The sequence below is a fragment of the Mesorhizobium sp. M1348 genome (assembly GCF_040317925.1).
GTDB lineage: Bacteria > Pseudomonadota > Alphaproteobacteria > Rhizobiales > Rhizobiaceae > Mesorhizobium.
Window position 1 is genome coordinate 1 of record NZ_JAMYLH010000030.1, and the last position, 57,671, is coordinate 57,671.

The 57,671-nt window shown below is 58.4% G+C and carries 43 protein-coding genes and 22 pseudogenes (1 of these 65 running past the window's edge); 41 read left to right on the top strand and 24 right to left on the bottom strand.

What is annotated here, in order from left to right:
• Nucleotides 1-235: 235 nt before the first annotated feature.
• The 6 genes and pseudogenes from NKH13_RS29675 to NKH13_RS29700 all read left to right on the top strand — a co-directional run.
• Nucleotides 236-1,147 (top strand): dihydrodipicolinate synthase family protein, encoded by a 912-nt coding sequence (locus NKH13_RS29675; RefSeq protein WP_352916302.1) that lies wholly within the window; start codon nt 236-238, stop codon nt 1,145-1,147.
• A 268-nt stretch (nt 1,148-1,415) separates the two neighbouring features.
• Nucleotides 1,416-2,963, top strand: a complete 1,548-nt coding sequence (locus NKH13_RS29680) for a UxaA family hydrolase (protein WP_352916305.1) — start codon at nt 1,416-1,418, stop codon at nt 2,961-2,963.
• A gap of 20 nt (nt 2,964-2,983) precedes the next feature.
• Nucleotides 2,984-4,003 carry a histone deacetylase family protein gene (locus NKH13_RS29685; protein ID WP_352916308.1) on the top strand — a complete coding sequence of 340 codons (1,020 nt, stop codon included), beginning with the start codon at nt 2,984-2,986 and terminating at the stop codon, nt 4,001-4,003.
• 70 nt (nt 4,004-4,073) lie between these two features.
• On the top strand, nt 4,074-4,709 hold the full coding sequence (locus NKH13_RS29690; RefSeq protein WP_352916310.1) for a GNAT family N-acetyltransferase: 636 nt from the start codon (nt 4,074-4,076) through the stop codon (nt 4,707-4,709).
• A 510-nt stretch (nt 4,710-5,219) separates the two neighbouring features.
• A pseudogene (locus NKH13_RS29695) lies at nt 5,220-5,405 on the top strand (IS481 family transposase); the annotation flags it as partial.
• Between the two features lie 161 nt (nt 5,406-5,566).
• Nucleotides 5,567-5,832 (top strand): annotated as a pseudogene (locus tag NKH13_RS29700) (ABC transporter permease); the annotation flags it as partial.
• A gap of 2 nt (nt 5,833-5,834) precedes the next feature.
• On the opposite strand, the pseudogene NKH13_RS29705 reads toward NKH13_RS29700, so the two are convergent.
• The 3 genes and pseudogenes from NKH13_RS29705 to NKH13_RS29715 all read right to left on the bottom strand — a co-directional run.
• A pseudogene (locus NKH13_RS29705) lies at nt 5,835-6,625 on the bottom strand (IS66 family transposase); the annotation flags it as partial.
• Nucleotides 6,626-6,873: 248 nt separating this feature from the next.
• Nucleotides 6,874-7,158 (bottom strand): annotated as a pseudogene (locus NKH13_RS29710) (class I SAM-dependent methyltransferase); the annotation flags it as partial.
• A gap of 214 nt (nt 7,159-7,372) precedes the next feature.
• Complete coding sequence (locus NKH13_RS29715; protein ID WP_352916313.1) at nt 7,373-7,969, bottom strand: hypothetical protein; 597 nt, start codon at nt 7,967-7,969, stop codon at nt 7,373-7,375.
• 1,083 nt (nt 7,970-9,052) lie between these two features.
• Between NKH13_RS29715 and NKH13_RS29720 the strand changes: the two genes are divergently transcribed.
• Complete coding sequence (locus NKH13_RS29720; protein ID WP_352916315.1) at nt 9,053-10,372, top strand: aspartate aminotransferase family protein; 1,320 nt, start codon at nt 9,053-9,055, stop codon at nt 10,370-10,372.
• 16 nt (nt 10,373-10,388) lie between these two features.
• Nucleotides 10,389-11,393 (top strand): alcohol dehydrogenase catalytic domain-containing protein, encoded by a 1,005-nt coding sequence (locus NKH13_RS29725; RefSeq protein WP_352916318.1) that lies wholly within the window; start codon nt 10,389-10,391, stop codon nt 11,391-11,393.
• Between the two features lie 285 nt (nt 11,394-11,678).
• Here the strand turns inward: NKH13_RS29725 and NKH13_RS29730 are convergent, their stop codons facing one another.
• A complete protein-coding gene (locus NKH13_RS29730) occupies nt 11,679-12,146 on the bottom strand; it encodes a tyrosine-type recombinase/integrase (RefSeq protein ID WP_352916321.1) in 468 nt (155 codons plus the stop codon).
• 1,658 nt (nt 12,147-13,804) lie between these two features.
• Here NKH13_RS29730 and NKH13_RS29735 point away from each other — a divergent pair.
• From NKH13_RS29735 to NKH13_RS29755, 5 genes are all read left to right on the top strand, one after another.
• Nucleotides 13,805-14,497 (top strand): GntR family transcriptional regulator, encoded by a 693-nt coding sequence (locus NKH13_RS29735; protein ID WP_352916324.1) that lies wholly within the window; start codon nt 13,805-13,807, stop codon nt 14,495-14,497.
• A gap of 1,050 nt (nt 14,498-15,547) precedes the next feature.
• Nucleotides 15,548-16,606, top strand: coding sequence for a KpsF/GutQ family sugar-phosphate isomerase (locus tag NKH13_RS29740; protein WP_352916327.1), 1,059 nt, complete (start codon nt 15,548-15,550; stop codon nt 16,604-16,606).
• Between the two features lie 90 nt (nt 16,607-16,696).
• Nucleotides 16,697-17,959, top strand: a complete 1,263-nt coding sequence (locus tag NKH13_RS29745) for a sialidase family protein (protein WP_352916329.1) — start codon at nt 16,697-16,699, stop codon at nt 17,957-17,959.
• A 29-nt stretch (nt 17,960-17,988) separates the two neighbouring features.
• Complete coding sequence (gene kdsB / locus NKH13_RS29750; RefSeq protein ID WP_352916332.1) at nt 17,989-18,804, top strand: 3-deoxy-manno-octulosonate cytidylyltransferase; 816 nt, start codon at nt 17,989-17,991, stop codon at nt 18,802-18,804.
• Nucleotides 18,805-18,860: 56 nt separating this feature from the next.
• Nucleotides 18,861-19,547: a histidine phosphatase family protein gene (locus NKH13_RS29755; RefSeq protein ID WP_352916335.1), complete on the top strand. Its 687-nt coding sequence runs from the start codon at nt 18,861-18,863 to the stop codon at nt 19,545-19,547.
• 518 nt (nt 19,548-20,065) lie between these two features.
• Here the strand turns inward: NKH13_RS29755 and NKH13_RS29760 are convergent.
• Complete coding sequence (locus NKH13_RS29760) at nt 20,066-20,284, bottom strand: hypothetical protein (protein ID WP_352916403.1); 219 nt, start codon at nt 20,282-20,284, stop codon at nt 20,066-20,068.
• Between the two features lie 259 nt (nt 20,285-20,543).
• On the bottom strand, nt 20,544-20,876 hold the full coding sequence (locus NKH13_RS35760) for a transposase (protein WP_502914595.1): 333 nt from the start codon (nt 20,874-20,876) through the stop codon (nt 20,544-20,546).
• Between NKH13_RS35760 and NKH13_RS29770 the strand changes: the two genes are divergently transcribed.
• From NKH13_RS29770 to NKH13_RS29790, 5 genes and pseudogenes are all read left to right on the top strand, one after another.
• Entirely contained in the window at nt 20,837-21,052 is a 216-nt protein-coding gene (locus NKH13_RS29770) for an IS66 family transposase (RefSeq protein ID WP_352916338.1), read from the top strand. The genes NKH13_RS35760 and NKH13_RS29770 overlap by 40 nt on opposite strands.
• Complete coding sequence (locus NKH13_RS29775) at nt 21,010-21,231, top strand: IS66 family transposase (protein WP_352916340.1); 222 nt, start codon at nt 21,010-21,012, stop codon at nt 21,229-21,231. The genes NKH13_RS29770 and NKH13_RS29775 overlap by 43 nt, the downstream gene beginning before the upstream one ends.
• 13 nt (nt 21,232-21,244) lie before the next feature.
• Nucleotides 21,245-21,598 carry an IS66 family transposase gene (locus tag NKH13_RS29780; RefSeq protein WP_352916342.1) on the top strand — a complete coding sequence of 118 codons (354 nt, stop codon included), beginning with the start codon at nt 21,245-21,247 and terminating at the stop codon, nt 21,596-21,598.
• Between the two features lie 60 nt (nt 21,599-21,658).
• Nucleotides 21,659-22,696, top strand: a pseudogene (locus tag NKH13_RS29785) (IS110 family RNA-guided transposase).
• Nucleotides 22,697-23,012: 316 nt separating this feature from the next.
• A pseudogene (locus NKH13_RS29790) lies at nt 23,013-23,219 on the top strand (transposase); the annotation flags it as partial.
• Here the strand turns inward: NKH13_RS29790 and NKH13_RS29795 are convergent.
• A pseudogene (locus NKH13_RS29795) lies at nt 23,216-23,484 on the bottom strand (transposase); the annotation flags it as partial. The pseudogenes NKH13_RS29790 and NKH13_RS29795 sit on opposite strands and share 4 nt — an antisense overlap.
• On the opposite strand from NKH13_RS29795, the pseudogene NKH13_RS29800 reads away from it, so the two are divergent.
• Nucleotides 23,485-23,920 (top strand): annotated as a pseudogene (locus tag NKH13_RS29800) (transposase); the annotation flags it as partial. It abuts the pseudogene before it with no gap.
• Nucleotides 23,921-23,922: 2 nt separating this feature from the next.
• Here the strand turns inward: NKH13_RS29800 and NKH13_RS29805 are convergent.
• Nucleotides 23,923-24,594 carry a methyltransferase gene (locus NKH13_RS29805; protein WP_352916344.1) on the bottom strand — a complete coding sequence of 224 codons (672 nt, stop codon included), beginning with the start codon at nt 24,592-24,594 and terminating at the stop codon, nt 23,923-23,925.
• Between the two features lie 583 nt (nt 24,595-25,177).
• Between NKH13_RS29805 and NKH13_RS29810 the strand changes: the two are divergent.
• Nucleotides 25,178-26,226, top strand: a pseudogene (locus NKH13_RS29810) (IS110 family RNA-guided transposase); the annotation flags it as partial.
• Between the two features lie 526 nt (nt 26,227-26,752).
• On the opposite strand, the gene NKH13_RS29815 reads toward NKH13_RS29810, so the two are convergent.
• The 7 genes and pseudogenes from NKH13_RS29815 to NKH13_RS29845 form a co-directional block, all read right to left on the bottom strand.
• Nucleotides 26,753-28,336 (bottom strand): integrase catalytic domain-containing protein, encoded by a 1,584-nt coding sequence (locus tag NKH13_RS29815; RefSeq protein ID WP_352916345.1) that lies wholly within the window; start codon nt 28,334-28,336, stop codon nt 26,753-26,755.
• A 306-nt stretch (nt 28,337-28,642) separates the two neighbouring features.
• Nucleotides 28,643-29,138, bottom strand: a pseudogene (locus tag NKH13_RS35765) (transposase); the annotation flags it as partial.
• A 50-nt stretch (nt 29,139-29,188) separates the two neighbouring features.
• Nucleotides 29,189-29,483: pseudogene (locus NKH13_RS29825) on the bottom strand (IS21 family transposase); the annotation flags it as partial.
• Between the two features lie 434 nt (nt 29,484-29,917).
• Nucleotides 29,918-30,202, bottom strand: a complete 285-nt coding sequence (locus NKH13_RS29830) for a hypothetical protein (protein WP_352916346.1) — start codon at nt 30,200-30,202, stop codon at nt 29,918-29,920.
• Nucleotides 30,199-30,653: pseudogene (locus tag NKH13_RS29835) on the bottom strand (IS256 family transposase). The gene NKH13_RS29830 and the pseudogene NKH13_RS29835 overlap by 4 nt, the downstream one beginning before the upstream one ends.
• Nucleotides 30,635-30,931, bottom strand: coding sequence for a transposase (locus tag NKH13_RS29840; RefSeq protein ID WP_352916348.1), 297 nt, complete (start codon nt 30,929-30,931; stop codon nt 30,635-30,637). Before NKH13_RS29840 ends, NKH13_RS29835 begins: the two are co-directional and overlap by 19 nt.
• 568 nt (nt 30,932-31,499) lie before the next feature.
• Nucleotides 31,500-32,665, bottom strand: a pseudogene (locus NKH13_RS29845) (IS110 family RNA-guided transposase).
• A gap of 610 nt (nt 32,666-33,275) precedes the next feature.
• On the opposite strand from NKH13_RS29845, the pseudogene NKH13_RS29850 reads away from it, so the two are divergent.
• From NKH13_RS29850 to NKH13_RS29860, 3 genes and pseudogenes are all read left to right on the top strand, one after another.
• Nucleotides 33,276-33,419 (top strand): annotated as a pseudogene (locus NKH13_RS29850) (dihydrodipicolinate synthase family protein); the annotation flags it as partial.
• A 24-nt stretch (nt 33,420-33,443) separates the two neighbouring features.
• Nucleotides 33,444-34,706, top strand: coding sequence for a CaiB/BaiF CoA transferase family protein (locus NKH13_RS29855; protein ID WP_352916352.1), 1,263 nt, complete (start codon nt 33,444-33,446; stop codon nt 34,704-34,706).
• A gap of 2 nt (nt 34,707-34,708) precedes the next feature.
• The gene (locus tag NKH13_RS29860; protein WP_352916354.1) at nt 34,709-35,071 is read left to right on the top strand and encodes a UxaA family hydrolase; all 363 of its coding nucleotides are present in this window, start codon (nt 34,709-34,711) and stop codon (nt 35,069-35,071) included.
• Here NKH13_RS29860 and NKH13_RS29865 read toward each other — a convergent pair.
• The 3 genes and pseudogenes from NKH13_RS29865 to NKH13_RS29875 all read right to left on the bottom strand — a co-directional run.
• Nucleotides 34,998-35,169, bottom strand: a pseudogene (locus NKH13_RS29865) (tyrosine-type recombinase/integrase); the annotation flags it as partial. The gene NKH13_RS29860 and the pseudogene NKH13_RS29865 overlap by 74 nt on opposite strands.
• 223 nt (nt 35,170-35,392) lie before the next feature.
• Nucleotides 35,393-37,477 carry an oxidoreductase gene (locus NKH13_RS29870; protein WP_352916356.1) on the bottom strand — a complete coding sequence of 695 codons (2,085 nt, stop codon included), beginning with the start codon at nt 37,475-37,477 and terminating at the stop codon, nt 35,393-35,395.
• Nucleotides 37,478-37,859: 382 nt separating this feature from the next.
• Nucleotides 37,860-38,058 (bottom strand): annotated as a pseudogene (locus NKH13_RS29875) (Tn3 family transposase); the annotation flags it as partial.
• On the opposite strand from NKH13_RS29875, the pseudogene NKH13_RS29880 reads away from it, so the two are divergent.
• From NKH13_RS29880 to NKH13_RS29905, 5 genes and pseudogenes are all read left to right on the top strand, one after another.
• A pseudogene (locus NKH13_RS29880) lies at nt 38,057-38,398 on the top strand (IS91 family transposase); the annotation flags it as partial. The pseudogenes NKH13_RS29875 and NKH13_RS29880 sit on opposite strands and share 2 nt — an antisense overlap.
• 1,148 nt (nt 38,399-39,546) lie before the next feature.
• Nucleotides 39,547-39,730: pseudogene (locus tag NKH13_RS29885) on the top strand (ABC transporter permease); the annotation flags it as partial.
• Between the two features lie 560 nt (nt 39,731-40,290).
• On the top strand, nt 40,291-40,488 hold the full coding sequence (locus NKH13_RS29895) for a hypothetical protein (RefSeq protein ID WP_023722661.1): 198 nt from the start codon (nt 40,291-40,293) through the stop codon (nt 40,486-40,488).
• On the top strand, nt 40,478-41,242 hold the full coding sequence (locus NKH13_RS29900; protein ID WP_352916358.1) for a recombinase family protein: 765 nt from the start codon (nt 40,478-40,480) through the stop codon (nt 41,240-41,242). The genes NKH13_RS29895 and NKH13_RS29900 overlap by 11 nt, the downstream gene beginning before the upstream one ends.
• Nucleotides 41,199-42,548: a recombinase family protein gene (locus tag NKH13_RS29905; protein WP_352916360.1), complete on the top strand. Its 1,350-nt coding sequence runs from the start codon at nt 41,199-41,201 to the stop codon at nt 42,546-42,548. The genes NKH13_RS29900 and NKH13_RS29905 overlap by 44 nt, the downstream gene beginning before the upstream one ends.
• A gap of 25 nt (nt 42,549-42,573) precedes the next feature.
• On the opposite strand, the gene NKH13_RS29910 is transcribed toward NKH13_RS29905, so the two are convergent.
• The 4 genes from NKH13_RS29910 to NKH13_RS29925 all read right to left on the bottom strand — a co-directional run bounded on the left by NKH13_RS29910 (nt 42,574) and on the right by NKH13_RS29925 (nt 45,941).
• A complete protein-coding gene (locus tag NKH13_RS29910; RefSeq protein ID WP_352916407.1) occupies nt 42,574-43,350 on the bottom strand; it encodes an IS3 family transposase in 777 nt (258 codons plus the stop codon).
• A complete protein-coding gene (locus NKH13_RS29915; RefSeq protein ID WP_352916362.1) occupies nt 43,320-43,586 on the bottom strand; it encodes a transposase in 267 nt (88 codons plus the stop codon). The genes NKH13_RS29910 and NKH13_RS29915 overlap by 31 nt, the downstream gene beginning before the upstream one ends.
• Nucleotides 43,587-43,780: 194 nt before the next feature.
• The gene (locus NKH13_RS29920) at nt 43,781-44,509 is read right to left on the bottom strand and encodes a PDR/VanB family oxidoreductase (protein WP_352916364.1); all 729 of its coding nucleotides are present in this window, start codon (nt 44,507-44,509) and stop codon (nt 43,781-43,783) included.
• 208 nt (nt 44,510-44,717) lie between these two features.
• Entirely contained in the window at nt 44,718-45,941 is a 1,224-nt protein-coding gene (locus NKH13_RS29925; protein ID WP_352916366.1) for an aromatic ring-hydroxylating oxygenase subunit alpha, read from the bottom strand.
• A gap of 360 nt (nt 45,942-46,301) precedes the next feature.
• Between NKH13_RS29925 and NKH13_RS29930 the strand changes: the two are divergent.
• From NKH13_RS29930 to NKH13_RS29965, 8 genes and pseudogenes are all read left to right on the top strand, one after another.
• Nucleotides 46,302-46,895 (top strand): annotated as a pseudogene (locus NKH13_RS29930) (transposase); the annotation flags it as partial.
• A gap of 593 nt (nt 46,896-47,488) precedes the next feature.
• Complete coding sequence (locus NKH13_RS29935; RefSeq protein WP_352916368.1) at nt 47,489-47,986, top strand: recombinase family protein; 498 nt, start codon at nt 47,489-47,491, stop codon at nt 47,984-47,986.
• A complete protein-coding gene (locus NKH13_RS29940) occupies nt 47,938-48,300 on the top strand; it encodes a recombinase family protein (RefSeq protein ID WP_352916370.1) in 363 nt (120 codons plus the stop codon). The genes NKH13_RS29935 and NKH13_RS29940 overlap by 49 nt, the downstream gene beginning before the upstream one ends.
• 343 nt (nt 48,301-48,643) lie before the next feature.
• Nucleotides 48,644-49,555, top strand: coding sequence for an ABC transporter permease (locus tag NKH13_RS29945; protein ID WP_352916372.1), 912 nt, complete (start codon nt 48,644-48,646; stop codon nt 49,553-49,555).
• A gap of 91 nt (nt 49,556-49,646) precedes the next feature.
• Complete coding sequence (locus tag NKH13_RS29950; RefSeq protein ID WP_352916374.1) at nt 49,647-50,597, top strand: ABC transporter substrate-binding protein; 951 nt, start codon at nt 49,647-49,649, stop codon at nt 50,595-50,597.
• An 89-nt stretch (nt 50,598-50,686) separates the two neighbouring features.
• Nucleotides 50,687-51,481 carry an ABC transporter permease gene (locus NKH13_RS29955; protein ID WP_352916376.1) on the top strand — a complete coding sequence of 265 codons (795 nt, stop codon included), beginning with the start codon at nt 50,687-50,689 and terminating at the stop codon, nt 51,479-51,481.
• Nucleotides 51,478-52,320 (top strand): ABC transporter ATP-binding protein, encoded by an 843-nt coding sequence (locus NKH13_RS29960; protein WP_352916378.1) that lies wholly within the window; start codon nt 51,478-51,480, stop codon nt 52,318-52,320. The genes NKH13_RS29955 and NKH13_RS29960 overlap by 4 nt, the downstream gene beginning before the upstream one ends.
• Nucleotides 52,321-52,658: 338 nt before the next feature.
• Nucleotides 52,659-53,773 (top strand): annotated as a pseudogene (locus tag NKH13_RS29965) (IS110 family RNA-guided transposase).
• Between the two features lie 286 nt (nt 53,774-54,059).
• On the opposite strand, the pseudogene NKH13_RS29970 reads toward NKH13_RS29965, so the two are convergent.
• Nucleotides 54,060-54,203 (bottom strand): annotated as a pseudogene (locus NKH13_RS29970) (transposase domain-containing protein); the annotation flags it as partial.
• 124 nt (nt 54,204-54,327) lie between these two features.
• On the opposite strand from NKH13_RS29970, the gene NKH13_RS29975 reads away from it, so the two are divergent.
• From NKH13_RS29975 to NKH13_RS29995, 5 genes are all read left to right on the top strand, one after another.
• On the top strand, nt 54,328-54,684 hold the full coding sequence (locus NKH13_RS29975) for a hypothetical protein (RefSeq protein ID WP_352916380.1): 357 nt from the start codon (nt 54,328-54,330) through the stop codon (nt 54,682-54,684).
• A gap of 61 nt (nt 54,685-54,745) precedes the next feature.
• Nucleotides 54,746-55,123, top strand: coding sequence for a transposase (locus tag NKH13_RS29980; protein WP_352916382.1), 378 nt, complete (start codon nt 54,746-54,748; stop codon nt 55,121-55,123).
• 96 nt (nt 55,124-55,219) lie between these two features.
• Nucleotides 55,220-55,447 (top strand): hypothetical protein, encoded by a 228-nt coding sequence (locus tag NKH13_RS35770; RefSeq protein WP_502914596.1) that lies wholly within the window; start codon nt 55,220-55,222, stop codon nt 55,445-55,447.
• A 128-nt stretch (nt 55,448-55,575) separates the two neighbouring features.
• Nucleotides 55,576-55,809, top strand: coding sequence for a hypothetical protein (locus NKH13_RS29990; RefSeq protein WP_352916384.1), 234 nt, complete (start codon nt 55,576-55,578; stop codon nt 55,807-55,809).
• Nucleotides 55,787-57,559 (top strand): recombinase family protein, encoded by a 1,773-nt coding sequence (locus NKH13_RS29995; protein WP_352916385.1) that lies wholly within the window; start codon nt 55,787-55,789, stop codon nt 57,557-57,559. Before NKH13_RS29990 ends, NKH13_RS29995 begins: the two co-directional genes overlap by 23 nt.
• Here NKH13_RS29995 and NKH13_RS30000 read toward each other — a convergent pair.
• Nucleotides 57,462-57,671, bottom strand: a pseudogene (locus tag NKH13_RS30000) (transposase); its annotated part runs 353 nt beyond the window's last position; the annotation flags it as partial. The gene NKH13_RS29995 and the pseudogene NKH13_RS30000 sit on opposite strands and share 98 nt — an antisense overlap.

Below are 57,671 nucleotides of genomic sequence, written 5' to 3' on the forward strand. Positions count from 1 at the left end.
TTGATGCCTCGAGACTCACGGATGCTGGACTGGGAGGCGGAAGTTGCCGTTGTCATTGGTGAGCATGCTTTTGATCTGGCTGAAGAGCATGCGTTATCGGTTGCAAGTCCCTCTTGGGGAATTTGAACAGTTTCACCGGGTCGAGTCCAGTTGACGAGGACAGGCAATTGGAATATCATTCCATGAGGAATATCGTGACGAGCAACGTGACGAGCAACACGAATGGGTTCTTCAAATGAAAACTGAATGGGCTGGCGTGTTTCCAGCGGTGACGACGAAGCTGCAGCCAAATGGGGATGTTGATCTGCATGCGACCCAAGGCAGTATCGAGCGGCTGATTCAAAATGGCGTTTCGGGGATTATTGTCCTCCCGATGTTGGGTGAGAATGCTTCTCTGAAGCTGTCTGAGAAAGAGAAAGTTATTCGAGCCGCAAAGGAAGTTGTCGGCGGGCGCGTTCCGCTTCTTTCTGGTCTTGCTGAAGTTTCAACGGAAACGGCAGTCGATATGGCGCGCAAATTCCAGAGCTTTGGCGCGGAAGGATTGATGGCCTTTCCGAGCATTGCGTACAAGTCTGATGCTCGGGAGACCTCAGAGTGGTATCGCACGCTCGCCGGGGGCTGCGATCTCCCTATCATGATTTATAACAATCCGATCGCGTATGGTGTCGACGTGACGCCAGCAATCTTGCGTACTCTGGAGAATGTCGATCAGATCGTCTGCATTAAGGAGGAATCCGGCGATATCCGCCGCGTCACAGATCTCTACAACCAGCTCGGAGATCGCTTCTCTGTATTCTGCGGGGTCGACGATTTGATACTGGAGAGTCTCGCCCTAGGCGTGACGGGGTGGGTTTCAGGAATGACGAACGCGTGGCCTGAAGAATGCGTCCGCGTCTTTGAGATGGGCCGAGCCGGACAATTTGCCGAGGCGCTGCAACTGTATCGGATCATGACCCCGGCTTTTCATCTGGATACCAGCGTAAAGCTTGTTCAATACATCAAGCTCGCGGAGCATCTTGTTTACGGAGCGCCCGAATGGACGCGTGCGCCGCGCTTGCCATTGGTCGGAGAAGAGCGCGAAAGGGTGGTTTCTGTGATCAACAACACCATCGCCTCGTTGAGCAAGCGCAACTCTAGGGCCGCCTAGACGGGGCGAGAGCGAGGGAAATGCGGGACAGGGACGATCGAATGTTCGCTCACTTGGGGGGCAGAAACGTGCCTCCAGTGAGCGATATTCGCGTCGAGCCGCTTAAGCTTTGTGGCTCACCGCTTGTTTTCCATCGTCCTGCCCCCGATCTCGGCGAGCATTCAGTCGAGGTTCTACGAGAGTCTGGCATCGACCCAGATCGTATTGAAGCGTTGATTGCCAGCGGAGCGGTTCGGGTTTCTGGCTCGCCAGCAGGTCAGGAGTAGCGATGCAAAGCGATATGACGCAACAGCAGGACTTCACTCCGGTGTTGATCCTGCACGCGAGCGACAATGTCGCGATAGCGCGCCGAATGATCGCGCAAGGCATGCCGTTAGATAAATCGATAGTCGCCAAGAGTGCGATCCCAGCAGGGCACAAGGTCTCCATCAGACCGATCAAGGCCGGCGAACCGATACTACGCTACGGTCAGATAATCGGCTTTGCCACAAAAGACATAGAGCCTGGTTTGCATGTTCATCTGCAGAACATGGCGCTCGGTGATTTCGAAAAGGACTATGCTTTCGGCGCAGCGGCTCATCAGACTGATTACGTAGATACCCCGGCGACGTTTTTGGGGATCCGCCGCTCCGATGGGCGGGCTGCTACGCGAAATTACGTGGGTATTCTCAGCAGTGTGAACTGTAGCAGTCACGTCGCCAACGTGGTGGCTGAGGTGTTCAAGAAAAACCCTTTTACTGGCGCCGACCCCCTGGCTGAGTTTCCGAATGTGGATGGTGTGGTCGCGCTGACCCACAAGACGGGTTGCGGCATGACAGGCGGCGAGCCGCTGAATGTCCTGCGCCGCACGCTCGGTGGCTACGCGCGACACGCAAATTTCAGCCACGTCATCGTTCTCGGATTGGGCTGCGAGGTTAACCAGATTGGCGGTCTGCTCGAGGATCAACGTCTGGCCGGACGGGTGCGCAGCATGGATATCCAGACAATGGGCGGCGCCAGAAAAACCGTGGCAGCCGCGGTTGAGTTCGTGCGGGATGTACTCAAGGAATCCAATCAGGTTACTCGGCAACCGATTCCTGGGAACGAACTGATCATCGGGCTCCAGTGCGGGGGGTCGGACGGCCTCTCGGGAGTGACAGCGAATCCAGCCCTGGGAGCTGCGAGCGATATTCTCGTGCGGCAACGCGGCACGGTGATCCTGTCCGAAACACCTGAAACCTATGGTGCCGAGCATCTATTGACGCGACGCGCCGTTTCTCGCGAAGTGGGCGAAAAGCTGATTGTGCTCATGGATTGGTGGGACGCTTACTTCAAGCGGGAAGGTGCGATTATGAACGATAATCGTTCGCCGGGGAACATGGTCGGAGGGATAAGCACCATCATCGAAAAGTCGCTGGGCGCGATGGCCAAAGGCGGCACAACAAACTTGGTCGATGTCGTCAAATACGGCGAGACCGTTAAGGGCCCCGGCTTGGTGTTCATGGACACCCCCGGATACGACCCCGTGTCGGCGACTGGCCAGGTTGCCGGTGGCGCGAACCTCATCTGCTTCACGACGGGCCGCGGCAGCGTGTTTGGTTGCAAGCCAGCGCCGTCCATTAAGCTGGCATCCAATACGCCAATGTACGAACGCATGAAGGACGACATGGACATCAATTGTGGCGAGATCCTTAGCGGGGGCGAGAGCGTTGAGGAATGCGGCACGCGGATTTTCGATCTGATCCTGCGCGTCGCTTCAGGGGAACGCACCAAAAGCGAAGAGTTTGACTTTGGTGCGGCCGAATTTGCGCCATGGGTTCTCGGTGCCACGGTTTAGGTCTCAAGAAAGCTATAGCCATGAAAGTCGTTTACTCGGAAGGTCACCGTAGCCACGACCCGCAAACATTCATTCATCGCGGAAGGCTGGTCCAAAGCCCCGAGCGGCCCGAGCGTGCCGACATGCTACTCTCGTCGGCGATCGCTGCTGGGCACGAGGCGCTCGAGGCGAGCCGAACCAACGCCTCCATACTGACGCGCGTGCACACGGCGAGGTACCTCGACTTTCTGGAAAATGGCATTAATGAATGGCTTGCGCTGCCGCACGCCGGCCCGGAAATTGTGCCCAACACCCACCCCAACCGTTTTGCGTCACACTACGCCAGCCATATCGTTGCACGCTCTGGATTCCACCAGGCCGACACAGCGTGTCCCGTCGGGCGCGGCACTTGGGCGGCGGCGCGATCCAGTGTCGACGTCGCCGTTAACGTCGGTGATCTGATTGCGCGCGGCGAGCGCCGTGCATATGGACTTTGCCGACCGCCAGGCCATCACGCTTGCGCCGAGATGGCCTGGGGATTTTGCTACCTAAACAACGTTGCAGCCCTTGCTGAATCTCTACGGGTGAAAGGAGCCGAGCGCGTCGCAATTCTGGATGTCGATATCCACCATGGGAACGGCACTCAGCAGATCTTCTATGAGCGGCCTGACGTTTTGACGGTATCGCTCCATGCGGATCCTGATGGATTTCCAGTATTTTTTAGCGGCTATGCAGATGAAATTGGCTGCGGTGCCGGAGAAGGGTTCAATGTCAATCTTCCGCTGAAACATGGCAGTGACGATGCGGCCTTCGTCGAAGCAATTGCGGCGGGTGTGCAAAAAATTGGAGATTTCGGACCGGATGTCCTCCTCGTTGCGCTTGGCCTCGATGCCTATCGCGGCGATCCGCTCAGCGTATTTGATGTCAGCACCGATGGCTTTCGGAAGGCTGCCAAGGCCATAGGCGCCTTCGGTAGGCCTATCGCTATGCTGCAGGAAGGCGGATACCCATGCCCCGAACTAGGAGAAAATCTTGTGGCATTTCTCGGAGCTGTAGAATGAATAACTCCAAAACGCCCACCCTTGCGTTCTCAGGCAAATCGGCGGTCGTAACAGGCGGACGAGGGGCATTGTGCACCATCTCACGGCTGGGCCGGAAAGACTGCGGCTGCTCGACTGGGGCACGCTTCGATATCTCCAGCGTGAAGAGGAAATACTGATGGAGCTGCGGACAAAACGCCTGCTGCTGCGGGAATGGAAGGACGAAGACATCGAACCATTGGCTCGAATGAATGACGATCCCAGAGTTGTAAGATACATCGCAAAACTGACCGATCGGAGCGCGATTCACGCGTGGATAAATGAAGAGCGTGAGCATTTCAAAAAACACGGATATGGCCTGTGGGCACTAGAGCGTTCGGATGTTGCAGAGTTTATCGGTTTCTGCGGTCTTGTTAACATTTCCTATCGAGCGCACTTCACACCAGCTGTGGAGATCGCCTGGAGGCTTGACCCAGCCAGTTGGGGGCGAGGTTACGCAACAGAGGCAGCATCCGCCGCGCTTTCGTTTGGCTTCGAACGTCTTGGTCTGAGTGAAGTTGTTGCCAATGCAGCTGTAGAGAATCTCGCTTCAAGAGGCGTTATGGAGCGGCTTCGAATGAGCCATGCCCCACAAGACGATTTTGACCATCCACTTAAGGCCGAAGGGGACCCTTTGTTGCGTCAGGTGCTTTATCGGATAAAGGCTGGAGACTGGCTGAAACAATGACCCGTGATAACGGTCGTTCCGATTGACGAAGAGCAGATCGATATGTGCTGGCTGGTGGGATCCAAACATATACCTCCCAGCCGAAACGCCGGGGAGCTTCAGGTGACCATGTTGGATAACTCGTAGGCCCGTCGAAAAGACGATGAGGTGACCGCGGCTGCTCGGTCTCTGGGGAGTTTTGCATCATCGGCGAAGGCGACGGCGGAATTGTCAAGCTACCGAGACAAGCGCTTCACTCGGCTCCAACAGGCGGACCGTGCTACTTCGGCTGTATCGGTCTGCGTCTTTCAGGTCCACCGTGCTGGGGTGCCTGTGGGGGCAAGGCCGAGATCGGCCTTGCCCAGCTCGAAGGCTACGGTGCCGAGGTGTGCACGGCGCGCTTTTTCATGCAGCCGCTGTTCCTTCGAACCGGTGGCTTGACTCCAAGCGATCTGTGGTCGGTTGGGTGGATCTTGTCGGTGTCAGCGAAAATTCCAGATTCCCGGTCCGAGACGAGCGCGTTGTCCTCCGCGTACCGGACTGTCGCGGCTCAGAGACATCAAGCCGGCCGAACCGATCCGACGCTACGAGCGTGAGAACCCCGGCGAGATGATCCATATCGACATCAAGAAGCTCGGCCGCTTCAGCCAAGTCGGCCATCGCATCACTGGCGATCCGCAAAAGGGCAAGTCCCGTGGCGCCGGCTGGGAGTTCGTCTCCACACCTAGACGTGCACGCTGGGGAACACCCATCTCAAATACGCTTTCGATTGAGCGACCGACAAGCTCGGCCGCAAACCAGAGCAGTCAGTCCTTCACCTGCCCGTCATTGAAGCCCTGACCTTCCAATATCTGGAGCACCAGCGATCGCTAACCCGCCAGGTCATCCTGCCGGGGCGCCCTTCCAGGCTTCTTCCTTGGCCTGCGTTTCGCGGTGACCTAGGCCTGGCTGTCTCTGGTGGTGGTCGAACAGGTCAATGCCACGAGCGGCATCGACTACATGTGTCATCTCGCGCGTAACTGCGGCCAGACCCATCATCATCGTCGGTCTCGCCGTCCACGCCTTGCTCGGTCTCGCCTCGGACGGCATCGTGCGCTTCTTCCAGGAAAGGTCCCTTTCATGGCGTCGCACCTTGGCAGATTGAGCGGCGCGCCCGTGGTGCGGGGTCGAGAGCCTTGTGAGACGTTTCGGGCCGGGAACCATCCTCGACGGCCTCAGTCTCGATGTGAATCGGCGTGCAAAATTGGCTGCGACGGTCGAGAAGGCGAAGGTTTCGATACCGTCGGCTAGGGCGGAGGCCCTTTGCAGCCAACACTTGATCCGCGAGGGAGCTTGTCCTCACGTGCCTCGTCGCATAGGCGACGTCGCGGGCGAGTTGCGCCAAGCAGGTCTGATGCGCATTTGCGTGACCTTGTTGCGCGGCATCGCGATCGGAACAGACGTCGGGCCGATGGCCGTCTATCAGGGTCCGGACCACGACGGCGCCGCGCGTTGGCGCCGCTTGATGAACAACCCCTTCGGCGCAGCGAATCACCCAGTGGTAGGCGTCGCTTCCTTCGATCCGCACGCCGGTCTCATCGGAGGCGACCTTGGCCCGGCGCATCGCGGCGACGGCCTTGTCGCACTCGGCCGCACGCGCCCTGCGCACGGCGCAACATGTTCATCAGTCCGCGCTGGCTGGATGGTGCGACCGAAAAGGTTCGCGAACGCGCCTGCAGCCGCTCGTAGGACAGGGCCTGGAAAGTCTTGAGATAGGTCGCTGCGGCGTGCACGCGTCGATGATGCGATCCGGCATCCTCACTCATGGCGCGGCTGTGACCTTCATGCCCGCCTTGGCGCCGCCAGGCTTTGCCCTCTCCCGACGCGTCTTGTGATATCGCTCGAAGGAGATCGATCAACTCTTCCTTCGTTAGACGCTGCAAATCAGCGCGATCCATATCCCCCTAGATTCAGGGATTCTTGCCCCTGACAAATGCTTTGGTAATTACGTGTGGCAAGCCTGATCAGAAGTCAGTCACGGTCGTGTACGTCTCGGTCGCGCCACGATCGCGTCCTTGTCGCCGCTGAACACTCTGCTTCGACGCCGCCTGCGAGGCTTGGCAGAAGCTCATCGCCCAACCCGAAACAATCACATCAATCGGAATGCGAGAGTGGGCTCACATCTGTCGAGCTTAGACCCTTTTTATCAGACCCTTGCGAACCACGTGAAATTTGCATCGGATCTCAATGATCCGGCCTGTTGCCGCCGCGACTCATCGACCGCGCGGGTGACCTTGAATCGGAACTTCGGATCGGGGTTCTTGTAATCATGTCCGCCGATCCAACCGCTCAGCCTCACCTTAGGGAGCCACGTTTGCAAGTCCGCCATGACGCCCTTGTAACTGTGATCCGCATCGAGAAAGCCGTGATCGAGCGCAGCGTCGGGAAATTCTGAAGCCGCTTGGAGCGAGGTCATCGGCCTGATCACGGCGCGGCCGGGGAAGTGCCGTGGGGGTTTTCAGCCTGGGCGCGGTGCTCAAGGACGCGCTCAATGTTGTGCGTGGGGTGAAGGTCTCCGGTTGCGCGGTAGTGCTCCGACTGCTGATGCGCCGGCCGCCAACTATCGACCATGCACGGCGACTTCTGCCACTTTGCCTCGGGAGGGAGGCGTCGAATGATCGCGTTGCCGCGTTGCTCGAATGGTTTCACCAACCAACCTCCCATGGTCGTGGCTTGCCGTGGAAAACTACCGCGCGAACGCCGGCCGGGACGCGGCCGAGGCTCTGAACGTTCACCTTGTACGAACACAGTTGACCGGGGCAGATGTCTTGCCACAAGCGCCAATCGACTCCCCGACAGCTCTCAAGAAACGCCTGATCGCCGTCGAAAGCGAACCGCCGCATGTGGTCTGCGGGTGCGGCTGTGAACGCCTCCCACACCGCCGCCTTGATCGATTGAGGGATCGCCATGATGCTGCTTTGCAATCGCCACGGCTGGACAACGTCGCGCATGATCACCGGACCCTCGACGGCCGCCATATCAGCGAGACTGCCGATAATCGAAGTGTCCAGATCGAAAAACAGCCAGTCGCCTTGCAGCTCGGGGCGGAACAGCTCCATCTTCGCCCACCAGCCCGGCCATTCGTGCCGGAGCGGTATTAAGTCGACGCCCTGCACGTCGACGTCGGAGAAGCAACGGAACTTGGCGCGGGGCAAATGCTTGGTCACCTGGTCCAACAGACGGACAACATGGTGCGGCGCGTATTCGCCGCCGGAGCGGAGGATGCAAGCAACCGTCTTCATGCTGCCAAGCCTCCTTCGAGCGTCGTCATCTTTGATCGTTCTGCGACCGTGAGACCCGCGGTGGCGGTATTTTTCGGTGAGATGATCAAGGGACGATTTCTCCTCAGTCTGTGACGTGTTTGCGGATGACCCCGCATGTACCGTGCCAAATGAGAAAACCGTTTCAAATCAAGTGACAGATCGGGTCTGCTACGTGGCGTATCCGACACGTCGGACATCGGACAGCACCGAACGCGGTTGCACGACGCGTCAATTCCTCTTCCCCGCGGTGGAATCCTTGTTCGCCATTCCTTGGACCATGCCGGGCAATCGCTTCGGCGTGTCGTTTCAGTCGCCGCGCCCGCAAGTTTGCGATTCCTCATCTGGCACATGCTGGCGAAGGAGTAAGATTACTTCCGGATCCGCCCGGCGCTGGTGACGGCGAGGCAGCGGCAACTCGCTCTGAAGACCGGTGCACCAAGCGAGCGCGGCCTTCGCCGGCGCGGAACGGCTGTGCCTATACGTGAGGGAGCTGGAACAGCGAGAAGGCTGCAGGCGAGAAACGTGGCAAGCTGGCGATCGAATTACTCTGCCCAATTTCGGATGGTCTGGTGGGAAACGATGACTCCGCAGGTGTCAGTCATTTCCTCGATACGTGCAGGCTCAGCGTACTGAGATCGCGCCAGAGCGCATGGCCAATCACTTCGGCGGGAAAGCGACGGTTGCGATACAGGGAATCACGGGCGAGCTTGGTCATGCCGTCTGTTCGCACGTCTTCCCAAGGCAAGCCTCGATATGCCGAGCACCTTTGTGTCCAAATTCAACCGCAGGTTTTGATGCCGGCTGGATGAATACCAGAGGACATACACAAAATATATTATGAAATATAGTTAGTACTTGCACATCCTTTCCTAGATAGTCGTGCAGGGCGGTCGCCAACGGTGCGCCGTCTGCGAAATTGCGAGCATGTTACTATTCTGAAGGCGCCGTCATAATGGCCAACCTTGTTCAACATCCACCGAGATTCGCCGCTAGCATGACTTCAGGGCAAAATCTCATCTCATCATCAGAACTTTTGGAATTACTAGGCATTTGGAGGCAAAAGTGAGCAACTCGTATACTCGGTCCGAAGCTCTCATCGGGAAAGCACGTGCTGTTATCCCAGGAGGTGTTTCGAGCGGAAATCGAGCAAATTGGACTCCTTTCCCTCTCTACTACGCTCGAGGCGATGGTGCTCGAGTGTGGGATGTAGATGGCAACGAATACATTGATTACGTGTTGGGCAGGGGACCACTGATCCTTGGGCACGGAGAACCCGACGTCATAGACGCAGTATACCGGCAGCTTAAAGCTGGCCAATTTTTCGCGGGCCAGACAGAGGCAGAGATAGAACTTGCGGATCTAATTTGCGCATTTGTGGGCAATGCCGAAATGGTCCGGTTCTGCAATTCTGGCTCGGAGGCAGTACATGCGTGTATTCGTCTAGCTAGATCAGCAACTGGTCGAGAGAAAATCATTAGATTCACCGGCCACTACCATGGATGGTACGACGGCATTGCCTGGGGATTTTCGGGCGTAAGCGCCAACTCTGACGGTTCATCTTCGCCCGTGCCGATGTCGCTCGGCCAACCCTCCTCTGATGTCTCAAATATAGTCGCAGTTGAGTGGAATGACCCGGAAGCAGTCATAAATGCCTTTAAAAAATGTCGTGGAGAAATCGCGGCAATCATTACCGAGCCGATTATGTTCAATGGCTTTTGGAGCAATATCCAACCGTTCGAAGGGTTTCTCAGATTTCTTCGGGAACAATGCGACGCCAACGGCGCGCTGTTGGTTTTCGACGAGGTCCAAACCGGCTTTCGAATTTCGCTCGGAGGAGCTGTAGAGCACTTCGGCGTCGCCGCAGATCTAAGCGCTTTTGCAAAGGCATTGAGCGGTGGCGTCTGTCTCGCTGCCTTTGCTGGCCGTAAGGAGGTTATGAAGCGCCTCGTTGAAACCAATACCGTGCATGCAGGAACCTATAATGCCTACCCGCCCGCCGTCGTCGGAGCGTTGAAGCATCTGACGCTCCTAGCGGCAAGTTCAGGCGCAAAGCTTCAGCATATACATCACTATGCAGCGTTGCTTGAACAGGGTCTTAGAGATCTAGGAAGGCAAACTCAGTTACCTTTTCTTGTTCGAGCGAGCCCAGGCGCAGTCACGACAGCCTTCAGAGCTGCACCCACGCAAGTCATCAACCATCGCTCGGCAGCCGAAGGTTTGGATTTTAGCCTCCAGCGCGCATGGCACCTCGCATTGCAGGAGCGAGGCGTACGGATCACGCCAGAAGGCCTCTGGTACGTGTCCGCAGCGCACTCCGCTAACGACATAGCAATCACTGTCGATGCTGCGCGGGGTGCGCTTCAAACCCTCTCGTCACAATAACTCAGGGAGATGGACTATGTCCGCACGATACAACAGTGTCGCTCGCCTTGTTTCTCCGCGCCGCTTTATCCTTGCGTGCGATGCAGTGAGCGAGGAACTTCCTCCAGATTTGGTACGAATCAGAATCGAATTCTGCGGGGTCTGCGGGACAGATAGATCGTTCTATCTGGGCCACCGCGATGAGGGCTATCCGATCAGTCTCGGTCACGAGCACTGCGGCACTATTGTCGTAGTCGGAGACCATGTCACGACCTATCAGGTTGGAGATTTTGTAGCGATTGATCCGAATTTTCGATGCGGTTCCTGCCTTTATTGCAGGATAGGCGCTGGCCATCTGTGTGAGAGTTCGACGATTAATTGGTATTCGAATCGAGGGTATGCCAAGTTCATCGACATAAAAGCCTCGTATCTTCTTAAACTTCCGGAATACAGATCCCGCCATTTAGGCGCATTGGTCGAGCCATTATCCGTTGCGATTAATGCGACAGACATCTCTAAATGCACGCTAGCTGAGGAGCCTACGCTTGTCCTTGGCGCCGGCGGCATCGGAACGTTGCTGATCTTCAATCTCCTTGAGGCGCAAGATGGCGAAATTTGGATCTATGACAATGCGCGCCACAAGACGGCCGCCTTAAAAGATCTCTACCCGAGCCGGATTAAGATATTGGATAGCGCCGATGACCGTGTATTCAGCGTAGTTTTCGAAGCAACCGGCAGCTCTGACGGCTTCCTTCACGGGTGCGCTCGGCTAGCGAAGCTCGGCAGGCTGGTTGTCGTGAGTAGGTACCATTCCGATGAGCCTGCTATTCCCGATAGATTCCCATGGAAGCAGCCTAACATTTACTTCGTTCATCTGAATGGAAATGGTGGTTCCTTCCTCAAAGCAGCCGCTTTGATCAAAAAGAGCTGGAAGCCCGGTCACGACCACCTTCTCAGCTTCCATCCACTCAGCAATATTGACAGGGTGTTTGCTGAATACGGATCTATCCGTGCAAATAAGAAGATAATTGCAATGGAATGAATAGTGTACGGCCTGATGCGGAAGCTGCAAGCGCGCACAGGCGCATTATTTTCTGATCGGGTCAGATCACTGCGCGACTATTAACATTGAGTCTCGGGCGCGAGCTGAGTTGGCCGAATCTGAAGCGTGATGATCACGAGGCGCAAAAACGCTTCGCCGACGCCAGCGCGTCATCGAGAAGCGATCGAACGGGAACGCCTTGCCAGCAGGGCTTCGCCATGGCGATGTAAGATATCCGTCACCTCCAGCCTCGTCGCGGAACCGCCTCAACTCGACGGAACCACCTCAACGTTCAGCCGGTCGAGCGGGCTTGTCGTGCGCCGGAAGGGCCGTGAGACCTTGGTGTACCGGCAGGTGGGTGTGGGAGAGCAGCACCAGGAATGCGGATGTCGATACCTTTCTCCAGCAATGGGGGGCAAAGGACTGCCTGAGCGTGCACCATCCCGATCTTGTCGATGTTAGACGTCGATCAGGCCGCTGCGGTCTGGATTGGAAGCAGCCATCCCGTGCGCCTGCCAGCTGACGATGGGCGCGCAGGATGCGCAGAAGCTCCTCCGATGCATGAGGTAGTACTCTCCCGCCCTTGCCGTGGCGAATCTGGATAACGCCGCGCTGGCCGTCGATGTCGGCAACATTGAGGCCGACGACATCGGAAAGACGCAGGCCCGTCGCATAGGCTGTCGTCAAGGCGCTGGGCGCCTCGAGGCTGGGCACCGCCTCGAGAAACGGGACGATCTCGTCGGCACAAAGCAAGGCAGCTTGCGCGGCGTGCGCGCATAGGCCATGCGCTCCGAAATCTGGGCATGGCCCAGCGTCACGCTGGACAAAACCATAGCGCGCACACTGTCTGGTTCAGCGCCAGCCAGGAAAACCCGTCGACGCCAGATGCACCTGGAATCCCTAAGCTCAGCCGGCCCCGGCGAGTGGCCGCAATTGCGGGCGAACTTCGCCACCGCGTGGACATCGGATCGTTGCGTGACCGGCGACAGATTGCGGACCGTGCGTCGGCGCAAGGAGCTCATCTAGCCATTGTTGGCTCCCGTTCTCGATATCGCGCTTGAATAGGAGCATTCCTTCAAAACAGCAGCCTTACCCGCAATTCGGCCCACCAACTGGCGCATCAGCGGATTAGTTCAATCAAAACCTGATATTGGAAGGAAACGCCAGACAACCCGGCCGTTTCCTGCAATCCGAGTTCCAAAAAAAATCCGCTGATTCTTTCGGCATATCAGCAACTTGCGAATTCGGTGCCGCAACGAACATCAGATGACAACGAATGGCTGCGCTTGGTTCATCTGCGCCTTTGCATGCCTTCGGTTGCTAAAGAAGGCAGCGTCCTGGTTAGAACGGCCGGTCGACACTCCTTCGCCTGAGCCGTGAGAACTCGAGATGGTCCAAGGGACTATCTTTCTGCTGCGAATGCGTGTCCCTCTGCGATGGGTACTGTTCATTGGAACGGCAATAGAGCTTTTCGTCTGTCTTTACGACCTCGTAAGCCTCCGCGGGAAACATATAGGCAAGCAAAAGCTGACTCATTGCTCCGACGTCGAAGGAGGTTCTCTGCCAACTCGCGCCCGGGCTGTCCACCAAATAGGTGCCGTCCTGCCGATCCGAGATGGTCTGGAAGTTCGCCTGGGATCGTCCCAGCTTGATTTCGCAGGCCGTACCAAACACAGCATCTTCTGCTCTCCCGCGGTGCTTGGAGTCCCACTTCTGAATCTCGTAGCTTCGCGCCACGGGATGTTAACTGTTATGCCAACAAAGCTCAGATCTGTTGCATTCCAATGCATTCAACAAAGGAAGCCAAGTGACCATCGTCGCGAATTGGATATCGGGGTTGTGACGAATTGATGACCGTATTGTTCGTATGTTGCAAGGGGGCCTTAATAATTGTTAACTGTAGTTTTATGAAAAGCGGGTTATGTTTCAACAAAACTGCGTCATAATCGCTTTCTAGATTTCGATTTGCCTGAAGGGCTCACAGCGCGGGATTAGGATTGGCGCGTGCGCCTGCCACTTGATGATGCGGTTGAGGTCAACGGGGAAATCCGACGGTGGTGGCCAGGTGCCTTTGGGTATCGGGGTCGGCAAGCCTTGCGGTCCTGCCGCAAATCCCCGTTGACCGGCTGGAGAGTCCGAGGAGATTCGTCCGCTGTACAGTCTTGTCTGCCGCCGAGGAGACCGGGTTCGTCGCCGGATCGAGGCTAGTACCTCGTCTGATCAGGCCGGCAGGCTCGCGCATCTGCCCGCCGCTGCTGGTGAGAAATGGCGGAGCGCTTAATTCGTCACCGCCGCTTCGCGGCGCAAATAAGGAGGTGTCATGACGACGGGGGACGGCAAACGGAACGGCAGGCGAGGAGATGGGACTTCCGCCTACAGCACTGCCACGCGCGAACGGCGGAGACAACACTATGGCAGTCATTCCTCGTGACAAGGCCGATTCGACCTACCGCCAATTGAAGGGGCTCGTCCTTAATTATCGGTTCCGACCCGGTGAGCCGCTAAGCCCTATCAGCATTGCCGATCGCCTGCAGGTTAGCGCGACGCCGGTGCGAGAAGCATTGGCGCGTCTTCACGGCGAAGATCTCGTTGGGTTAGTGCCAAATCGCGGGTACTTCGCAAAGACACTCAATGCCAAAAGCATGAGAGATCATTATGAATTCGCGTTCCAGATTGCGATTTACGCTATTGAACGTGGATATAGCCAACTTGGCATAGGCAAGACAGCATTGCTGGAAAAGACAGGCGTAAGCCGCGAGGGCGACGTCAAAAATATGATAGAAGAGTCTGTTGAATCGCAGGTTAAATTGATCGAGGAACTCTATATATGCATTGCAGCTCTCGCCGGCAGTCAGGTCATGGTTGATTCCATCCGCAAGTTCAACGACCAGACGCGTTTTGTGCGATTAATTGATTTGGAGATGAAGAGCAACTTTCATGAAATCACTGCAGACATGTCTGCCCTCGTCAGTACATTGGAGCGCCAAGATGTGACGGCTGCAGTCGCCAATCTGCGGCGTCAGCGCGATAGGAAACTTGCTCGGATGAATGAGCTTGTTACCGAGGGTATTGCTCGCTCTCTGAAGGAATTATCAGGCGAATAGTACTCAGAGCACGGAAGGAACCACAATCGCCGGCGCATCGCGGTGGCCATTGCATAGGTTGTGGCCGCCTATGCTCGCCAGCGAGTCTGCTCATTTTGCAACGATGCATCGTTTCCAAGCAACATCTAGTGGGCGGGCCTAGGCGCTGGGTAGGGGAGGTGCCGTACTGACTCGCGGCCAATCAGTCCTTGCTCAGCAGACGGTTGCCGCCAATCTGGGCGATCTCGCAGCGGCCAAAGCGCCGCAAGATCGTCTGCTGCGATGGAGATCAACCGCGCAATTTCCGGAATCCTTCCTGCATTCAACCGAATGGTTGGCCCGGCGATACTCACCGTGTCGACTGCTCGTCTGGCGTTTGGGCGCATCGCTACAGCTACGGATGCACACCAGGTTCGGCTTCTTCTACCGCCAAGGGCCAGCCCTGTTCTCTCGTCCTTTGGAGTTTGCGTATAACATCCCTACGAGAACGAAATTATTATTAGTATTGGCATCAGTTGTCAATCGACTTTTGTTGTGTATTCTGTAATATATATCATCAAAAGATAGAAATACTGGAGAATAAACCTAACGTGCGGAGTGCCATGAAGATGGATATTAGCTTCTACCCGTGGCTGAGCCCAATGCAATTGTAAGGTAGTGAGCCGATCGCCACGTTACGCACTGCGGAAGAGTAACTGCGATGGTATAAGGACGTCCCTTTACGATCTGGTATTGTCCCGGCCGCAACATGAGTAGTGAATGTGTCTATGGTTCTGCACGCTCACGTTCCCTAGCTTCCTTTATCAAATCTGCAAGGCATCGAGCTGTGGAATCGGATGCATGCAGGCGCATACGATACGATCGAAGCAGCGAGTGTCGGCTCCACGCTGCGCGCTCAATGACGATCTGGCTGTCGATAATTCGCGCATGAGGGCGACAGTGACCGTCCAGTTTACGAAACTGTAGCAACAAATTAATCAAAACATCACCCCCATTTTCCGATTGATAGGCCACACTGCTATCCATTGGACGTAACGGCGAGAGTCGCCATTTAGGATGGAGGTTGCTATCATGGCAATTGTTAGCCACAGGCGTACATTCCTGCCTTCGCGCGAAAAGCCAGCCCAGCAATATCCTGAATGCGGCAAAGACCATAGTGACAGGACAATGGTGATGCTTGAGCGGGCCAAGGCCATCATCCGGCAGGAGGCTGCCGCGCTGGAGACTCTTTCAAACAGGATCGACGAGCATATCTGTATGCTCGCGGATTACATTCTTTCCTCAAGTGGCATAGTGGTCGTGTGTGGTATCGGCAAGTCGCGACTGGTTGGAGAAAGGATCTCTGCAATTCTCACATCGACTGGCACTCGATCGATCACGCTCGACCCGGTCGACGCCTTGCATGGGGATATTGGGCGCGTGCGTGCCGGGGATGTCATTATTGCGCTCTCCAATTCTGGTGAGACTGCTGAGCTTATGCAGTTCATCCGTGCCGTCCGTCAGCTTCCTGTCATGGTTGCCGCGATCACGGGACGCGCCAACGCCTCACTGGCGCAGTCTGCCGATGTGGTGGTCGACATTGGACAGATGCAGGAAGCGTGCGCACTTGGTCTTGCTCCGACCACCTCGACTATTGCTATGGCGGCGGTGGGGGATGCCCTAGCACTTGTCCTGCACGAGCGGCGCGGGTTCACGCGTCAGGATTTCGCTCGTCTTCACCCCGGTGGAAGTCTCGGACGGGAACTGATGCGAGTACGCGACCTGATGTGGCCGCTTGAAGCGATTCCTGTGTTCCGGCCAGATACGCCATTGTCGCTGGCGCTCTTGTCGATGTGCCGCGCCCCCCGAAAGCTAGGCATCGGCGCAGTGCTCTGCGAGCGTAGCAAGGTGGTCGGGATCTTGATGGGAGAGTCCATCGGCCGATTACTCGACCGCGGCGCAACCCCCGACCTGAATGAACCAGTGGAGCGGCACATGCAGCCGCCGCTCACCGCAATTTCCGGGCACGCATTTCTCGATCAAGCCGCGGAACTCTTCCGTCAGCACGAAAGCGATCTGATACCGGTGCACGATGACCAGGAAAGGTTCGTCGGCCTGATATCCCGCCGGGACGTCCTGAAACCACCCTGAGTGATGAAAAGTTATGCAAGTGGCGATCCATTCGAGGGACGGTCTCACAACGGCTCTCTTGGCGGCAGTGCAGATCACAGCAGGGCTTCGATGATGCGCGCCTTAGCGGATGACTTCGAGATCGTCTACCGGTCCGAGCGGCCACAAGATGTCTACTGCTACACGCCGGGCATTGTTGTGACGGCGAGCCGGAGAGTGGTAGCCACCTTTGATCTAGGCGGTGCCGGGGTCAAGGATCTCCTCGGGCCGAAGGGATCTCGCGCGGGAGGTACGCGATTCGGAATGGGCAAGGTCTATGTGTCCGACGATGGGGGCTGTTCCTGGGCTGACCGAAACACGTTTCCATTCTGGCATGCCCGGCCATTTATCGCTGGCCGGCGGCTCTACATCCTGGGTCATGCCGGCGACCTCATGATCATGGCTTCGGACGATGACGGGGAGACGTGGAGCGCGCCGGTCGCGCTAACCTCGAATATGAAATGGCACGGGTCGTCCTGCAACGTGCATCACGCCAATGGGTACCTCTACCTCGCCTTGGACGAACGGCGCGATGTTGCAATCGAGGGATGGAATACAGCCGGTTTGGCACCGCGGGTGTTGCGCGCGAGAATTGACCACGATCTTCTTGACCCTAAGAACTGGAGTATCTCAGAGTCCCTTGCGTTCAACGAGATAGTCTCATCAAGCGATTTCGATCTCTTTGGTATACCGTTCTATAACACGCCTCTACGAGCTCCGGCCGAGCTCGGATCGGGACGTCTGTGCGCACCGATGGGCTGGCTTGAACCGAATATCGTCCGGTTTTACGATCCCGCACATCTGTGGCACGATCCGTGCGGGCGGACGTTGCACGTCTTCTTGCGCACGAATACCGGTGGAACGGGCTATGCTGCCATGATCAAGGTCATCGAGCAGAATGATGGTCGTCTGACCACGGCATTAGAAACCATGCCGTCGGGGAAAAGGGCTCTCTTCATTCCATTTCCGGGAGGCCATCTGAAATTCTTTTTACTTTATGATGACAAGACGCGGCTCTACTGGTTGCTGAGTTCACAAGCGACCGACTCTATGGTGCGCCTTACGCACATGTCGGAGGCGCGGTACAATTTGCCGAATAATGAGCGCCATAGGCTGCAACTTCACTTCTCTAGAAACTGCATCGATTGGTGCTTTGCTGGACTTGTCGCCGCAGGTCAGACCGAGCGTCACGCACGGAACTATGCGAGCATGGCGGTCGACCGCGATGATCTTCTCGTGCTGTGCCGGTCAGGGGATGACGAGGGGAGGGATCCTCAATATACGAACCTGATCACATTCCATCGCGTCAAGGAATTCCGCAACCTCGTCTATTGATCTTTTGGATTTCTGAGAGTGGGGAAAACATGCCCAGAACGTCGAGTCCAGTCGCTATCATCATTCCCGCCCGCTACGGCTCGAGCCGATTCCCCGGCAAGCCGCTCGCGATGATCAATGGCCGGACGATGATCAATCGTGTCTGGTCTTTGGCCTGTGCCGTAGCTGACGTAGATGTCGTCTGCGTTGCCACTGACGATGAGCGCATCGCCGAGCACGTTCGAAGCTTTAGTGGTCACGTGGTGATAACCCCGAGCGACTGCACAAACGGCACCGAGCGGGTGCTGACAGCAGCCGAGATGCTCGCAACGACGCCTGCCGTCGTGGTGAATCTCCAGGGTGACGCAGTCCTCACGCCGCCCTGGGTCATTGCCGCTCTGATTGACGAGATGCGCCGGGACCTCACGGTGGAGATCGCTACTGCCGCGGTCCGGATGGACAAGCGCACTTATGACGCTTTGCGCACGGCTAAAGGGCACGGCGAGGTCGGAGGCACAACAGTGACTTTTGACCGGCGCGGCAACGCCCTCTATTTCTCGAAATCCATCATCCCGTTCGTGCGCAAAGATGGTCAAGGTAATGATGCGGATCCGTTTCCTGTCTTTCGTCATATAGGGCTCTACGCGTATCGCTACGAAACCCTGTGCCAGTATATCAGTTTAGAATCCGGTCCCCTCGAGCGTTCTGAGAAACTTGAGCAATTGCGCGCGCTCGAGCATGGAATCCCTGTCCGCGTGGTCGAAGTCGACTATGGCGGCCGGACTCACTGGGCTATCGACAGCCCAGATGATTTGAAGCGCGTTGAGGCTATCATCGGCGAAGAGGGCGATCTCGTCCCGGATTAAGGCAGACCGCCAGCCCGATAGACGGTATGATCTGCAATACAAAGCGGCCATTATCCATGAAGCTTCTCCTCAGCCGTCACGGCAACACGTTTGACCCCGGCGATAAGGTCGTTTGGGTCGGCCGCAGAACCGACCTCCCGCTTACAGGAGAGGGCTGCCGCCAGGCTCAACATCTCGGAAACACTCTGTGCCAGTCGGATATTAGGCTCGGTGGACTCTATTGTGGACCGCTGCGGCGCACGCGTGAGCATGCCGAGATCGTCGCGGAGCGGATCGGCGGTACGCCTCTGCCGATTATCGATTCGCGCTTAACCGAGATCGACTATGGTGCATGGGAGGGTTTGAGTAGTCAGGAGATCATAGCAAAATTCGGGAGGGAGGAGTTGGAGACGTGGGAACGCTGCAGCGCGTGGCCCCGGTCGCCTGGTTGGAACCCTTCCGAGGCCACCTTGGCGCATGGTGTGACGACATTTGTGGAACACCTCGCCCGGACGCAGGGCGAGGACAGTGCGGTGCTAGCCGTGACCAGCAACGGCGTGCTACGGTATTTCCTGCGGCTTGCCGACAATAGGCTCAAGGTAAAGATGGGGGGTCGGAGTGGCAAGGTCGCCACAGGTAATATCTGCATTCTTGAGGTCCGGAAAGGAAATTGCCAAGTCCACGCCTGGAACATTGCACCAGATCAGGATTGTTTGTCACACCTATTAAGTAGCAATTGGTTTCGCAATGGCCTTCGCTGCTGAGAGAATCATTCCATGCATCCCGCCGACCAGAAGCCGCAAGTAGCCGATCGATTACGATGAGATCCGGCAAGCTCAAGGACGCCGTCGGATCGCGATCCGTTACGACCGATGCGCCGATGTTTCTCTGCCATCTGAAGCTCCCGGTCCCTTACCGGGTCAGAGAGATTTCGCCTTTGGCTGGTCGTCGCCCCTAGGAGACCTGTGCGCGGGAAGCATTTTGCATTGATTTTGTTTGATCTTTTCCGCTTCCGGGGTAAAGGGTGCAAAGATATCAGCGCCGACGTCGTCGGCTGTGTCTTCTGACGCTCTCGTGTGAGCGTCAGGGGTGTTTTTGCCCGCTATCCAGCCATAGCGATGACCTTCAAACTGCGTTTCATATTGTAGGCGATGGCAGTGAGGCGAATTTGAACGCCTGCCTTTGCAAGCTCCTCGCCATCGCATCCGGCGAACGCCGTAGCTTCGTTTCCACGTGCCAAAGATCTTCTCGATCCGGCCACGAATGCGATGGATCGTTGGTGCTAGGCCTCAAGGCGTGCCAGTGTTTCGGCTTCGCCCCGTCCCCACATGCCGGTGGCGACGATGCGTGGCGTTCCACCCTTGGCACGCACCGCGGCGCCGAAATGATTGCCGCGATAGGCACTATCGGCAAACACCTGGCCGGGATTGTCAGGCAGAGCATCGGGACCGGCCTTGCCGTCGTTGATGTTGGAGGGTGTGACGGCGATCTCCTCGACCAGAGCTGTATCGGCGTCGGCACCGACATGGGCCTTGAAGCATGAACCGCTGGTCGGCCCTTATGCGCTTGACCCAATGGCCCTCTTCGTCATCCTCACTGGCCGAGGCGATGATCGTCGCATCGACAAGCGTACCGGTCTTCACCTGAATCGCTTTGGCCTTGAGCTGGCCGGTGATCTCGTCGAACAGCGTCTTGTCCAGACCATGGGCCACAAGGGCCGTTCGAAAACGCACGAAACCCGTTCGCTCAGGTGTCGGCTCTTAAGCCGAAAACCCGCAGAACCGTCGGAACGATCCTCTGTCGTCCAACGCCTCGGCAAGCTTGACGTCGGACAAGTCGTACCAGATCGACAGCAGCATGGCCTTGAACAAGGCCGCTGGCGGCCAGGCAGGCTCGCCCTTCGAAGAGCAGGAAATCACACAAAGGGCCTGATCGATCGGCACTGAGTCAATCAGTCTGACAAGCGCATCCAAAGACGAATGCTGGCCGCGATCAACGGGAAAACCAAACTTCTCCTGTTCCTTTCTTCTGATGGTCCTTTGACAACGCCATCTTGGCACATCGCGATGCCGCTGGGTCGGGGCCGTCCACACTGGGGTATGCGCCCGGGTGCGGCGGCGAGCATGCCGAACGCTTCCTTCAAGGCTTCGCCGGACAGTTCCTGCAGGTTGACGCCTACGAGGGCTATGACCGGCTGACACGCCTGGAGCGGCCACAAGGACCTGGATGCTCGTCCATTGCTGGAGCCACCTGCGCCGACATTTTGTGAAGCTGGCGCGCAACACCAAGTCCCCGATCGCCGAAGCCGCCGTGCGCCAGATCGCCACGCTCTACGCCGTCGAGGCGACGGTGCGCGGCATGACGCGACAAGCTCGGCTCGCCGCCCGACAGCAGTACTCCACCCCGATCATCGCCCCCGATCATCGCCGCCTTGAAGCCGTGGTTTGAAAAGCAATTGTCGATGATCTCCTCGGGCTCAAAGCTGGCCGAAGACATCCGCTATGGTCTTGCCCATTGGGAAGGGCTAACTCGCTTCCTCGGCGACGGCCGGCTTGAGCTCGACACCAAGCCGGTCGAAAACGCCACCCGGCCACTATGCTTGACCAGAAAAAATGCTCTCTTTGCTGGCCATGAGGTCGGGGCCGAAAATTGGGCGCTGCTCTCATCCGTCGTGGCCACCTGCAAGCTCAACGACGTCAGCCCCGTCGCCTACCTTGCCGAAACCCTCGACGCCATCATCAACGGCCATCCACAGAGCCAGATCGAGGAACTCATGCCTTGGCGATTCCGGAAAACATCAAGCCCAAACCCATAGGTGATCGGCCAGGCGCTTACGTCGGGACAGGCCCGCTCCAAGCATCAAGGAGAGACGACCATGGAGCATTATGCAGGGACCGACGTGTCATTGGAATACTCGAGCGTGTGCGTTGTCGATGCGAGCGGCAAGATCGTTCGCGAAACCAGGGTGGCGAGCGAGCCGGAGGCATTGATTGCCTGGTTTGCCTCACTCGGCATTCCCTGGCGCGGATCGGGCTGGAAGCCGGGCCGCTGTTGCAATGGCTCTTTGCGGCGATGCGGCAGGCGGGACTGGCGGTCGAGCTGCTGGAGACGCGACATCTGCGCGACGCCTTCAAGGCCATGCCGGTGAAGTCGGACCGCAATGACGCTCGCGGGATCGCGCAGCTGATGCGGCTTGGCTGGTTCCGGCCGGTGCATTGCAAGTCGCTGGCCGCGCAAGAGGTGCGGGCGGTCCTGACGGCGCGCAAGCTCATTCAATCGAAGCTGAGGGATGTAGAGAACAGTGTGCATGGCATTTTGCGCGGCTTCGGGCTCAAGGTCGGTAAGACAACACCGCGCGACTTTGCTTGCCGCATCCGTGAACTGGTGGCTGGCCATCCGAACCTGAAGACGGTGGCCACGGTGCTGCTTTCTGTGCACGCCGTGCTACTGCGCGAGTTCCAGGCTCTCGAGAAAAAGGTTCGCGCGCTGGTGCGCCTTGATGCCAGGGCCAGGCGGTTGATGTCGACGCCGGGAGTGGGTCCGATCGTGGCGCTCACTTATGCCGCTGCGATCGACGACCCGGGCGCTTTCGCTCGTCGAAGCGGGCGGGCGCGCATTTCGGCCTGACGCCGAAGAGGTATCAATCGACGAGACCGACTATAGCAGCCGGATCAGCAAGATCGGGGACGCCGCAGTGCGCACGGCGCTCTATGAGGCCGCCCACATCATGCTGGTGAAGCCGCTCAAGGGCTGCACGGAGCTGAAAAGCTGGGCGATGCGGATCGCCCGGCGGGCCGGGATGAAGAAGGCCAAGGTGGCGTTGGCGCGCAAGCTTGCGGTGATCCTGCACCGCACGCTCGCCGATGGAACTGTCTTCAACGCGGCGGCCAGGACGATGACGGCAGCCGCCTGAGAAAGGGGAGAACAACCGTATTCGGGTGGGTCACGACACCAGGCCCTCCCGAAGCGAGGTCCTGTTGCCGGGACGATGGATCAGGTCAGACCGCAACAGCCTGCGTGGCATCGCGATCACGCGTCTCTAGATTGGTCGGCCTTATCCTCTTCAAACTCCATCAGGTGGCGGTCGCGCACCGACCCCGTACAGAAGCAACCCCGGCAACTGGACGACGCAAAATGGGATTGACCTATCGAGGCCCGTTACAGAAGCAGGCTGTTGAAAAAGGCACTCGCCACCGGACCACAGCGGTGATTCACACTGGCCCGAAGGGATTATGGAGCGGCTGGAATACGACCTTCTGTTCCGCTGGTTCGTCGGCATCGGCATCGACGACGCAGCCTGGGACCATTCGGTGTTCTCGAAGAACCGCGACCGGCTGCTTGAGGGCAACATCGCGGCAAAGTTCCTCAGTGCAGTCCTGGCGCAGCCCAAGGTGAAGCTCCTTTCCACGGATCACTTCTCGGTCGACGGAACGCTGGCATGATTGGGCGTGTAGTGGAACCCCAGCCGTGTCGAAGGATGCCTCGCGCCTCTGATGGCGGCAGGGCCTGATAGAGCGCGGCGGGGTAGTGGGTCGACAGATTGTCGAGGACGACGCGAATGCGCTCGGCACCGGGATAATGGATATCAGCAAGGTCGCGCATGCAGTGGGCAAAGTCGTGTGCCGCGCGCCGCTCGGTGACCTTCACCTTGCGCCAGGAGTAGTGCGCATGTAGGAAGACAAACAGGTTGGCGGTGCCGTTGGGCTGCAGTGCATGCCTGGCGAAGAGGTCTGGCTCGTTGGCGAGCGGCGGTCAACCGGAGAGCAGAAATACTATGTGTCGAACCTACCGGCCGATGCCACATCAAGACACTCGGCGCCACGATCAAAGCCAGATGGGTCTGCGAACAGGCCCACCAGCAGCTCAAGGAGGAACTCGGTCTCGACCACTTCGACGGCAGATCCTGGAGGGGCTTACATCGACACGCCTTGATGACGATGATTCGCCTATGCCTTCTCCAATCCCGCCGCCTCAAAGCAGCGGGACGAAAAAAAAGAGTCGCAGGACCGCCTCCGCAACCGACCATGCCGGCCATCAGGCAAGCGATCCTCGACATCTTCGCACGGCCGCCGCCCCTACGATGGGTCATTGTGAGAGGCTCCTCGCACAACCCGCCGAACCTAAAGTGCCAAAGTAGTGCTAGGCCCGTTTGCGTATGGAGAAAATCCTCCAGGTCACGCTCACGTGAGGGTAGGTGCCTGACCCGAGAAGTACGGAGGCGAGATCGTTTGCGTCGATGATTTCCGAGAGGAGATCGTCCCGTGCATCACTGGCGAAGCCTAGAAGGATGCTGCCTGACTCTGTGAGGAATTCTGGGCCTTCTGATAAAAAACGGCTGAGCAATTTATAGCCCGGATTGATAGCTGCTCGTTCGAGGTTGTCCCTATACTCGTAGTCGTCCGGCGCAAAGATCGACGGACAATTCCAGAATATAAAATCGAATTTTCGGTGGCGAGGAATATTGCTGAAAATGTCGCTTTCGATCACCTCGACGTTCTGAATGTCGTTTCTTGCTACATTTTCCAGCGTATTAGTGACCGCCTTAGGATTGATATCACAAGCTACCACTGACGCCGCGCCGAGTTTCGCGAGGTACAGTCCTGGGAGGCCGAAGCCGCAGCCGATCTCCAGGATACTTTTCCCGGCAACAGAAGGAAAATTATCCGCATACCAACGCCAACTTTGGAAATCTAGTGAGGAAAAGACCCCTTCGTTCACACTTAGTTCTAGTCCAAATTCCTGAAAAGACAGCGGAAAAGTATGCTGTTGGCTGAGTTCTAGCCTCCTCCTTAACTGATCAAAGGTCGTCATATTCCTGCTCCTTAAGACTGACTACAGTAGACGCTGCGAACGTCTCACAATTCTTTTGCGTATAAATAAGAAGAAATCAATTATCGAATTGGATATATTTTTGAAAATATTTTTCAATATATCTTACAAAATCGGCAAGTTTCGGAAAATGTGAGGGTGTGCAAGTATTGTGTTGAATATATTCTGAAATATTTTCGGAGGCCGACGACTGAAAAACGCGTTGATGAATCGAGCACTTTGAAGACGTCGAAGTGGTATGAGGAGAACCAACGACTGCCGTAAATCTCCCTGTGAAAGCCCTGCTTGTGTGGCGCGCGCAATCGACCTGCAACGCAGATTGCGCTTGAGCTGGACGGGCGCAGGTGACCCGCCACGGGTAATTTCCTCCAAGATGGATTAGAAGTTACAAGCGTGGCGTGAGCGGCGGTCGTCCTTAGACGTTGTGACCGTGGTATGAGCGGTGGCCCGCCCTTAATCTTTGCAGCTGTAAGCAAACGGGGGTTGCTCGGAGTGCCCGAGCCGAGCCCCAAGCAAAGGAAGGACGGGCCGTGACAGAAGATAACGTTTTTACGTCGGTGTCGATGTGTCGAAAGCCAAGCACGCGATAGCGGCCGCCGAATGCGGACGGGATGGAGAGGTCCGGTATTTCGGCGAGATCGAGGCGACGACGGCGGCCGTGGAGCGCTTCGTGCGCAAGCTGGAGAGAAAGCATCCCGGCCTGCATTTCTGCTACGAGGCCGGCCAGACCGGTTGCGGGCTTTACCGCCAGCTCGTCGAGCTCGGCCACCGCTGCGATGTCGTTGCGCCCTCGCTGATCCCGAAACGTCCGGGTGAGCGCGTCAAGACGAACCGGCGCGATGCGGTCAGCCTGGCGCGGCTGCTGCGGGCCGGAGAACTGAAGGGAATCTGGGTTCCCGACGCGGTGCATGAGGCGGTGCGTGATATGGTGACGCGCACGCTCCGCGGCGAGCGAAGATCTGCGCAAGAAGCGCCAGCAGCTGCTCTCCTTCCTGCTGCGCGATGGTCGCGTGTTTACCGGCCACAAATTGGAGCCGCGCGCATGCCCGCTGGCTGGCGGCGCAAAAGTTCGACCATCCGGCCGAGCAGATCGTGTTCCAGGACCAGGTCGACGTGATCACGGATGCGCAGAACCGGCTGGAGCGGCTGGATGCGCAGTTGCCCGAGCTGGCGCCCAGCTGGTCGATGGCGCCGGTGGTGGCGGCCTACCAGGCGCTTCGCGGCGTCTCCTTTGTCGTCGCCGTCACCTTCGTCAGCCGAAGTCGGCGATGTCCGTCGGTTCGACAGTCCGCGACAGTTAATGGCCTTTCTTGGCTTGGTGCCCTCGGAGCGTCAACTGGCGACACGGTGAAGCGTGGCGGTCTAACGCTTGCCGGTAACCGCCGCACGCAACGCGTCCTGGTGGAAGGTGCCTGGAGCTATCGCCATCTGGCCAGGGTGACGGAGCCCATTCGAGTCCGCCTCGAGGGCCTGCCGAAGGCGGTGCGGGAGATTGCCTGGAAGGCGCAGACCCGGCTGTGCGCGCGCTACCGGCGCCTGACGGCCGCTGGCAAGAAAAAACCCATCGTAGTTGCGGCGATCGCGCGCGAGATGGCGGCGTTTCTATGGGCCATCGGCATCAGGTCGAACCGGTACGGTGAGATGCAGTGCGCTTCTTCATCGAAGATCAGGATCCCGACAAGTGCGCCCCCGGCGCGGCCGCCGCCGGATTGAAGGCAGTCCCGCGCCGGGTCTCCCGGCGGAATCAAGGGCAGCACGGAGACGGGATGTGGCCACGGTGGGAATTCCCGTGCCAACTATGTGGCTGGGCATCAGCCCAACGCCCGATATTAGACAGGGATAGCCCAAGACAAATTACGGAAGTGCGGTAACCAACCTGCGGATAACGCTGGATCAACCGTCGTCTCAAGGCCCATCCCGTCCCCGTGCTGCCCATCAACGAAGGACAAACCTGTGAAAAAGGACATGGGGCGGAAAAGTTCATCCATCACTGTTGACCACGGTCGGCCGGTTTTTCTGAGATTAAAGGGTGGTTCTGGCCGCGCAACCGGTGCTGCTTGGCAGCGCGCGATGGCACGCCGCAGCAGGCGGCGGCCGACGGGGTGTCAGGCGAAGTGAGAAACTGACCCCCCCTATTGCCTCACCGAGGAATGTTACCGAACGCGATAGGGCCGACATGGGCCCTTTCTCCATCCGTCGCGGCGGAGGGAGATAGCGGCCAGCTCTTCATCCAACCGCCATCGAGGATGATCAGCCCAGCCATTTCCATGCGCCAGACCTTCACAAGCCGTTGCACCATTCTCAGGTTCTTTTCCTTGAAGCGCGAGGGGTCGATCTTTGTCAGGCGTTGCAACACACTTGCTGCCGAGAGCGCCGGCTCTTCCTCGAGCCATCCCTTGATCTGCGCCTCGAACGGCTCGTACATGCTGGGTCTCTTCGGATAGGGTTTGGTCCGCCGATACGGCCGCCGATGCGTTGGTCGGGTCTCGCCACTCTTCCAGGCCGTCTTCAGATTCGCGGCGAAGCGCTGGAGATCGATAACGGCCGGCTCCTCAATCTTCGTATTCAGGCCACGACGATCGACCCGCCGCCCAAGCTCCTCCTGCGCGGCGCGGATGCCAGCAAACAGCAGCACGGGATCGGCGGTTTCCATCATCGCCTGGAGCCGCTGCTTGTCGGCCTCGGCCACACCCGGATGTGCAAGGACACGGGCCGCAGGCGGAACTGGCGGATGATAGCGCTTGATCACACGAGCGCCGATCCGCGTCTTCTCCTGAAGCTTGAATGACGGTTGGAACAGATTGCCGTAAAGCCGCACGACAGCATAAAGTTTACCAAGCGCGGCCGTCGCCTCCGCGCCGACAAACCGACCATACCCCACCAGGCGACGCACGATGGCGCCATTCTTCTGCTCCACATGCGCCTGGTCATTCTTTCGATAGGCGCGCGAGCGCGTCACGTCCAGTTCCTCACTGCGGCACCAGGAGACGACGAACTCGTTCATGAAGGCGCTGTCGTTGTCGAAATCTACGCCGAGCAGGGGGAAGGGAAAGAACGAGCGGGCCTGCTTGATCGCCACAATCACATTGCCGCTGTCGCGCGTGCGGACCGGAACGCATTCAGTCCACCCCGTGGCAAAATCGGTCAACACCATCGTCTGCACAAAGCTGCCGGACGAAGATGTGCCGGAATGCGCCACGAAATCGACCTCGACGTAACCGGGCGGCGGATCATTCCAGTCCCCGAAGGTGCGCACCGGCACCGATCGGCGAACCGCCGAACTCATTCCTGCTCGCCGGCGCTGGCCGCCGCGAGCCACAACACGTACCTCCGCCAAAAGCCGATCTATCGTCGCCGGGCTCATTGTCAGCAGCTTGCCGCGGAGCGCGGCATCGAGCTCCAGCCGGCCATGCCGTTCAAGCGCTGGCAGCAAGACAGGTATCAACGGCCGCAGCCGTTTGGAACACAGCCGCTCCGATGCCTCCCACAACACCACGAGCGCTTCGCGAACATCGCCGCCATAGCGAAGGCTGTGCCTCTTGTTGCCAGGTATCTTCGACGCGCGTTGACGGAGCACTCGGATCGCATGCTTGCGATGATAACCGGTCACGGCGACGAACTCATCGAGGATGAGGCGCTTATCGCTTCGGCTCCCCGATCGATACCGCTCGACAATTGCTTCCACCAATTCCGACCGTGTCGCCATGCTGATCCGCCTTGCCATCCATCCTCCGAATCGGGATGACAACACCTGACCATCCCATTCGGAACAGCGACACTATTGGTAACATTTTGCTTGAGGCAATGCGGGGGTCAATTCCTGAATTCGTTTGACACGGTGGCTATGCCAGCCGCGAAAAAAATCTGCGCCGGGCCAAGGCCTGGGGCGTGCGCGACATGGCCACGAGGCGTGCAGATCGCGAGCGAGAGCATTTCCAGCGGCCAAGCCAGCATAGGGTATCGGCCGGCGCCCGCCGGCGAGCCCACTGAGCGCGCCCTGATGCGTGGCGTCCGACCGGTTTGAGGCGCCGGTGAAGAGCGCGAGATTGTAAGCCACCACAGAACCAGACATAAGTCTTGAAGTGGCCGAGCCCGCGCCAGGTGCAGCGCCCCAAGCCGTAGGAGCGTTTCAGCCAGGAGATGCCGGCCTCGATGCCGGCGCGGAAGTTGCGCAGCTTGCGATAGATCCAATTGCTTTTGACCATGGCTTCGACCCTGAGGCCGCTCTTCTTGTGGAAGGGCCTGGTTGTAGAAGGCTATGTGGCGCTCAAGCATCGGCAGGAACGCTCGCTGTCGGCCGGGTTTCCGGCTTCGATGACGATGTCAAGGACCAGCCCGCTTCGCCCGGTGGTCAAATTGAGCTTGTGGCCATAATTGGTCGCGCTCGTCAGCGAATGGCGTGTTATCACAACGGCATACGGCCAATTGGCTGGAATAAGTCGTCTGATCCATAGCAAACCTCCATTGGACAAAGGCTTGCTACCCAGACATCTAATTATGTTGCGTGAAGAACGCTGTGGCACCCGAGCGTCCGTGAAAGAATGCTGCTCACGCAACATAGCGGCAACATAACGGCGTCCCACAGAACCTGCAGCGTCACATGCGTGCGCTTCAGCTCCCGGTGGACCTGCGCCCAGTCCGGCTCGACGCTGCGGCGGTGGCCCGTCTTCGTGCCCGCCGCCTTGTAGAGCGGCCTCCAGAACCGCATCGCTGACCTCCTCGCCAAGCGGCCAGGAAAGCCCGGCCGCCTCCGTACGTCGCCGCAGCGTCTCGCGCACCGTCGAAGGCGCTGCCCCCACTCGATACGAGATCGCCTTGTGGCCAAGCCCCTCCGCAAATCGATATCTCAAAATCTCGCGGACACGCCGCATGCTCAGTCTCTCCGCCGCCATCTCGGTCCTTCCTCTGCAAGCCAAAGAAGAGACCTGCAACCGGCAGAGCACCTGGCCCAACCATCCACCCTCCGGCGGGCGGAATAATCTCGGAGTCAGGGGGCGGTTAATTCTCGGAACGAGGGGGCGGCATCATTTCAGAATCCGGGGCGGCATGCCTCAGAATCTGCACATTGCGGTGGCGGAGCTTGGCGGGAGTGCTGAAGCCGCTCGCGAGCGCGCCCTCAACAGCGCCGTAGCGAGCCAGCGGCTTCTTGGCGATGCTCACGATCGCCGGAAATACGCACCCACTTCAGCTCCGCTTCCCTGATCCCCCACAACATCGGGGAAGCGGAAGCTGAAGACCATCAAAATGCCTGATCCCGCTTACCGTCACGGCGCACCGTCGATCCCTGCATCATAATAGTCCATAGTCATCTCTCCTGGATGTTTGGCTGACCTCGGCCATGACGCCGTTCACACCATCCCTGAGAGGGACCCAGCTCTTCACCAAGCAAGCCGCAAGCGCAGCGCGCCAGTGTCGCCAGCTTCGGCACCTTCGGCCGGATCTGGTCGGCGACGGCGCGCCATTGGGTGCTTGCGGCCCCGGGGGTTTCCTGGGCGAAGGGGGTGGCGATGAAAGCGGAGACGACACGGCGCCCGCTCTTGCCGGCATGGGTCAGCACGTTATCATGAAGTGAACGCGGCACCTCTGTCATGTCGCGCACAGCACCTTGGTGACGGCCGCCTTGCTGCCTTCATGGGCATCGGAGACGACGAGCTTGACGCCGCGCAGGCCGCGGCGGGTCAGCTTGCGCAAGAACTCCGTCCAGATCGGCTCGGCCTCAGACGTGCCGACCTCCATGCCCAGCACCTCGCGCCGGCCGTCCGCGTTGACGCCGACAGCGATGATGACGGCGACCGAGACGATGCGGCCGCCCCGGCGCACCTTCAGGTAGGTGGCGTCGATCCACAGATATGGCCAGTCGCCCTCGATGGGTCTTTCAAGGAACGCTTTGACCTTGCCGTCGATCTCTTCGCACAGCCGGCTGACCTGGCTTTTGAGATGCCGCTCATGCCCATGGCCTTGACCAGGTCGTCGACCGAGCGGGTCGAGATCCCCTGGACGTAGGCCTCCTGGATGACGGCGGTCAGCGCCTTCTCGGCCATGCGGCGCGGTTTTCTAGGAAACCGGGGAAATGGAGCCCTTCCTGAGCTTGGGGATGCGCAGCTCGACGGTGCCGGCGCGCGTCTCCCAGTCCGCGCTCGCGATAGCCGTTGCGCTGGGCCGTGCGCAACGGGCTCTTCTCGCCATAGGCGGCGCCGGTGGCGGCCCCAACCTCCAGCTCCATCAGCCGCTCGGCGGCAAAGCCAATCATCTCGCGCAAGAGATCGGCATCCGGGGTCTTCTCCATAAGTGCGCGCAGGTTCATCATGTCGTCGGTCATCGATGGTTCCTTCGAATCAGGTTGGGTGTCAGCAATACCTTACCGGCGAACTGCCGATGACCACCGCGAAGCCGCTCGCTCGCTTGTATGGGCTAATCTTTGTCAAGGTGATCTTTCAGTCGTTCCGTCTCCTTGTTCAGCCGTGTGCGCCCATTTGTTCCTGCTTTGGCTCCGGGGTCCATTGGGGCGCCGCGCGCAGTGACGGTCAGGGGTGGGCCTTTGGCCATCGCGAAGCGACTTGCCCTTGATGGTCACGAGCACGGCGGCAGCGTTACATTGAGCCGGCAGGTGCTGTTTGTAGAGGTCTACAACTTCAAACCGAGGGGAGCTCGCCATCAGGCGCCCGTAAACGCGCCGCAAGCTTGTATGCGGTTGATCCTCGCGGATCAAAAACCATGATGCAGCCATACGCATCGGCGGCGAAGCTCCGGGCGGTGGGCCCATTCTACAGCGCGGCGTCGTAAGCCATGTGAGCGACCGGGATCACCACCACCTCGGATCGTTATTGGCAGACGCTATTGCAGCTGCCAAACTTCAATGCTCGTCCTGTCGAACGCTCCTCCATGCTTTATACCGGACGCAGGGCTACTCCCGTCGGGATCTCGCCGGTCGTGACAAGTCGCCAGAAGGCAATCAGTAGCTTGCGCGCCAAAGCCACGATCATTGTCTTGCGCGTACCGCCACGGCCATCGGCCGTTCTCGCGCAAAACCAGTGCGCCAGCGCGCTGTTCTTTTGGAATTGGAGGAACCGCCAAGCCAATAGGATCATGCCGTAGCGGACGCGAGCGTTGCCGGCCCGCGCAAGACCTTTCTCGCGCCTGCGTTGGCCGCTCTCATCCGGCGCCCGGTAAGTCCGGCATAGCGGGCGACGGCTCGCCGATCACGCAGGCCGCGTGAGAGAATCTCATTCACCAGCATGTCCGCAGTCTCGATACCTACACCGATGATCCGCGCAAGAAGGCGAACCATCGCGAGCGGACCCTTCTCCGTGTCCGGAACCACCGAGAGCTGCCGCAACCGCTCCTGTTCGATCTCGTGAATTTGTTCATGCAACAGGTGAAGCCGTCCGAGATTACGGCGCAACTCGGCTCGGCTTCGTTCCGGTAGGGGCATACCTTCCGCCGTATGCAGAGCCTCCAGTTTCTCGGCAGCTTTGCGCAGATTGGGTTTGAAGGCGCGAATGCCGAAGCGAGCGAGGATTGCCTTGATGCGGTTGACGATCCGTGTACGTTCGCGGACGAGATTGTCTCGTTCACGGTTCGGACGGCGGGCCTCCTCCTCATTGATGGTTGGGATGGCTGCCATGCTGCAGTGGCGCTTCTCGCCCCGCAGCCAGCCAAGAAAGGCGCGCATCAGCAGTTCGGTATCGAGGCGATCGGTCTTGGCACGCCGATGTTCACGGGAAACCGCGACGCTCGATGGATGTATGACATAAGCTTCGACAGCGCGCGCCTGAAGCCAGCGCGCCAACCAAAAGCCGTCGCGTCCAGCCTCATAGGCGACAACGATGCGCCGGACTTCACGCCCGGCTTGGATGGCTTCGCTGCGCCAGCGGCGCAACAGCCTGAACACCGAATCCGGGTCGGCATCGAGCTTCTTGAGAGGATTACGTTCAAAGCCAGGGACCGTCGCAGCAATGAGCCACTTTGTCTGGCTCATCTCAATCACTGCGACCAACGTGCTGTCCTGATCAAGGGCAGTAAGGGATTTGCTTGCATCAAAGGATGGTGACATGGGGCGCTCCTTAGGTAGCTGCTCAACAGCGTCGAGGGTGCCACACGCTCGCCGCCGCCCATAGCATCTACAGAGCTATCGAAGGCGCGCTCGCGAGCGGCTTCGCTACCGCCGAGCTACACCACCTGTAGGGACGCGACCCCAACAGCGTCGTAGCATGCAGAGCTGCTCGCTGGAGACCGTTACCTCATATAGATGTACATTTTAAGCTATGGTCGTGAATACCTCCCATGCTAAATGTTAAGCTGAAATTATCATTTCGTAACGGTATCTATAATTTTTTAATATTCTTAATACCAATAGCGTAACAACTCTTAACGATTACCTTCTTGTTGCTGAGTGAAGAAAGATATATCACGAGTCATGTTGCGAACTCGCTCTGGAAGAAGTCCTGCGTCCGACATAGAGCTGGAGAAAGCGCCGTGCATGCCACTTGTTTCCGCAACGCTGAACGAATCGAATTCATTGGTACTAGCAGCATGGGGCGATCGATGCTCGCTAAGCTCTTCTGCCGCGCCATTGCGCCGCCGAAGAGGACTGTGCCGCATCCGATCTGCCCCTAAATGGAGAACTGTAATGAAAATCCCCGATCAACAATCCGCGCTGTTGCCTGGCTGAGCATCTTGTCTACGGGGCGCCCGAATGGACGCGTGCGCCGCGTTTGCCGCTGGTCGGCGAGGAGCGCGAAAAGGTCGTTGCCGTGATCGACAGCACCATCGCCTCCCTGAGAAGCCGCAGTTCGAGGGCAGCATAGAGAGAGAGCCATCGGAGGAAACCCATGCTAAGCATAACCGGCAAATCGAATGGCCTGCACGAAGGCGACGTGCATCCACTAAGCGGTATTCGCGTCCTTGCATTTACTCACTATGCGGCCGGGCCAATTGCGGCGCAATATCTTGGTTCCCTTGGCGCAGATGTCATCAAAATCGAAGCCCCGGCGGGCGATTATCAGCGTAGCGGGATCAAGGAACTGACCGCGGCCGCTGATGCACCCAGCCCCTATTTCCTCGGCATAAACCGCAACCAGCGTTCATTGTCCATTGACCTGAAAAAGCCGGAGGCCCAAAAAATTATCCGCGAAATGATTTCCCACGCGGACGTCATTCTTGAGAATTTCCGCCCTGGGGTCTTGGAGCGCATGGGTCTCGGCAGTGCTGCCCTTCTCGAAATGAACCATCGACTGATCTATTGCTCGATTGCGGCTTACGATCCGGCCGGCCCAAGCCGGAACAAGCCGGGGCAGGATCTGATTATTCAGGCCCTTTCGGGCATTGCCAGCCTTGGCGGGTCAGCCGATGGTCCACCTGTAGCCGCCGGTGCCTACATCGTCGATACCTATACGGCCTCACAGGCAGTCATCGGCATTCAGGCGGCTTTGCGCCAGCGTGACCAGACTGAGCGTGGCCAATGGGTACGTGTGGATATGATGTCCTGCGCGCTACACTTGCTGGCCTCGGAATCGAGCTATACGTTGAACGCACAACAACAGGCAAGTCGGGGCCGAAATGGGATAAGCCATAGCCATCAACCGGCGCCTTACGGCATCTATTCGACCCGCGATGGCGCGATTGCTCTGGTGGCGCACCCCGTAGCCCTTCCCGACGTTGCCGCTGCGCTGGATCTGACCGACCGGATCGTACCGCTGCTGGAGGGCAAGGGTGCTTGGACTAAGCGCGACGAGATCGCCGCTATCCTGTCAGACCGGCTGCGTCAGTTGACCAGCGATGATGCGTTTTCCCGTCTTGCCCCAACGGGCATCCTGCTGGCCCCGGTGCGCAGCATCGGCCAGGCACTGGCCGATCCCGATGTGGCCAGCGAATTAGTCCGGGAGGTTGAGCACAGCTACGGCGGCCGTTATCGCGTCGCGCTGGAGCCGCTGAAGCTTTCTGGCTCCCCGCTTGTTTTCGATCGTCCTGCCCCCGATCTCGGCGAGCATTCAGTCGAGGTTCTGCGAGAGTCTGGCATCGACCCAGATCGTATTGAAGCGTTGATTGCCAGCGGAGCGGTTCGGGTTTCTGGCCCGCCGGCAGGTGAGGAGTAACGATGCAGAGCGATACCACGCAACAGCAGGACGTCACTCCGGTGCTGGTCCTGCATGATAGCGACAATGTCGCGATTGCGCGACGAATGATAACGCAGGGTACGGCGTTGGGTGGATCGATAGTCGCTAAAAGCGCGGTCCCGGCTGGACATAAGGTCTCCGTCAAATCCATCAAGTCCGGCGAACCGATTCTGGCGGTACGTCAGATAATCGGCTTTGCTACAAAAGACATAGAGCCTGGCTTCCATGTTCATCTGCAGAACATGGCGCTCGGCGAATTCGACAAGGACTATGCTTTTGGCGCGATATACCGAGATGTGCGTCGCGTCGCGCGGCGTAGTCGGACAGCACGGTTACCGTCGTAGCATGGAGCAGCACCAGTCGCGACTTGCCGAACTTCGTCTCGCGAATGGTCTCGGCGCAGGTCGAGCGCTTCGGAATGGCGTAGGCCGGCTACCGCGATCTCGACCAAGACATCCTCACCCCCTATCTTCACGCACATCTTGTATCTTCACGCACATCTTGAACTGAAGGAATCCGCACTTGACATCTTCGCCTTCACACCGCAGCACCAAGAACATTTGTCTGCAGTTCCTTCATCGATACCGCCTCCTGAGGGGCCGTACTGGCCCCAAATCCAGCACGAGCAGAAAATTGCTCCCATGCATTCGTCTCTCTGCGTTCACCTACTGGTCGAGCAAAAGCCTCTCGAGCTTAGCTAATGGCGGCGTTGCCACGTCAAACTCTCGTCCGTAGCGATGTGCAGAATAAATCGACTGCGCAAGAAGGCCGGGAGAAAGGCAGTCCCCGATCTTGGCTAACGATTTCAGTTCTGGAGGAACATTTTCGTTCGGCCCCATCAATGCATTATAGAGGGCGTCATTGCTCTCCCGCGCAGTAACCAAAACAACGCTTCCGGCAGCGATCGGCGTTTTGCGCCCAGTAAACACGCAGCTCAACGTCACATGATCGCCCTCTATCGTGGCTAGATCCATATTTGTTCGTATCTCGACGCCAAGTTCGATCAGCTTGGTCTGTATCAGCGTTTGGTCGAAGGTGACCGAAGTCCAACTCGAAACCAATGGGGTTGGGGTAACGATTGTGACGGCATGTCCTCGCTTTGCCAGCACTTCGGCCAGAATCCCTCCCATGTAATAGTGGTCGTCGTCAAAGATGATGACCCGATCGCGCACCTCGCACCCTGTCATGATCTGCTCTGGTGCCAGCACCACCGCATTCTCATTTGTTGGAATCGGCAAAACGTGACGGCGACCAATGCCATCTCGACGCCAGTGGGAACCGGTCGCTAAGACAACGTGGTCAAACCCAAATGTGAGGATCTGCTCGGCATCAAGCTGGCTGTCAAGAAAGATCTCTACGTTTGTCAGCTTTTGTAGCTGTCCCAGCCGATAGTCCCGAACCCTGAGCCATTCACTCAAACCTGGCAGCCGTGTAACCGGCAGAAGGTGCCCGCCAAGCTCTTTTCCAGCCTCCGCGAGGCTCACCTGAAAGCCTCGCTTCCCCAGAATGTGCGCTGCTTCGAGCCCTGCTGGCCCACCACCAACAACCAAGATACTACTGGACGAATGGCCGATGGTAACTTTCTCAGGATGCCAATCGCGCCTCCATTCCTCCATAAATGTGGGGTTCTGAGTACACCGGGACGGCGTGACCATCATTTGGCTTGCGAGGCAAATGTTGCAACCAATACACTCTCGGATGTCGTCAAGTCTTCCCTCCTCGATCTTTTTTGGTAGAAACGGATCGGCGATGGAGGGTCGTGCGGCTCCAACAAAATCTATCAGGCCACGTTTGACCATAGACGCCATAGTGTCAGGAGAGGTAAATCGACCTACCGCAACAACTGGCTTGCTGGACACCGACTTCACGAAACTCAGCCAAGGTTCGAGCCAATTTTCCTTCTCGAAGCGCGAGGTGATTGAATCTACTGCACCAGCTGTTAAATCCCAAAGATCTGGGGCCTCAGCCAGCATATGCATCGCCTCCCTACCTTCTTCCCTTGAGAGACCCTCGTCACCCAAAACGTCATCAAGCGAAAGGCGAATCGCAATTGCGCACTTGTCTCCTACAGCGTCCCGCGTTTCTTCAAGAATTTCGCGTGTTAGTCGTAGACGGTTCTCCAAGCTCCCACCATATTCATCGGTCCGGTGGTTTATACGGGGCGAGAGAAAGTCGTGTAAGATACTAATTCCGTGGCAAAGGTACAAGTATACGATATCAAAGCCCGCCTTCTTTGCACGCAGGACGCCTTCTTTGTGCCAGCGGCGGATATTCTTAATATCGTTCCGATCCAATGCGCGAGCTACCGACGGAAAATCGCCAAGAGGCGATGGATATGGCGAGGGGGAGAGTGAGATCTCTCGGCTATCTCGGTTGTGAGAGTAAACGCCAGTTATGACGGTCTCGCAGCCAGCAAGGGCACCGTTCTTGTGCACGGCCTCAACCATCAAGGCATTGGGCGCAATGTCAGCATCAGTCCACAGACGTGCGTGACCTGTCGGCGACGGATCGCCCACCGGGTGAATGCTGCAGAATTCAGTATTAACAACTCCCCAGCCACCTTCCGCCTTCATGCCCCGCATGGCCGCAACCGTGTTCGGGTATTTGTAACCTGCGCCATTGCAGTGGGGCACCTGATAGAATCTATTTTTAGCTCGAACCGGACCAATCTGGACAGGCTCGAACAAAATATCATAGCGAGGGTCGCGTTTCGTCTTCACTGCCGTTTCCACCAGTGTTTCAATCGACATTTTTACGTTCCTTCGACTTCGAGATCGGTTTTTATAGGCACTGTGTGCCAACGCCGCTCGGCAACTTTGCTTTTTTGCGTGCAGGCTAAGGTCCGGTTTGGAGGGGAAGCCCGATAAGCTCCTGCCGTAAGCAACCGATCGATGCACCCGTTAGAAATTTTCTTCGAAAGCTTTTTCCTTTCTCACTTCGACGACTGCGAAGAGAGGAAACGTCATTCTTGGCAGAACGTTATTCCATTAACTCTGGACCGTCAACTGTCTCGAGTGGCTTCCTCGCGTCTACGCTTCCTCGGAAAAATCAGTGTTCCATAGGTAAACATTCGCTTCATAGTCAGAACAAGAGCTGCTCAAAATCGTACGTTAAGGCCGAACGGAATGAACATCATGCCGCGCGTCGAATAGGTTCTGGCAAGCGAAGCGATCTGAAGCCTCCGGGCATCTGGTGCTCAGAATCTCAGTGTAGATGCCTGTGAGGTTGATGTGTTCCCAACTGAGCGGCGAGACATGATTGAGCAGGTCATCCGGATACTCCGACGCCCCGGCCGCAGGTGGCTGGCAGCGCGGTCAAGGTAGACCGTATGGCTCGCAGACCGTCAGGCCGATCTGCTGCCGGTGCCTTACTTCCACGTCGTGTTCACGGTGCCGGCCGAAGTCGCCGAGATCGCCTTTCACAATAAGGCAGTCGTCTATGCCATCCTGTTCGAGGCCGTCGCCGCAACGCTCAAGACCATCGCCGCCGATCCGCGGCACCTCGGAGGGGAGATCGGGTTCCTGGCCATTCTTCACACATGGGGCCAGGCGCTCACCCATCATCCGCACATCCATCGCCTCGTCCCCGGCGGCACTCTCTCTCCCGATGGGCGCTGGCTCAGCTGCCGGCGCTTCTTCCTGCCCATCCATGTCCTCTCCCCCCTATTCCGGATCTGGAGTGGGCTCCTCGGGCCGGACAGGATGGTTTTTCGGTAATTGACCGGGCAGCCGGGCTTTCAGAGGATGAAGGCCCATGGCAAAGCACCGAACCCACAGCGTCGGGTTCAAGCGGCAGGTTTCGCAGGAGTATTCGGCGGCGAGACCCTGCATGCCCTCTCGAAGCGCCACCACATCTCACGCAATCTGATCCGGATATGGGTCGAGAAGTTTCAGGCGGGCGCTCTCGATGAGGATGCTGCAGCGGCCGATCTTCTCCATGCTTATAGAGGCGCGCATTGCCGCGCTCGAACGGCTAGTCGGCAAGCAGGCTCTGGAACTGGAGTTTCTAAGGGGCTCTGCATGCACGACCGCGGCAGAGAAACGGGCCTACATCCGCGACCATCGGTCCCATGGTCTCTCCGTCGCCGAAGGATGCAGGCGCCGAGGTAAGACGATTCTGGAACGACGTGAGTATCTAGAACATCGCTCCATGTCAAATCGGATTTCGGAAAATGACACGTCTAATGGCGGCGCTGCCGCGTAGAGTTCCTCATCCTTCGGGCAATCCAGGTGGAAGCTCGCCGCCTCCGCCGAATGAAAGCGGGGGCGTCACTTTCAGGTTCTTCACCAAAATATCGACGAGAACGACACGACAATCGCTATCTTGAATACGGTCCCGGAAATCCCGCGGTTCGCCGCCCTTGGTGTCAGGGGTACCAACCTCTATGGACTGTGTTCATTGCCCTCTCTCCCAGTCACTGCCTTATCGGCAGTCCTCTCCACGAGAAAAACTAGGCGTCAAATTAGCGACACAACAATTGGCCCAGGCCGACAGAATTGGATAAAAACCTGACGGGTCAAAAGGCAAAATGCAGTTCATTCAAGTCTTCGAACAATTAGAAATGTGACCGATCTGGTCGCCAAGCCCGCCCGAGGAGCTCGGGTCCGCCGCGTTCTATACCCCTTGCTGTGAAGGGCCGAGCGGCACCTCCTACGACACCGTCGCGCTGCTTCCGATCCACGACGCCAATGGCCGCCTTCTCGCCGAACTTGGGAATGGTATTACTCGCCCGAGCGGCCTCTTCGCGGGTTGCTTGCGCTTGATCCATTCCGCCGCCACGTAGACATCCTGAACACGCTCGCGATTGCGGGCTGCCCCGGTGCCGCAGGCGATCCTGCCTGGGCTGATTGCCGTTCGCTGCCGAAACGGTGTCGTTGACAGGACCATTTCCGGCTTTGCACTGGCCACGCTCAACTGGTTCCCGAAGCTATGACGGCATGCCCTTTCTCGACCGCATGAAAGCGATTGCCCTGCCGGCCACAGCGCTGACACTTGCCGTGCTCGGTGACATTGACCTGCCACTGAACGTTCATCCAGCGGCGATTAGAGCCTCGGTTTCTCTTACGCCGTGGGGCGCGGGTTGAGCAACCGGAGAAGACGCGGAGCCTTCGATCAGCGCAGCGTCGGAGCCGGTTGCGGTGATGACCTCGGCATAGGCCGCCGGGGTCTGGTAGCCGAGCGAGGAATGCGGCCTGGCAGTGTTGAACAACACGACGAGAGAACGCCCACGGGACCGAGGAACGCAAGTTTCTTTATCCATGGCATCCCTGGGCCGGGCGTTGTGTTCACGTTCATGAGGTGATCGAGAAGGCTGACCGGGAGGTTTTCCGCTGCAGTCTCTCTGGCCACGCCTCCGATCGGTGGCTGGAGGTTCCGGCCTGGATGTTTGATCGCGCGGTCTGCACCGCGTGGCGCATTGCCGCTGCCCCACATGTCGATCCCAGAACGCTTGGCGTCTTGGTGACACTGCTGCAGGACGCGACGGCCAATTCCCACACCCCATCGCAATTGGAGGATTCGGGCGCAGCATCGGATCCTCACGACGCGAATCGGGGAGAGGTCCATGCCGCGCCAGCCCACGACATATCAGTTCGATCTGTTCTCCAACCCGCACGATGCGGAGACCGCGCAGATGCCACCATGGCAGGCGCTGCCGGAAGAGACGCGCCTGACGCTGACAAAGCTGATGGTGCGCCTGATCCTCGACCACGTCGACGGCGAGCGCGCCGTTCCACGGGAGGAGGCACGCCATGATGCATGAGAAGATCCGGCCCCACCATCTGGAGCGAAAGGCGATCCTTTATGTGCGGCAGTCCTCGGCCCATCAGGTTCTGCACAATCGTGAGAGCAGCGCCCTGCAGTATGCGATGCGCGATCGCCTGGTCGCGCTCGGCTGGTCTTGCATCGAGACGGTCGATGACGATCTCGGCCGCTCTGCTGCTGGCGGTGTCGCGCGAGCGGGCTTCGATCGGATGGTCGCAGCAGTCTGTCTCGGCAAGGTTGGGGCGGTTGCGGCGCGGGAGCTATCGCGCTTCGCCCGCAACAGCCGCGACTGGCAGCAGCTCATCGAGATGTGCCGCGTCGTCGATACCGTGCTGATCGACCAGGAGACGGTCTACGCACCGCGCCAGGGCAATGACCGGCTGCTGCTGGGATTGAAGGGCAGTCTCAACGAGTATGAGCTCGATCTTCTGCGTCAGCGCTCCTTGTCGGCCCGCTATGAGAAGGCCCGGCGCGGTGAACTCGTCGTCGCTTCCCCGGTCGGCTTCGTAAAGGTCGGCGACCGGCTGGAGAAGGATCCCGACCGTCGCATGCAGGAGGCCATCACCCTTGTGTTTGACAAGGTGGCGGAACTCGGCAGTGCCCGCCAGGCCCTGCTCTGGTTCCTCGAACATGGGCTGGATTTGCCTGCCAAGCGCAACAATGGCGATGTGGTCTGGCGCAGGCCCAAGCTATGCGACCATCCACCGAATGATCGAGAACCCGATCTACGGCGGCGCCTACGCCTATGGTAAGACTCGTGCTGCGTCGGGATATGATGCAACAGCCATTCGTTCGCGCAGCCGCCGTAAGGCGCGTGATGAATGGCTGGCGCTGATCCCGGGTGCACACGAAGGCTACGTCAGCTGGGAAAGGGCGGAAGCGATCCGCAAGATGGTGAGCGACAACGTGCCCACGAGCCGGCATCACGGGGCGCCCAAGCATGGCGACGCTCTGCTCGCCGGCCTTGTCCGCTGCCGGCGCTGCGGCCGCAAGCTGACGGTCCGCTACACGGGAACCAAGCACAACATTCCGCGCTATTCCTGCTGGCGTGGTCTGCTTGACAATGGCGAGCCGCGTTGCATCGCCTTCGGTGGACTACGCGTCGACGACGCCATCGAGGAAGCTCTTCTGCGGGTTGTCGAGCCGGCAGCGATAGCCGCGGCCGTCGAGGCCGAAGCGCAAGCGGCCAGTCGCCGCGATCAGGTCCGCGATGCTCTGATGCGCGATCGCGAGGCGGCACGCTACAACGCCGATCGGGCGTTCCGGCAATACGACGCCATCGATCCGCAGAACCGGCTGGTCGCGGCGGAACTGGAGTTGCGATGGAACCGGGCGCTTACGCGTGTCGGCGAGATCGAGAGCAGGATTGCCGCGCATGATGCCTCGACATCGGAGCCATCACTTCTGTCGCCAATACACGTCACCGCGCTCGCCGCCGATCTCAAGGCTGTGTGGGCGGCGCCGACGACGGATGCAAGGCTCAAGAAGCGCATCGTTCGCACCGTCATCCGGGAGGTGGTCGCCGATATCGATGACGAAGCGTCAGAGATCGTTCTTCTGACCCATTGGGTTGGCGGCGTCCATACTGAACTGCGCCTGCCGAAGCGGCGCCGTGGACAGCGCAACAGCACGTCCGGCGATATCATCGCGGCCGTCCGCCAACTGGTGCTCATCGCCAATGATGATCTGATTGCTGGCATCCTCAACCGCAATGGACTGGTGACCGGCCACGGCAATCGATGGACACGCGAACGGGTCACCGCGCACAGGTCGCATCATAAGATCCCTGTCTTCCGGCCAGCGGCGGACGGCAAAGAGCCATGGCTTAACCTGAACAAGGCGGCGCGCCCTTCTCGGCGTTGCACCGAAGACCCTCAGGCTCGCCGCCGAGGCGGGCGAGATCGAAGGCATCCTCTGCCGGATGGTCCATGGGTCTTCAGCCGATCAACGCTTGGCGAACCGGCGGCACAGCGCATCGTTCATCGCGCGCGGCAAAACCCAAAATACCCCACGGGATCGCGTCCAGATCAGCAAAACCTATTCACTTCAACGACATAGACAGATGGGTGTTATGAAACAGGATTTAAGTCCCCATCCATTCAGCAATGGCACTTCGGGCGTGATCCAGGCCGAAGAACAGGCTCTCGTTCAGGAGCTCGTCGCGCATGCGACCGTTGAAGGATTCGACATAACCGTTCTGCATCGGCTTGCCCGGCGCGATGTAGTGCCATTCGATCCCGTGATCCTTCGACCATGCAAGGATGGCGTTTGAGGTGAACTCGGTGCCGTGGTCGGAGACGATCATGCCTGGTTTGCCGCGGTGGGCGATCAGTTCCGTCAGCTCGCGAGCAACCCGACGGCCGGAGATCGAGGTGTCCGGAATCGCGGCCAGACATTCGCGTGTCACGTCATCGACGATGTTGAGCACACGGAAGCGCCGGCCGCAGGCGAACTGGTCATGGACGAAATCCAGCGACCAGCGCGCATTCGGCTTTGCCTCGACCAGGATCGGCGCCCGCGTGCCGACCGCTCGCCGTCTTGCCCGGCGCTTGCGCACCGTCAGACCTTCCTCGCGATAGAGACGGTAGATACGGTTGACCCCAGATGCTTCGCCCTCGCGCCTGAGCAGAATGAACAGCCGCCGGTAGCCGAAGCGTCGACGCTCGTTGGCGAGGTCACGCAGCCGACCACGCAGCTCCGTCTCTGGCGGTCGGCGAGACTGGTAGCGGATCATCTTGCGATCGGCGCCAACGAAGGAACAGGCCCGACGCTCCGATAGGCCCATGACGGCCTGCAGATGCGCGACGGCTTCGCGCTTGGCGGCGGGCCCTACCATTTTTTTGACAGAAGCTCGCGCAATGCCGAGGCTTCGAGCATCTGATCGGCGAGCAGCTTCTTCAGCTTGGCGTTCTCGTCTTCCAGAGCCTTCAGCCGCTTGGCGTCAGAGACGTCCATCCCGCCATACTTGGCCTTCCAGTTATACAGCGTCGCCTCGGCGATCCCATGCTTGCGCGCCAGGTCGCCCGCCTTTGCACCCGCCTCATGCTCGCGCAGAACCGCGATGATCTGCTCTTCCGTAAACCGCTTTCTCTTCATCAGTCCGTCCTTCAATCAAGGTCCGGACTCTAATCTCAGATGCAGGAAATTACCCGTGGCAGGTCAGGCGGAGCGCCCTCGACGTCACGATTGAATTGGAATTCTAGTTTCAGACCCTAAATATCGGGTGGTCTAAAGTTTTACGCCTTTACCCAAGCAGGACGGTAAGGTGCATAGCTGAGAACATCGCGACGCTACAGATCGAGCTTCAGGCGTTTTGTGGCCGCGCGCGAGCAACAGACCATGAGAACGTTGTGTGCTGTCTTCTCCTCCTCGGTCAGAACGGAATCACGGTGCTCGGCGCGACCGCCAAGTAGGCCCGTCGCACAGGTGCCGCAGATGCCTTCTTCGCAGGAACTGGTGTGCGATATGCCGTTCTCCCGGAGAACCTGCAGGATGGACTTGTCAGCAGGTGCGATGAGAACTTGACCTGTGGAGGCGATCTCGATTTCGAACGAGGAATTTAGTGCCGGATCTGTTGCTGATTTCGGATCCACCTTGAACCGTTCGAAATGAACTGTACCGGCGCACCACGTCTGCGTGGCAACTCTCACGGCTTCTATGAGACTCGCGGGCCCGCAGCAATAGACGTGCTGTCCTTCCATTTGCCGCCGCAGAAGCGAGGCGACATCTAACCTGCCTTGCGGATCGCCAAAATTAAAGTGCATCGTCGTGTGCCGGTCGAAAGGTGGGGCTGCAAGCACATGTCGGAATGCGGTTCTCATTGGATTGCTCGCGCAATAGTACAACTTGTAGCTTCCGCCGGTTGCCTCAAGGTGCCGGGCCATGGAGAGAAGGGGCGTGATGCCGATCCCGCCAGCGATCAGAGTATGGTGCTTCGCCTTATGCAACAGTGGGAAGTTGTTCTGGGGTTCCGAGATCGGAACCCTGCTGCCCTCGGCCAATTTCTCGTGAACAAACATAGAGCCTCCGCGCCCGGCCGACTCGCGAAGAACGGTGATTAGATAGCGGTGTCGCTCCTGAGGATCGTTGCACAGCGAGTAGGACCGAACCCACTTATCCGCCAAGTGCAAATCAATGTGTGCGCCCGCACTGAATGGGGGAAGGGGCGCACCTTGTGAATCGATCAGTTCGTATGAACGTATGTCAAGAGCCTCATCCTTAATGCGGCTAACCGTGACTGTCCGCACCTGAATTATCCATTGTCAGCCGACCCAGATACCATGAAATGAAAGCGGACGTCCTGCTCTCGCGAACCGAGTACGGTCCTGGCGTGTAGCGACGCGAATTCACTCCAAGCTGATTGTCGGTGATAAGCTGTGTGTCCTGGAGCGTGGTCACATGCCACATCCATTTCAATCGGTCCACGTCGTAATCGACACCCTCCTTCGCGTCCTTGTCTACCAGCCAAGTGAGCCGCACTTCCGTGTGGGTCGGATCCACCGGCGTAAACCGAAACAGCGTCACATGATCACTGGTGCAACTTATCGCGGACTGCGTTCCGAGCCACACATGCGTCTCGGCCCCGTCGAACTCCTTGAAGGTCCCCATGAGCGGGGCGACCGGTTGGCCGTCTTGGGATAAAGTCTGCCAGCCTTCCTGGATTGGTTGTCGCCGAGCTAGACAAGGCTGTGGCCCGTCCTCGAGCCCGGCAGCTCCAGAGACGTGCCCCAGTTCCCTCTCTGTTTCCTCCCAGGCGGGGAGCACCGTACGTTCAAATGACCCTGGCGCGGCGTCATTGATCTTCACGAAGGAGTTGACGGCCGTGTACTCCGGATGGGACATCGCGCAATGGTAGCACTCACGAAAATTCTCCACCGCTAGCTTCCAGTTTCCGGGCGTAGCGTAGATCTCAGTGTGCGCGATCTTCGCACGTGTTAGACCGTGCGGTTTCAAAATGGGAAGCATCTCAGCTTCGATCGCACTAAAATCCGGCGCATCCTCCTCTGCGCCAATGAAGATGAAGATCAATCCCTCGCACACCCGCACATGACAAGAATGCAGGGCCCATTGTGAGCGATCAAAGCCCTCGCCCATGTTCTTAGCATGGATTAGGCGACCATCCAAACCATACACCCAACCGTGGTAGGGGCAAGTGAAGGTCCGAACCATGCCCTCGGAAGCGAGGCAGACGCGACTGCCTCGGTGGCGGCAGACATTGTAGTGGGCATGGATATGTCCATTCGCCCCACGAACAACCACGATAGACTCGCCAGCTATCTCGTAGGTAACATAATCCCCTAGCACAGGAATGGATGAAACGTGGTCAACGAGGAGCCATTGCTTGGCAAATATCGCCTCCAAGTCGCGTTCGAATATGTTCCGATCAACATAGAACGCGCGCTCGAGCGAGTGGCCTTCCCGTTGCCGTGCCGCCAGCCCCTCAACGCTCATGCATGTATCCTCCATCCCAATTACCTCCTCTTGATGGAACGTCATTCCAACTGCTACGATTGCCCTATATGAGCGCGAATTCGATGTCAAGCGCATCCGCCCTAACGCGCCCTAACGGGCCTTCGCGCTTTGGAAAGTATAGGCAGGCGAAGCAACGGCATCGCAAAAACTCCATGCATCGTCGTGGTCTGCGCGCGGCACAACTTTCTGTGTCTTCTTGGCACCGATCATTTCATCCCTCTAGATGCCGTAATGGGCCGGCCTTCACGAGCATAGCCAGGTTGGGTGGCTGTCCCTCAGAATGATGGTGTTGAAACGGAGTCCGAGCGGTCGGCTCCAAGCATCATGAGAGGAACAGCCATGGAACACTCTGCGGGAATCGATATCTCTCTGGAAGACAGCAGCGTGTGCATTGTGGACGCGACCGGAACGATTGTGCGGGAGGTCAAGATCGCCAGCGAGCCCGAGGCACTGGTCCGCTACATGCCGGGCTCGTGGCCGCCGGACGCGATGCGGTTTTGCTCGAGAGCGGCACGTGAAGGCGGCGCTCTCGGCTATGACGGTGAAGACCGACTGGAAAGATGCGCGCGGGATCGCCCAACTGCTGCGGATGGGATGGTACCGCCCGGTTCATGCCAAATCGGTGACTTGCAAGGATACCCGAGCCCTTCTTGTTGGACGCAAGCTTCTGCAAGGCAAGCTTCTCGACGTTGAACTGAGCATCCGCGGGATATTGCGCGGCTATGGGCTGAACGTCGGAGAGGTCAGTCGTGGAAAGTTTGGGGCGCGCATCCGGGAACTGACAGCAGGGCACGTCACTCTGGAAACGGTGATTGGTGCGATGCTGGCGGTGCGGACGGCGTTGTGGTGCGAGTTCACCAAGCTCCATCGCGATGCTGAAGATCGCGCGGGCTGATAAGGTCTGGGGGATTGATGAGCACACCTGGCGTCGGGGCAACAACTTCATAATGCCCGCTATCAGTCGGGTGAGGCGATTATCCGCTATCGATTTGATCCCCGTTACGGGGAAGCGGTTATTGTCGCCGGGCGCAATCGCGATGGTGACGAGGTCGCTCTGATCATCCGCCAGCCTGACGGCACCCTGGTGCAGTTGCCGATCTGGATGACGGAGGATCGTGCGGAGGCGATGATGGTGACCGAGAGTCCCGTCTGCCGCTGACGTATCTACGCGAACTTCGTCTTCAGCTCGATGGTTGTCTAACCTTGCTTCGCGACGATTCCCGTTGCGAAGGAGGAGACAAGCATGAAGCATCGTCAATCCTGTCACCGCCACCTCGATCTCTTCGTGCCCAAGACCCCACCGGCACCGATAGCGCCGGCCGAGCGGACGAAGCTATTGCCACTGTGAGCGCGCTGCTGTCGGAAGCACGCGGCGCAGCCGCAGCGACGGAGGCCGGCGATGAAGATCACGTCTGACCACCTGGCGCGCGGCGCCTACATCTACATCCGCCAATCGACCGTCGACCAGCTGCCAACAATCATGAGAGCCGGCGACGTCAATAGGCCCGGCTCTTGGCTGGGCGGATGTGACAGTCGTCGATGATGACCTTGGTCGCTCGGGTTCGGGTGTCAGTCGTCGGGGCTTCGAGAAGCTGCTGGCAGCGATCTGTGAAGGCTGCGTCGACGCCGTGTTTACAATCGAGGTGTCACGTATGGCGCGCAACAGGGCGGGACTGGCAACGTTGATCGAATTTTGCGGCCTGGTTGGCACGGTGATCGTCGATGAAGATGGCATCTATGAACCACGCCATCCGAACGATCGGTTATTGCTGGGCATGAAAGGGACGATGAGCGAGCTCGAACTGTCGCTCCTGCGCGCCCGTTCGATGGAAGCCTTGAAGCAGAAAGCACGACGGGGCGAGCTCTTCTTCACGGTCGCCGTTGGTTGTGTGAAAGTGGCCGTGACAACATCGAAAGGGTTCCCGATCTGCGCGTGCGCGAGGCGATTGGGTTGGTCTTCACTCGCTTTGCCGAAATGCAAAGCAACCGCCAGGTGTTCTTGTCGCTTCGCAGTGACCAGATAAAGCTGCCGTACATCAACCCCAGGATCTCCGGACAGCAGCAGGTGCTGTGGAAACCTCCGGTCTACACGACGGGGAGCAACCTTCTCACCAATCCTGTTTATGCTGGTGCGTATGCCTTTGGCCGAACCGGAAGTCGGACGATAATCGAAAATGGCCGCAAGCGAATCGGGCGCGGCCGTCGCAAAGCTCGCTCAGATTGGGCAGTCTTGCTCGTTGATCATCACGAAGGCATTTTATCCTGGGCAGACCTTGAAAGGAATCAACGGCTGATTACTGACAATGCCAACGGCAGGGGCATGATGGTGCGCGGGTAGGTGCGTAAGGGAGAGGCTTTGCTCGCCGGGCCATTGCGTTGCGGTCATTGCGGCCGCCGGCTTTTGGCTATAATGGCGCCAAGGGTGATGTCGGCCGCGTAAGTGCGACACGACCCGGAGCAATCCCGACGGTGGTTCCTGTATCTCGTTTGGCGCATTACGGGTCGACGAGGCGGCGGGAGCCGAGGTCCTGCGGCTGCTGCAGCCGCTCGGGTTGAAGCGGCCATCCAGGCGATCGCGCAGCGCGAGCATCAGTCTGGCGAAAACAGCGCCAGATCGAGTTGGCGCTCCTCGGCGCTCAAAGCGGCCGGCTGCTGCCGGACCAAGGCCTTGCGGATTCCGAGTGAAGCCGGCCGCCATTCCAATCAAATGCTGGCGGATGTTCATTTTCGAAACATTCGTTTTCGGCTTGACTCAGGGCGTCGGGGAGATATGGTGGAACGGCATTCCAGATGTTCATGTGTTCCAGATGGGAGTGACTGGATTGGCGAAGCCTCTCAGGTTGAAGATAAGTGTACCAGATTGGCTGGTCACATTGTTTTGGCTCTTGGTCCTGATTGCGGTTTGGTCGTCTGCAGTCCGGTTTCTGAAGATTCCTGACTACATTCTTCCAGGCCCGGAGCAAGTCCTCGGTTTGATTTTCTCCAAGCCGGTGTATTTCCTCACCATGACCGCTTCTACGCTTAAGGTCATAGCCGTGGGCTTTGCCAGTGGGGCCGCCGCTGCCATCCCGGTGGCCTTTGCGCTCGCAAAAATACAGTTGCTTGATCGGGCATTTTATCCCTTTGTCGTTTTCTTGCAGTCCATGCCGCAGATCGCGATAGTGCCCGTGTTAGTTATCTGGTTTGGATACGGCCTAACTCCGACATCTATTTTGGTGGGCTTCAGTGTCTTCTTTCCTATCTTGGTGAACGCCATTTCGGGAATAAGAAGCGCCCCCGACCGTCTGTATTTCGTCACACGGACGATGGGGGCAAACGCGCTCCAAACTTTTCGATACGTCGATTGGCCGACAATGCTTCCCTATCTGATGAGCGGCTTTCGTATCTCATTGGCGCTTGCCACTACGACCGCAGTTGTCGGTGAGCTGGTTGCCGCGAATGAAGGGCTGGGATTTGCCGCTCTAGAAGGCGTTAGATATCGAGATCCTGTGCAAGTCATCGCAGTAGTTCTGATAACATCTGTTGTCGGCGTCTCGCTCAACGCCGTCAGTCAGTTCGTAGAAAAACAGGTAACGCGAAAATATCGCGATTAGGGTTAGCAATATCACCAGTGATAACTTAAGAAAGGGGAATACAATGCTTGGATACAGGAATTATTCTCGGCGCATCACTAGGTTAGGGTGCTTGGCTGCGGCTCTTGTGGCTCTTGCAATCTCGCCAGCAGCGGCCGCCGAAAAACTCAAGGTGACCCTCAACTGGACGCCAGACGATTCTAGTATTGGGATCGTCTACGCCGATGTTCTTGGCTATTATAAAGATGCCGGAATCGACCTCGAAATTGAATCCGGAAAGGGGTCGGGATCGACCTCCCAACTCGTCGCTGCCGGCAACACAGATGTCGGACTTGCCTCCGGTGCATCTGCGCTCTCGATCGCAGCAAAAGGAGCGCCAGTCAAAATCATTGCACCCGTTTATCAGAAGAATGGCTTCGGAATCGTGTCTCTCAAGGATACACCCATCTCGAAACCGAAAGATTTGGAGGGGAAAACCTTCGCTATCGGCCCTGCTTCCGCAAACGTCCCTCTCTTTGAAGCGATGGTGAAGGCGAATGGGGTCGATAAGTCGACGATCAACATGATCTTTGCTGATGACGCAAGCTTCATCGCCCTTCTGAATGAGAAGAAGGTCGACGCGGTCTCGGACGCACCGGGCGACCAAATGGTTCCGCTGGAGTTCATGGGTGTCGAGACAAAGATCATGTATTACGCCGACATAGGCGTCCCTACAGTTGGCATGAGTCTTATCGCTCGGGATGATAAGCTCAAGCAGAATCCTGATCTCTATAAGAAGTTTATCGACGCTACTCTCAAAGGATATGCCGCAGTTGCCAAAAATCCCGACGCCGCCGTCGATGCGCTCTTCGAAAAGTATCCTAATTCAGGAAAGAAAGACCGGGTATCTGTCTCGTTGAAAAAATACACCTTGTCACTACTCTGCCTCCAGGGTTCGACAGGTTTGGGTAGGGCTCCTGCCGAGCTCTGGAAGAGTACTGGCCAAGCTCTCAATCTGGGCCACGGCATTGGGGCCATGCATACCGAAGACTACCTTCCTCCTGAAAATATCCCCTGTCCGTAACGAGACAGGCGCAACGGTGGCGCGGGATACAGCGGCGCCACCGTTAATCTAGGCTTACAACGACGTAAATTTACAGTAAGAGTACATCAATGGCTAACGCAATCGCTGACACAAATACGAATCCTTATACGGCGAAAGGGATTGAGCGGATTCTTCCCCCAGCGTTGGTATTGGTCTTGTTTGTCACCGCCTGGCAGTTCGGCAGTTACTGGTTTGACGTGCCAAAGTACCTTGTCCCTGCGCCATCTGACTTCATGGGCAGATTCGTTACTGATCGAAATGATCTCGCCTATAATTTTGCAGCCACGGGCTGGGTTGTTGTATGCGGCTTTTGTATCGCAACGCTTATTGCCATGCCGCTCGGACTGGCGATCTCTTCATTCCCCTCGCTGAGGCGAAGCCTGTTCCCGGTTATCGTGTTCTTCGAAATCATACCTAAAACGATCACCGCCCCCCTTCTGATAGTGTGGTTTGGCTTCGGGTTCACGCCCCGCATTGCGTTGACCGCTGTCATGACGTTTTTTCCGATTCTGGTGAACAGTATCGCGGGCTTCTCAGCTATGAACCCACGTTTGAATCTGATTACCAACTCGATGGGCGCGAGCTCATGGCAGACTTTTCGTTACATTCGACTTCCGGCTGCAATGCCGTTTATCTTTTCAGGCATGAAGATCGGCATGGTCTATGCGGTTTCGGGTTGCATAACTGCGGAACTCGTTGGCGCAAACCAAGGCCTCGAAGTTCTCATATTGTCGGCGGCGGGCTACATGGACGTCGCGCTCGTATTCGCCGGAATCATGGCGACAGCTGGTCTCGCAATGTTGCTGACTGGAATCTTGCTCGGATTTGAAAAGTGGATGATGCCTTGGAGGAATGACCAATGACCGGAGTGGTTAGCTTTCCGCAGCAGGTAACTACAAGCGAAACAAAGGTCAGGGGTTTCGCGATGGCGCGAGAGAGACGCAAATCAATACACGCATCTGATATCACCAAAACGTACGGAGAGTTCCGGGCGCTGGGGCCGGTTAGCGTCGAAATCGGCGAGGGAGAGTTTGTAAGCATCCTCGGTCCCTCCGGTTGTGGCAAGAGCACGCTTATGCTGATCATTGCGGGCCTGCTTCAGCCAACGGCAGGGTCAGTTGAGATCAATGGGAAAGTCCTTAACAAGCCTATGACTGATGTTGGAATTGTCTTCCAGGATCACTTGCTGCTGGAATTCCGGACTGCGATGGAGAACGTGCTTCTTCAACAAGAAATTCGACGACTTGACCGCGCCTCAACTCAAAAGCGTGCAACTGAGCTCTTCGCGAAACTTGGGTTGACCGGAGCTGAGGCCCGCTATCCGCGGCAGTTGTCGGGTGGAATGCAGCAGCGGGTCGCCATCGCTCGCGCGTTAGTGCATGATCCCGCAGTTTTGCTGATGGATGAACCGTTCGGTGCACTTGACGCCATTTCGCGCACGCAGATCCGCCACGACCTTGAGACGCTGTGGTTAGAGACGCGTAAAAGCGTTTTGTTCATCACCCATTCGATTGAGGAAGCCATCGGCTTATCGGACCGGATTTTGGTGATGTCGAACTCCCCAGGGAGAGTCGTTGAAGAAATTCGGATCGATCTGCCGAGGCCTCGACCGGCTTACCTTGGCCAATATCCCGAGTTCGCCAAGTATGCCGACGAAATTTATAAAACGTTCGAAGCGCTGGGCGTTTATCGCTTCAAATGAGGCAGAAGCGACCTGCGACGGAGCGCCAAATTGCTTCTCGACCAGGTTTCGATGCAATTGTCGCGCAACCGCAATTAGTTGGCTAAGTCGCCAGAACCGCTCCAGTGAAACCAAAGCGTACGCAATTGCTGTCAATCGGCCCGGACTTGGGACCCTGGATCGGCAGGCAAAAGGGGTCTGACGCAATCTCGATGAAGTTTTCGTTTATGCAGCACCGATCTACCGATCAATCGTAAGACCGTATGTCCGCCTCTGTCGGTGAGGTGGCTCGCCCTACACTGCGCGTCCGAGGGTTGCTCGAGCGGACCGAGCCGATCCTCATCACAGGAGGACGAGCCGTGGCAGATTATAGGGAAGCGTTTGTCGGAATCGATGTCGCGAAGCTGAGGAACGCCATCGCGATTGCGGACGCCGGCCGAGAGGGAGAGGTTCGCTTCTTCGGCGAGGTCGACGCGTCGGATGTGAGCATGCGCCGAGTTATCCAGCGGTCGCCGCCAAGTTCGATCGGGTGTATTTCTGCTACGAGGCCGGTCCGACCGGCTATGGTCTCTATCGGCTGATCCGATCGCTCGGCCATGAATGCATGGTGGTCGCCCCATCGCTGATCCCAAGGAAGCCCGGCGATTGGGTGAAGACGAACCGCCGGGATGCTCTTGCGTTGGCTCGACTGCTGCGCGCCGGCGAACTGACGGCGGTGTGGGTTCCCGATGAAGGTCATGAAGCCATGCGGGATCTCGTCCGCGCCCGGGCGGCCGCAGTCGAGACGCTTCGCGTCCACCGGCAGCATGTGAGCGCCTTCATGCTCAAGCACGGACGTATCTATCCTCGCAAGAAGGGCTGGACGATGCGCTATCTGCGCTGGCTGCAGGAGCAACCGTTCGATCACCCGGCGCATCAGATCGCGCTTCAGGAAATGGTCGAAGCGATCCGCGTCTCGAAAGAGCGGGTCGAGCGACTTGAGGGTGTGATCGAGGAGTTCATTGCGACCTGGTCCCTGGCGCCGATCGTGCGGGCACTGCAGACCCTGAGGGACGTAGGCCTAATCGTTGCCGTGACATTCGCCACCGAGGTTGGCGACGTGCAGCGGTTCGAGAGGCCACGCCAGCTCATGGGTTATCTTGGCCTCGTTCCCGGCGAACGATCGACCGGCGAGACAGTCAGACGGGGCGGCATCACCAAGGCAGGGAACGGCCGCGTTCGCCATATGCTGGTCGAGAGCGCATGGACGTACAGGCATCCTCCCAAGGTAGGCAAGATGAAGCTGTACCGGCTGGAGCAAGCTCCACCGAAGGTGCGCGAGATCGCATGGAAGGCCCAAACACGGCTGACCGCCCGCTATCGAATGTTGAGCGGACGCGGCAAGAGGACAACGGTGGTGTGCACAGCAATCGCCCGTGAACTGGCCGGCTTCATGTGGGCCGTTGCAAGGGAGGCCCAGGCGATCAGATCGTAGACCTGGGACGGCCTTTCATCTCGCGCATGGGCGGAGGCGGGACCCGGCAGGGGAATGCCCGTCAGACGCTTTGTGGCCGGCAACATGGCCGACGCCCGCAGTAAGATAGGAACAGCCCCGGACGCACAATCGGGAATGCGGTAGCCAACCCGCGCATCAGAGCTTGATCACCGACGTCCTTCAGTTCCGCCTCCACCATGCGCGACTATAAGAATGAGCAGCCGTTCCTCGGATCGGGCGACCTCCTGCGTTCCAAACCTTGACAGCGGACATCAGAGCGCTGTTCTCAGGCCACGGCCTTGAGGTCTGACTTTGTGACGTAGGCCCATGGCAGGAGATCGTCGATCCGGCTGTTGGGATGATCATCGACGATCCTGGTGAGGACGTCAGTAAGATAGCCGAGTGGCTCGATGCCATTGAGCTCGCAGGTTTATGCCGACCGCCGAATTATGCCGAGTGAGCAAGTTTTTACCAACACTTTCCTCAACGTAGCGGTAGCTGGATCGGCATAGCTTAGGCTCTCTCCCTCGCAATTGACGCGAAGGAGAGAACACATGAACGCAAGTGACTATCTGCAACGCAGCATACTGTATCGGAAGCTGATCCACGGGCCATATGGCGAGTTTGCACGCGTTGATGCCGGCAGATTGTCGCACGAAGGCTTCGGTCGCCAATGCACCTGGCGATCGCTAAGCTTATTTCGTGAGGTGAGAGACTGGCATGTCGGCAACGGGCACGATCTCCAGGATTTAAGCGAAGTTCATGTTGAGCGGTTTCTAGAGCACCGTTCCAAACACTGGAGCATCGATTCGGGCGACCGATCGGCGCTCCGGCGCTTGCTTGCCGCGTTACGGCAAGAAGGTTTGATGCGTAAGCGCCACGCCACTCCCCTCGTGCGAGGCATGAGGTGAATGTGCGAAGAATCCTCCCGATCGCGAGAGACGGAGGGCCTACGTGGGAGCAGACGGCAAAATGGACGTCGATTTGGACGTCCCAACAGCTGGCTACGCAGGCCGGCTCGAGGTTCTGGAAGGTCCAACGGGACGGCGGGTTCGCTCGGAGGCTGAGAGAGCCCGGATTGCGGCCGAGAGCCTGATGCCGGGGGTGCAGGTGGCGGCGGTCGCACGCAAGCATGGTGCGACCCGCTGGCAGGTCTACGATTGGCGGCGTCGCCTTCGTCAGCAACTGGCACCGCCGGAAAGCATGGGGCCGATGTTCGCGCCGCTGATGGTGGAAGAATCATCGGCGCCTCAGCGGAGGATGAGGCCACCGAAATCGACGCCGGCGAAGTTGGAGATCGTGATCGACGACATGGTGATCCGAACGGCGGTTGACCTCGAGCAGCTGTAGCAGGTGATCCGAGCGGTTCGGGCCTCGCGATGATGGCACTGGGCGCCGATCTCTAAGATCTACTTGGCGACCCGGCCGGTTGACTTCCGGCGCGGCATGGACGGATTGGCATTGGCTGTGCAGGAGATGCTAGGCCTCGACCCGTTCTGTGGGGCAGCCTTCGTCTTCCGGGCCAAAAGGGCGCAATTATCGACATTCTGCATATGGTTTCCGCTTTGCGACGGTTGCCTATCGCTGGCATCCGTTGTTTGGGAGCACGTTGCAGGTTTCGCCATTTCGTCGTGGGAAGGCGTTGACGTGCATCTACACGGAGGAGCGTCCTGACCTTTGCCGCGAACTCCCGAATTGGATGTTCGACGCCGGCTACTGCGCGGGCATGACGCTTGGGCGACCCGAAATCGGCATCGAGGGTCTCAATGAGTTAACGATCGTCCTGACGGCGCTCGGCGCGAATGGCAAGCAAGGCGCACAATCCCGCCCTTCAAGGAAGAAGGAGAGGGACGGTGCGAAGAAGCCGATATCACAATCGCGCGCAGCTCATCCTGCAGCTGGAGCGTCAAATTCCACATCCGCCAGTGGGCAAAAACACGAAGGGACTGGTCGAGACATTGGCCGACCTTCTGCTGGAAGCGCTGGCGGCCGAAGCGGATCAGGGAGGCGGTGATGAACCCGAAGATCACGCCTGATCACCTCGCCCGCTCGGCGGTAGTTTACGTTCGTCAATCGACCATGTCGCAAGTGACGGGCAATCTGGAAAGTCAGCGCCGGCAGTATGACCTGGCGGGAGCCGCAGAAGCGGTCGGCTTTGCATCGGTGACGGTGATCGACGACGATCTTGGCCGCTCGGGGTCCGGCCTGATGCAGCGACCCGGCTTTGAGCGGCTTGTCGCCATGGTCTGCTCCGTCGATGTCGGTGCGGTCTATTGCATCGAGGCGTCACGACTGGCGCGTAACGGACGGGACTGGCATCATCTGATCGACTTGTGCGCGCTGGCCGGCACGCTGGTCGTTGATCCGGATGGCGCATACGATCCGCGGCTCGTCAACGACCGCCTGCTGCTTGGGCTGAAGGGAACGATGTCGGAATACGAACTGAGCCTGATGCGACAGCGCGGCATCGCCGCCCGTGACTCCAAGGCCAAGCGTGGGGAGTTCCGCTTCATGCTTCCGCCAGGCTTCTGCTGGAGCGAGGCCGATAAGCTCGAGATCGATCCTGACGAGCACGTGGCCAACACCATCCGGCTGGTCTTCGCGAAGTTCCGCGAGTTGGACAGCGCGCGGCAGGTCTTCTTATGGCTGCGATCGGCAGACATTAAAATGCCCGTGGTCCGGCGCAATGTCGAGGTTTGCAAACTCGTCTGGAAGCCTCCCGCCTACCACAGTGTCATGCAGATTCTTCACAATCCGCTTTATGGCGGCGCCTACGCATTCGGCAGAACGGCGCAGCGGACACGGATTGTCGAGGGGCGCGCCCGTAAGGCCAGCGGCTTCAGGAAGTCTCGCGACGAATGGCATGTGTTGTTGCGTGACAATCATCCTGGTTACATCAGCTGGCAGGAATACGAGGAGAATCAGAAGCTCCTGCTCGAGAACGCGTATATGAAGAAGAACTGCGCGCGCAAATCTGCACGTGGAGGCCGCGCCCTGCTCACGGGATTGATGCTTTGTGAGCGATGCGGACGAATGATGCGCGTCTTCTATGGCATGGCGAACGGCAACGCCCATCGCTACCAGTGCCGCGGCGATGATGCCCATGTCGGCGCTGGCCTGTGCATCGGCATTGGCGGTCTGCGGATTGATCGCGCCGTCGCCCTGCAGATCCTAGAAGCCGTCTCCGATCGTGCCGTGGAAGCCGCGATCTTTGCTTCGGAGCAGGCCGAGCGTTCGCGAAAGGACATCGTTGCCGCCGTCGAGCGGGAGCTGGAAGCAGCCCGATACGATGCCTCGCTGGCCGGGCGTCGTTACGAACTGGTCGACCCCGCCAAGCGCCATGTCGCACGCGAACTCGAGGCTCGCTGGAACGATGCGTTGGACCGCGTGGCCACACTGGAGCGCCGGATCGCGGAGCTGTCGGCTCTGTCGGCGACACGCCCGAAGGTCGATCGCGCCCGTTTGCTTCAGCTTGCCCATGATCTACCGGCGGTATGGAACGCACCCTCAACCGACACTCGGACCAAGCAGCGCCTTATCCATATCCTGGTTCAGGAGATCGTATGTGATCTCGATGAGGCGACCAACGAAGCCGTGCTGCTGATCCATTGGACCGGCGGGCGTCACACCGAGGTGCGTGTTGCCCGCGTCAAGACCGGCCGTTGTCCAGATATGGCGCCGAGCGCCCGGTGCGTGATCGCACGCGCACGATGGTCGTGGCGTGCGGCAGGCGCAGTTCGCCGGGAAAGCGTCTTTGGCCTTCGAGCCAACCGGTTTCCGTGCTGACGGTAAAGGTGCGTTCCTCGATGCGGCCATGGGCCTTGCCGAGGTCGACAAAGCTATCGAGGCAATGGGCAGGGGCATCGTCGAAGTAGCGTTCGATCTCGGTGCGCAGCGT

Excerpts from the sequence above, each read along its gene's own strand:
- NKH13_RS29775 (WP_352916340.1), top strand. The coding sequence starts at position 21,010 with ATGCTCGTCCATTGCTGGAGCCACCTGCGCCGACATTTTGTGAAGCTG.
- NKH13_RS29735 (WP_352916324.1), top strand. The coding sequence starts at position 13,805 with ATGGCAGTCATTCCTCGTGACAAGGCCGATTCGACCTACCGCCAATTG.
- NKH13_RS29680 (WP_352916305.1), top strand. The coding sequence starts at position 1,416 with ATGCAAAGCGATATGACGCAACAGCAGGACTTCACTCCGGTGTTGATC.
- NKH13_RS29915 (WP_352916362.1), bottom strand. The coding sequence starts at position 43,586 with ATGAAGAGAAAGCGGTTTACGGAAGAGCAGATCATCGCGGTTCTGCGC.
- NKH13_RS29990 (WP_352916384.1), top strand. The coding sequence starts at position 55,576 with ATGGCAAGCAAGGCGCACAATCCCGCCCTTCAAGGAAGAAGGAGAGGG.
- NKH13_RS29830 (WP_352916346.1), bottom strand. The coding sequence starts at position 30,202 with ATGACAGAGGTGCCGCGTTCACTTCATGATAACGTGCTGACCCATGCC.
- NKH13_RS29725 (WP_352916318.1), top strand. The coding sequence starts at position 10,389 with ATGTCCGCACGATACAACAGTGTCGCTCGCCTTGTTTCTCCGCGCCGC.
- kdsB (WP_352916332.1), top strand. The coding sequence starts at position 17,989 with ATGCCCAGAACGTCGAGTCCAGTCGCTATCATCATTCCCGCCCGCTAC.
- NKH13_RS29960 (WP_352916378.1), top strand. The coding sequence starts at position 51,478 with ATGACCGGAGTGGTTAGCTTTCCGCAGCAGGTAACTACAAGCGAAACA.
- NKH13_RS29840 (WP_352916348.1), bottom strand. The coding sequence starts at position 30,931 with ATGACCGACGACATGATGAACCTGCGCGCACTTATGGAGAAGACCCCG.
- NKH13_RS29745 (WP_352916329.1), top strand. The coding sequence starts at position 16,697 with ATGATGCGCGCCTTAGCGGATGACTTCGAGATCGTCTACCGGTCCGAG.
- NKH13_RS29715 (WP_352916313.1), bottom strand. The coding sequence starts at position 7,969 with ATGAAGACGGTTGCTTGCATCCTCCGCTCCGGCGGCGAATACGCGCCG.
- NKH13_RS29805 (WP_352916344.1), bottom strand. The coding sequence starts at position 24,594 with ATGACGACCTTTGATCAGTTAAGGAGGAGGCTAGAACTCAGCCAACAG.
- NKH13_RS29920 (WP_352916364.1), bottom strand. The coding sequence starts at position 44,509 with ATGTTTGTTCACGAGAAATTGGCCGAGGGCAGCAGGGTTCCGATCTCG.
- NKH13_RS29740 (WP_352916327.1), top strand. The coding sequence starts at position 15,548 with ATGGCAATTGTTAGCCACAGGCGTACATTCCTGCCTTCGCGCGAAAAG.
- NKH13_RS35770 (WP_502914596.1), top strand. The coding sequence starts at position 55,220 with ATGGACGGATTGGCATTGGCTGTGCAGGAGATGCTAGGCCTCGACCCG.
- NKH13_RS29955 (WP_352916376.1), top strand. The coding sequence starts at position 50,687 with ATGGCTAACGCAATCGCTGACACAAATACGAATCCTTATACGGCGAAA.
- NKH13_RS29975 (WP_352916380.1), top strand. The coding sequence starts at position 54,328 with ATGAACGCAAGTGACTATCTGCAACGCAGCATACTGTATCGGAAGCTG.
- NKH13_RS29905 (WP_352916360.1), top strand. The coding sequence starts at position 41,199 with ATGATCGAGAACCCGATCTACGGCGGCGCCTACGCCTATGGTAAGACT.
- NKH13_RS29870 (WP_352916356.1), bottom strand. The coding sequence starts at position 37,477 with ATGTCGATTGAAACACTGGTGGAAACGGCAGTGAAGACGAAACGCGAC.
- NKH13_RS29855 (WP_352916352.1), top strand. The coding sequence starts at position 33,444 with ATGCTAAGCATAACCGGCAAATCGAATGGCCTGCACGAAGGCGACGTG.
- NKH13_RS29940 (WP_352916370.1), top strand. The coding sequence starts at position 47,938 with ATGCAAAGCAACCGCCAGGTGTTCTTGTCGCTTCGCAGTGACCAGATA.
- NKH13_RS29900 (WP_352916358.1), top strand. The coding sequence starts at position 40,478 with ATGATGCATGAGAAGATCCGGCCCCACCATCTGGAGCGAAAGGCGATC.
- NKH13_RS29895 (WP_023722661.1), top strand. The coding sequence starts at position 40,291 with ATGCCGCGCCAGCCCACGACATATCAGTTCGATCTGTTCTCCAACCCG.
- NKH13_RS29995 (WP_352916385.1), top strand. The coding sequence starts at position 55,787 with ATGAACCCGAAGATCACGCCTGATCACCTCGCCCGCTCGGCGGTAGTT.
- NKH13_RS29675 (WP_352916302.1), top strand. The coding sequence starts at position 236 with ATGAAAACTGAATGGGCTGGCGTGTTTCCAGCGGTGACGACGAAGCTG.
- NKH13_RS29815 (WP_352916345.1), bottom strand. The coding sequence starts at position 28,336 with ATGGCAAGGCGGATCAGCATGGCGACACGGTCGGAATTGGTGGAAGCA.
- NKH13_RS29755 (WP_352916335.1), top strand. The coding sequence starts at position 18,861 with ATGAAGCTTCTCCTCAGCCGTCACGGCAACACGTTTGACCCCGGCGAT.
- NKH13_RS29685 (WP_352916308.1), top strand. The coding sequence starts at position 2,984 with ATGAAAGTCGTTTACTCGGAAGGTCACCGTAGCCACGACCCGCAAACA.
- NKH13_RS29780 (WP_352916342.1), top strand. The coding sequence starts at position 21,245 with ATGATCTCCTCGGGCTCAAAGCTGGCCGAAGACATCCGCTATGGTCTT.
- NKH13_RS29860 (WP_352916354.1), top strand. The coding sequence starts at position 34,709 with ATGCAGAGCGATACCACGCAACAGCAGGACGTCACTCCGGTGCTGGTC.
- NKH13_RS29980 (WP_352916382.1), top strand. The coding sequence starts at position 54,746 with ATGGACGTCGATTTGGACGTCCCAACAGCTGGCTACGCAGGCCGGCTC.
- NKH13_RS29925 (WP_352916366.1), bottom strand. The coding sequence starts at position 45,941 with ATGAGCGTTGAGGGGCTGGCGGCACGGCAACGGGAAGGCCACTCGCTC.